The sequence below is a fragment of the Rubrilithobacter danxiaensis genome, from assembly GCF_047272945.1.
Classification (GTDB): Bacteria; Bacteroidota; Bacteroidia; order Sphingobacteriales; family Sphingobacteriaceae; genus Rubrolithibacter; species Rubrolithibacter danxiaensis.
In genome coordinates this window covers 1-57,671 of sequence record NZ_JBKOPS010000004.1, presented here as the reverse complement: position 1 = coordinate 57,671, position 57,671 = coordinate 1, and the positions used below count along the sequence as shown (strand labels likewise).

Here is a 57,671-nt window from a genome sequence, read left to right as displayed (position 1 = left end):
TGCCCTTTAAGTTTTTGCAGTTCTTCTTCTAAATGAGTCATAATAATCGTAGTAAGATGAAAAAAAGTTTTATTTAACTATCCGAATCTGCCGGTGATGTAATTGAGCGTTTGTTCTTTAGCCGGATTGGTAAAAATGGTGCTCGTATTGTTATACTCAACCAGTTCGCCTAAATAAAAGAAAGCCGTTTTATCGCTCACCCTTGCCGCCTGCTGCATGTTGTGAGTAACTATTACAATAGTATATTTACTCTTCAGCTCGTAAATCAGCTCTTCAATCTTCGAGGTAGAAATAGGATCGAGTGCTGAAGCGGGTTCATCCATCAGCACTACCGACGGCTCCACTGCAAGCGTACGTGCAATACATAACCTTTGCTGCTGACCACCGGATAAAGCAAGCGCTGATTTTTTCAGGTCATCTTTAACTTCATTCCATAATGCCGCCTGTTGCAATGAACGTTCTACTGCTTCATCCAGAATTGCTTTTCTCTTTATTCCGTTAATACGCAGCCCGAAAGCAACGTTTTCATAAATACTTTTCGGAAAAGGATTAGGCTTTTGAAAAACCATTCCCACTCTTTTTCTATGCTCGTCTACATGAAGTTTTCTGTTGTAGATGTCTTTCCCGTCAATTAAAACTTCGCCTTCAATCTTCACATTATCTATTAAATCGTTCATGCGGTTAAAACACCTTAAGAAAGTAGATTTACCGCATCCGGAGGGGCCGATAAAAGCTGTAACCGTATGGGGAGCAATGTCTATGCTGATATTTTTAAGGGCATGTTTGGTTCCGTAATATAGGTTTACATTTTTTGCCTCAAGCTTATTCATGTTAGTTAAAATCTTGTTTTTTTATTGTACGTGTTTCTGATAATGACAGCAATTCCATTCATTAAAAAAGTAAAGGAGAGGAGTATAATAATTGCCGCCGCCGCATTGGTAACAAAGCCGGCCTGCGGGCGTGAAACCCAGTTGAAGATTTGAATGGTTAGGACAGTAAACTCATCCATAGGATTAGCCGGGGCAAAAGGGACATATACCAAAGCGCCGATAACGATTAATGGTGCTGTTTCGCCAATAGCCCTGGATATTGCCAGAATTAATCCGGTCATGATCCCGCCAAAAGCTGAAGGAAGCACTACTTTACTTATTGTTTGCCATTTTGTAGCACCCAGTCCGTACGATGCTTCCCGCAGGGATGAGGGTACAGCTTTAATTGCTTCACGGGTTGATACAATAATTATCGGTAAAATCAGCAGTGAAAGAGTTAAGCTTCCGGCTAGTACGCTGTTGCCTAGCTTTAATAAACGGCCGAACAATTCCAATCCTAATATTCCGTAAATAATGGAAGGAACTCCCGCAAGGTTTGAAATATTTATCTCGATGATATTTGCCAGCCTGTTTCTCTTTCCATACTCTTCGAGGTAAATTCCGGCCCCGATCCCAACAGGAAAAGCGAAGAGGACGGTAAGGATCAGGATCCAGATCATGCCTAACAACGCAGTGTAAATTCCTGCTCTTTCCGGACGCCGTGAAGGCAGACTGGTAAGAAAATCAAAATCAATCCGGGCTAATCCTTTTGAGAAAACATCGTATAACAGAACCCCCAGAAAGACTAAGCCGAGGCAGGTGCAAAAAAAAGCGAAGTACTTGAATATCGTATCTTCAATCCTGTTAAGTTTGGTGCTATTCATACTTCTGCTGGTATTTTCGTTTTATCCAGAAACTGATATTATTAAGAACAAATGTGAAAATGAACAAAGCCAAACCTGCGGCGAAAATGGTGCTGTATTCCAAGGAGTTATGAGGGATATCTCCCATGCTAACCTGTACAATATATGCGGTAATTGTTTCTACGGAACTGAGGGGGTTGGCTGTTAATTTCGGTTCCTGGCCGGCGGCAACTGCTACTATCATAGTTTCTCCAACTGCTCTTGAAATTGCAAGGATAACCGATACAATAATGCCAGAAGAGGCTGCCGGCACCATTACTTTAAAGGCTGTTTGAAAGCGTGTTGCACCCATCCCGTACGAAGCTTCCCGCAGCGATTTAGGTACTGCCCTTAAAGCATCTTCACTTAAAGATGAGATGTAAGGGATTATCATTACGCCCATAACCATACCAGCCGAGAGGGCATTAAAGCCGGAAAGGCCCGGTATAAAACGCTGAAGAAAAGGGGTGACAAAGGTTAAAGCAAAAAATCCATACACAACTGTAGGAATTGCTGCTAATACTTCAAGTACAGGTTTAATAACGGATGTAAACCTTTTGTAAGCATATTCATTCAAAAAAATGGCGATTACTAAGCCCAACGGCAAAGCTACCAGTACAGCAATTACAGTAGTTAATAACGTCCCGGATACCAGTGGCAGAATTCCGAATTTCTTTTTTGCAAAAAGTGGTGTCCATTCTGTACCTGTAAAGAACTCTTTGAAAGATACTTCGTTAAAAAAACGGACACTTTCTGTTGCCAGTACCAGTACAATACCTGCTGTTGTAAGTACAGTAATTAAACCTGATACTATAAGAAATCCTTCAATTATTTTTTCTTTCAGCTTAAACATTTTGTCTGCGCAAAAATTTTCTTGTTGAAGAGCGTCGTCCTCGAAAGATTACTTATTCTCTATCTTGAACAGATCGGTCAAATGCACGCCTACTGTTTTTTTACCGGGTTCAAATACAGTTCCGGTAATCTTTTTTTCAAAACGTGTTTTAGCCAGCTTGTACACTTCCGGCTGCAAGGGTACAATTCCTATTTCTTTCGCCAGCGTATTTGCCTGATCAAGATAAAAATTAATAAAAGCTTTTACATGAGGCTTATCAGCAGATTTGGTGCTAATGTAAATTAGCAGAGGACGAGCCAGAGGCTGGTAAGTGCCATTTGTAACGGTTTCTACGCTTGGAGCAATTGCACCTTTCCCATCAGCATCATTTTCATTATCAATAGGAACGATTTTAAGCTTATCTGAATTTTCTTCATAGTACGATAAACCGAAAAATCCGAGGGCGTTTTTATCGGATGAGACTCCCTTCACCAGCACGTTATCGTCTTCACTGGCATTGTAGTCGCCCCGTGAGGACTTAGCCTTGCCTACAATCGCTTCGGTAAAGTAATCGTAGGTTCCGGAAGCTGTTCCGGCTCCGTATAAATTAATAGGTTGTTTAGGAAATGTAGAACGTACCTGATCCCAGGTCTTGATTTTACCCTGAGCTGCGGGCTCCCAGAGCTTTTTTAACTCGGCAACTGTTAAATGATCCACAAACGTATTTGCTTTGTTTACAACTACCGCCAGCCCATCATAAGCAACCGGAAGCTCTATAAAGTCAATATTCCCCTGCTTGAAGAGTTCCAGTTCTTCTGATTTTACCGGGCGGGATGCATCGTTAATGTCTGTTTCCCCGCGTGAGAATTTTTTAAATCCGCCACCTGATCCTGACTCACCGACGGTAACTCTTACATCGGGCGCCTCATTCCGGAACTCCTCAGCCATCGCTTCTGATAAAGGATACACAGTACTTGATCCGTCTATTTTAATTTCGCCGGATAATCCCGATTCTGATACCTGTTTTTTTTCTCCCCCGCAGGCTGCAACTATCAGCATAACCGAAAAGAACAACATATTTTTCTTCATACCTGTCATTTTTATTTTAGCAAATATGTTAAGGAGAGATTACGTAATGATTAATGGAACATTAAGTTAATGTTAAGAAGCGGTGCTTTAAATGCAGCTGAAAGAAATTTAAATTTTTGTTGTACTATACTCTTCCTTATTATATCTTTGCAGACCCAAAAACAAAAAGGTTAGTCTTTTTAAAATTGGTAAAAGGCCCGTTCGTCTAGGGGTTAGGACGCAAGATTTTCATTCTTGAAACAGGGGTTCGATTCCCCTACGGGCTACTCTCTTAAAATAAAGGCTTAAGGGAAAAGGTTAAAGGTAGAAGGCCTTACTTTTTTAATTTTTGATTATCAGGCCCGTTCGTCTAGGGGTTAGGACGCAAGATTTTCATTCTTGAAACAGGGGTTCGATTCCCCTACGGGCTACAAAAAAGGGATCGAGTTTTACTCGATCCCTTTTTTATTATAGATAAATTTCTTTTCCGTGAAGGATTAAATCAAAAGGAGTTTAATACTGCAACTGTGGTAGAAAGCTAAAAAATTTTTAGGCAATAAAAAAAGCCGAAGATCACTCTCCGGCTTTTGCAGGTAGCGGGGACCAGACTCGAACTGATGACCTTCGGGTTATGAGCCCGACGAGCTACCAACTGCTCCACCCCGCACTTTTGACAATTTTAAGCTTTCCAGATATTCTGTCTTGCTTTTAATTGGACTGCAAAGATATATTTCGTTTCTTTGCAGTCCAAATATTTTTTAAAATAATTTTCATGTCGCATAAGGCCGGATTTGTGAGTTTAATTGGAAAACCCAACGCAGGAAAATCTACGTTAATGAACGCGCTGGTAGGTGAAAAAATGTCTATCATCACTCCAAAGGCGCAAACAACTCGTCACAGAATCCTGGGAATTGTAAATGAACCTGATTATCAGATCATTTTTTCTGATACGCCTGGAGTCATAAAACCAAATTACGGTTTGCAGGAGTCGATGATGACGTTTGTAAATGAATCATTGGTAGACTCGGACGTGATTTTACTGGTAACCGATATTAATGAACGTTACGATGAAAGCGATGTGATCGAGAAGTTAAAAAAAACAACTTCGCCAGTTGCGGTAATTATTAACAAGATAGATAAATCTACAGAAGAGCACGTAAAAGCTAAGGTTGCTTACTGGCAGGAAACATTAAATCCAAAAGCGATTTTTGCTGTATCAGCCAAGCTTTCTCATAACATAGAAGCAGTAATGCAGTTTGTACTGGATAATCTGCCTGAGCATCCCCCTTATTACGAAAAAGATGAATTAACTGATAAATCAGAGCGGTTCTTCGTTTCTGAAATAATAAGAGAAAAAATATTTAAGTTATACGAGAAAGAAATTCCGTACAGTACAGAAGTAATTATAACTGCATTTAAAGAAGAAGAAAGAATTACAAGAATAAGTGCAGAAATTATAGTTGAACGTGATTCACAAAAAAATATTTTGATTGGTAAGGGAGGGGAGATGCTTAAAAAAGTAGGTACATATGCCCGGCAGGATATTGAGGAGTTTCTTCAAAAAAAGGTGTTTCTTGAAATGTTTGTTAAAGTTTTGCCCGACTGGCGTAACCGCCAAAATTATCTGAAAAGGTTTGGATATGAAGCATAGCTTTAGCCGAGAGCTGAAAGCTATGAGCCAATAGCTCCAACCAGATTTACACAATTTAAAGAATAAAATGAGTAACATTATAGCAATAGTAGGCCGCCCCAATGTTGGAAAATCTACTTTATACAACAGGTTAACAGAAAGCCGTAAAGCAATTGTTGATGACATGAGCGGTGTTACCCGCGACCGTCATTACGGGATGGCAGAATGGGTAGGCAAACCATTTACAGTAGTAGATACAGGCGGATATGTAGCCAACTCGGAAGATGTATTTGAAACTGCAATACGGGAGCAGGTTATAATTGCAATAGAAGAAGCTACTGTAATTCTTTTTATGGTTGATGTAACTACGGGCATTACAGACCTGGATGACGAAATTGCAAAACTACTCAGACGAAGCAAAAAACCTGTTTTTGTTGTTGCCAATAAGGTTGACAATAATGCGCTTCTCAACGAAACTTCTATCTTTTACAGCTTTGGCCTTGGAGATATTTATCCCATTTCATCCATGACAGGCTCTGGAACAGGAGAATTGCTTGATGAAGTGATTAAAAATTTTAACGAGGAGCCGGAAGAGGAATCTACCCTGCCGAAATATGCAATTGTAGGCCGTCCGAATGTTGGAAAATCTTCCTTGATTAATGCTTTAATAGGTAAAGACCGAAATATAGTTACACCGATTGCCGGTACTACCCGTGATTCTATTCATATTCATTACAATCAGTACGGGCACGAATTTATGCTGATTGATACTGCAGGGCTTCGCAAAAAAACAAAAGTAAAGGAGAATATTGAGTTCTATTCGGTAATGCGTACTATAAAAGCGCTGGAAGAAGCTGATGTTGTTATTTTAATGATTGATGCTGTAGAAGGGATAGAATCGCAGGATATTAACATTTTCCACTTGGCAGAAAAAAATAAAAAAGGCGTGGTAATCCTGGTAAATAAATGGGATCTGGTAGAAAAAAATCAAAAAACAGCCAAAGCCTTTGAAGAGCAGATAAGACAAAAGATTTCGCCGTTTACCGATGTTCCTATTGTATTTACTTCGGTTGTAGAAAAACAACGGATTTTTAAAGCGATAGAAGCTGCGGCGCATGTATATGAAAACAAATTCAAGAAGATCCCTACATCGAAATTGAATGATGTAATGCTTCCTATCATTGAGAATTATCCTCCTCCTTCTTTAAAGGGGAAATATGTGAAAATTAAATATGCTACGCAGATAAATGCGGCATCGCCCATGTTTGCCTTTTTCTGTAATCTGCCTCAATACATTAAAGAGCCCTACAAGCGGTTTGTAGAGAACAAGCTGAGGGAGAACTTCGATTTTAGTGGGGTGCCTGTTCAGATATATTTTCGGCAGAAATAGGTATGCGGAAACTTTTTTTACCATTGCTATCTTTTCTGATGTACTTTACAGCTTGCCGGTCTGATATCAATGATTCTGATAAGTTAGATTCAATTGCAGCCGAAAGGGCAGGAGATTCCATGCTTAGGGCAGCTTCATCCGACACCTTGCATCTCGAAAAAAAGGACTTTAAAAATTAGTTAAGTACAGCCAGAGAACGGGCAATTACTCTATCGGAATCATTAATTACCTGGTAATACATATCGTTACCGAAATAATAGCGGCCTAATAACGCTTTCAGCTCTTTATTAATTGCCGGCCTGCTCAACTCTACCACTTTTTTTCCGGCTTTAATGCCTTTTGAATAAGCAAGAGAAATAATTTTATTATAAGTTGTATCACTTACTGTGAACGATTTCAGGTACTGGGCAGGATTTGAAAAATTAAATTCCTTCACAAGGTATTTAAATAAAAATTCTTCCAGTAAGCCCCGGGCGCTTACTTCATAATAAAAATCAGTGTAGGCAGATGTGTCTATCGGCACATAAATATCGGGCATTATACCGCCACCGCCATAAATTAACCTTCCAGAAGCTGTTTTATACGTTTTATTCCTATCAAAAATACTATCGGGTAAATGCTTTCCATCCGATTTTAACTCGCCATTTTCATAGCGCCTGTTAACCTCGCTGTAATAAGCCTCGGCTCCTTTACTGTAAGGTTTTTGTATGGAGCGGCCCGATGGAGTGTAATAACGGGCGACAGTAAGATTCATGGTAGAACCGTCAGAAAAATTAAATTGTTCCTGAACCAGCCCCTTCCCAAAGGATCGGCGTCCGATAATAGTTCCCCTGTCGAGGTCTTGTATAGCGCCTGCAAGAATTTCGCTTGCTGATGCTGAATTTTCATCTATCAGTACAACTAATTTTCCTTTTTCAAACTTCCCTTTGCCTGTTGCGGTGTAATTTGTGCGGGGTTCGTGTTTTCCCTGTGTGAATACGATCAATTGGTTATCTTTAAGAAACTGATCAGCAATTGCAGTTGCAGCATTCAGGTAACCGCCTCCGTTTTCGCGAAGATCGAGTACCAGATTTTTCATTCCCCTGCTTTGAAGACTGGAAAGTGCAGCAATAAAATCCTTATCCGTATTCGCTCCAAATTTGCTTATCTTAATGTAGCCGGTTGAATTGGTCAGCATGTATGCAATATCAATGCTGCTTACCGTAATCCTGTCCCGGATTACATGAATCAGCCTGGCAGGATTGGACATCCGTTTAACCAATAAATCAATACCTGTACCACGCCTCCCTCTTATCAGGTCCACAATCTCCGACTTTTTTATTCCGCTTCCGGCAATGGCCCGCTTATCGATTTTCAAGATCTGGTCGCCTGATTTTATCCCCGCTTTATGTGCCGGGCCGGTTTCATTCACGTAAGTAACTAAAAGTGTATCGTTAACCAGGTTATATTCAATACCAATTCCGTTAAACTCGCCTTCCAGATCTTCATTCAGATAATTTGATTCTGTTGGGGGCAAATAATGCGAATGCGGATCAAGATGACTTAATATCTCTTCTATAGCGCTTGCCTGTAGCGTGTCTGTTTTTACTTCATCTACATAATTATCTTGTATTATTTCCAGCACTTTTTCAATTTTTACCGAACCTGTTCCGGTACCGCCATAAAAAAAAGATCCATTTTTATTACTCGTATTATCCCTCGAAAACTTCGGACCGATAATCATTCCCAGGGTTAAAGCTAAAGCATAACAGGCGGCAATAAGCAGATTGTTTTTTGTAGATGAGCGCATAGTATTACGAGCTATAAAAATACTGAGCTCAAATTAAAAAAACAGATATTTTTTTATTATTAGACATTCTGGTAACAGAATTTTTGCTTCTGATTTTAATTCCGATTTTTACAGCCATAAATTGTGTTATGGAGAGAATCACAGAACAGGATTCGTTATACAACGATCTTGAAAAAATGTCAGTAGATGAACTTCTTCGGGGTATTAATAACGAAGATAAAACGGTGCCTTATTCAGTGGAAAAGGCTATTCCCCAGATTGAAAACCTGGTAAAGGCAATAGTAGAAAAAATGAAAGCAGGCGGTAGGTTGTTTTATATCGGTGCCGGCACAAGCGGCAGACTTGGCATTGTAGATGCTTCCGAATGCCCTCCGACATACGGCGTTCCGTTTGACTGGGTAATAGGAATTATTGCCGGAGGCGATTCGGCGATACGTAAAGCGGTTGAATTTGCCGAAGACGACCGGGAACAGGCATGGAAAGACCTGCTTGAATTTGATATCTGCGAAAAGGATGTGCTGGTAGGTATCGCAGCATCGGGAACTACACCTTATGTAATTGGCGGTTTACAAAAGGCAAATGAAATGGGAATAATTACAGGATGTATTGTGTGCAACCAGGGCAGTCCGGTTGCCGCTTCAGCAAAATATCCTGTTGAGGTAGTTGTAGGCCCCGAATTTGTAACCGGATCTACCCGCATGAAATCAGGCACTGCCCAGAAATTAGTACTGAATATGATCAGTACAACCGTAATGATCAGCTTGGGGAGAGTAAAAGGAAATAAAATGGTCGACATGCAATTAACCAATAATAAATTGGTAGGACGTGCTGTTAATATGGTAATGCAGGCTACCGGTGCCGATGAAGAATTGGCCCAAAAACTGCTGGATGAATTTGGAAGCGTACGACATGCGGTAGCGGGATTCCAAAGAAATAGAAATTAAAATCAGTTGCGCTTAGCCGCAATAAAAGTGAAGATGGATTATGCACGAAATAGAGCCCTTTTACAGGTGGCGTGATGAATACATTGCTGCAGAAGATGAACGCTCACCTTTTTACGAAACAGAATATAGCGAATTTGAATATGATAAACTGATTTACAATTATTATATACATCCGCAATGGGATGAGTTTGGCTCTCAAACTTTGTACCTGAAGGTTCTATTTGCCGACTATGACAGGGGCTATGCTATTATAGAATTTATAGGCGAATGGAACGACGCTATTTATAACGATATTATGCTGTTAAAGCGCGAAATAATCGAGCTGATGATAAGAGAAGGAATAGATAAGTTTATTCTGATCGGCGAAAATATTCTTAATTTTCATTCATCAGACGACCTGTATTATGAGGAATGGTTCCAGGATGTTGAGGACGGGTGGATAGCCGGTATAAATTTCAGGGACCATGTGGTAGATGAGTTTAAACATAATCATATTGATTATTACATAAACTTTGGCGGCCAGCTTGATAATCTGACATGGCGGAATCTGAAACCGATACAGGTGTTTAAAAAAGTGGAAGAGCAACTGATGAAAAGGCTGAATTAAGTTTTAATTCTTTTTTTGCTTAAAAAATAAAAACATCAAATGGAACAAAACTCTGATTACTCTTATTAAAGCATAGTTCAACTCGAATCAGCGGCATCTGAAAAAATTTATGGCTAATATTTTTTGTGATTGTTTGCAGTGATTATAACTCTCTTGTAAATTCTTTCTTAACAGCTTACGACGTGCAAAAAGTAAAAAGAATATCTGAAGGGCTCGGATGTGGCGAAGTATTCTCTATATGCGAAAGGATGTTCTATCTGACAACTTTGATAAAACAAGAACCTATAAGATGTTACCCTATCACCCCCGACCTATCACCTACAACCTATCACCCACAACCTCCCTACACTCTAACTCCTCGTATCATTTCCCATGTAAATACTCAGGTAACTGTCGTACCTTGAAAGTGCTATTTCTTCTTCCTCCACTGCTTCCAGTATGGCGCAGCCCGGTTCGTTGATGTGGCGGCAGTTATGAAATTTACAATTTTGCATGCGTTCCCTCATCTCCGGGAAAAAATGTCCCAACTCCTGCTTTTCTATGTCGATTATACCCAATTCCCGAATGCCGGGAGTGTCTATCAGGAAGCCTCCCTGCGGTAAGGCGTGCATTTCGGCAAAAGTGGTGGTGTGTTGCCCTTTGTCGCTCCACTCAGACACCTCTCCTGTTTTCAAATTTATGTCGGGGATTAGCTTATTTATCAGGGTAGATTTCCCTGCACCCGAATGGCCGGAAAACAAGGTCACTTTATCTTGTAGCAAATCCTGTAGCTGGCCGAGGTTAATATCCCCCAGGGCAGAAACAGTATAACAGGGATAACCGATGTTCTGATAGATATTTTTATATTCTTCGAGTACTTCAAAGCCTTCTTCGCTAAACAGGTCTGCTTTATTAAAAACAAGGGATGCGGGAATATCGTAGGCTTCGGCAGTCACCAGGAAGCGGTCAATAAAGCCCAGCGATGTGCGGGGAGATGCCAGGGTCACTATCAGAAATGCCTGGTCGAGATTGGCAGCAATGATCTGTGCCTGCTTTGACAGGTTAACAGATTTGCGGATAATGTAATTGTTCCGCTCATACAGCCGGGTAATAACGGCTGTATCCTGGTCGGGCTCTTCTTCTATTTCCACATAATCGCCAACAGCAACAGGATTGGTAGTTTTAATATCCTTCGTCCGGAATTTTCCTTTTATCCTGCAATCCAGTTTCTTGTTATCATCGGTAAGAACCTGGTACCAGCTGCCGGTAGATTTAATTACTAACCCTTTCATTTGCCGCTAATTTAATAAAGTGATTAACAAAGATTTCGGCAAAACGATATTAGTTAAAGCGAAATTTAAAAAATTAACAGAATTGTTTGTGATTGTGGATTTTAACTGCTTATTTTACGCCGATTTATAACAATGACAAAGTTTTATTATACCATTATTACGATGATGACAACCCGCACCGGTACATTAACTGCCGGAGGAAGATCGTAATTTGGTGTAAATAAAGATATATCACCCATAAAGCGCCTTCCTCCACAAAGGGAAGGCGCTTTTGTTTAAAAATTAGGCTTCATGAAAGTATTAAAATTCGGAGGAACTTCTGTAGGATCGGCAGATAGCATCCGTACCTTGCTCGAAATTTTAAAGCGTGAAACAACAGTTGGTGAAAATCCGGTTGTTGTGTTGTCGGCAATGAGCGGAGTAACCAACCTGTTATCAGCCATGGCTGAAGATGCCTCGAAAGGGCAGCGTTTTTCGCATCACCTGGCCGAGTTGGAAAACCGCCATTTTGAAGTGATCAAGTCACTGCTTGATATTCAGCGGCAGAACCCTGTATTTACCCGCTTAAAAATATTTTTTAATGAACTGGAAGATTTACTGCAAGGAATTTTAAGCCTGGGCGAACTAACGCCACGTACCCGGGACCTGGTTTTAAGTTACGGCGAACGTTGTTCTGCCTTCATGATCAGCAAAATTGCCGACCAGTATTTTCCGGGCGATGCCGTTTTTGCGGATGCCTCTGAACTGATAAAAACAGACAGCAACTTCGGGCAGGCCCGCGTTAACAACGAACTGACAGAACTCCTTATCCGTGATTTTTATCAGCAACATAAAGGAAAGCTAATTTTTGTAACCGGTTTTATTGCCAGTAACGAAGAAGGCCGGATAAGCACTTTAGGCCGTGGCGGAAGCGATTATACCGCGGCTATTTTCGGGTCGGCCCTAAACGCGAAGGAAATTGAGATCTGGACAGATGTAAACGGGATGATGACCGCCGATCCGCGGATTGTAAAGAAAGCGTTTCCGTTAAAAGAGCTTTCCTATACCGAAGCTATGGAGCTTTCGTATTTCGGAGCAAAGGTGATCTATCCCCCAACCATGATTCCCGCCTTTTTGAAGAAAATCCCGATTGTTATCCGGAATACGTTCGAGCCTGATTTTGAGGGAACGGTGATCCGCCACGATTGCCGCGAATCTGATTTAGCTATTAAAGGGATATCTTCTATTAACGAAATAAGCGTGATCAATCTGTTAGGAAGCGGAATGGTGGGTAAAGCCGGGTTCAGCGGACGCTTATTCTCCCTGCTGGCACGTGAGCAGATCAACGTCATCCTGATCACCCAATCGTCTTCCGAACACAGCATTACTTTCGCCATTCATCCTGCGGACGCAGACAAAGCATTGAAATTAATTGAGCAGGAATTTGAACTTGAACTGGAAGCTCGTAAGCTGGAACGCCCCGAAGTAGAAGACAACTTATCGGTGCTGGCAATAGTAGGCGAAAATATGAAAGAAACGCCGGGCATTTCAGGCAAACTGTTCCATGCCCTGGGAAGAAACGGCATCAACGTTCGTGCAATTGCGCAGGGTTCGTCTGAGTATAATATTTCGGTTATCATATCCCGCAACGACCTGGCAAAAGCATTGAATGCCGTTCATGACGCATTTTATACCAATCATAAAATAAATCTGAATATTTTCTGCCTGGGAACAGGTAACATCGGGTCAACCTTATTCCGCCAGATACAAGGCCATCGTGAATTCCTTCAGCTGCAAAACGGCGTTGTAATTAACGTAGTTGGTATAAGTAACAGCCGTAAAATGGTATTTAAAGAAGGCGGAATAGCGCTGGATAGCTGGCGTGAAACGTTGGAGCAGGAAGGTGAACCGGCCGATTTATCGACATTTGTGGCCAGAATGAAGGAAATGAATCTTCCCAATGCCATTTTTGTAGATAATACTGCAAGCATTAAACCGATATCCGCTTACGAAGAGGTTTTCAAATCGAATATTTCGGTGGTAACCTGTAACAAGATCGGTAATTCGTCTTCGTACAGGCAATACAAAAACTTCAAAGAGCTGTCGCAGCTTTACGGAGTGGACTTTTATTATGAAACAAACGTGGGTGCAGGGTTACCGATCGTCCGGACGTTAAAAGACCTGATGGTAAGCGGAGACCGTGTAGTCAGAATAGAAGCTATCCTTTCGGGAACAATATCTTATATCTTCAATAATTTTAAAGGAGACCTTACTTTTCACGATGTGGTTAAGGAGGCGCAGGAAAAAGGCTATACAGAACCGGATCCACGTGATGATTTAAGCGGCACGGATTTTATGCGAAAAATGCTGATTCTTGCCCGCGATGCCGGCTACCAGTTAGAGCCGTCGGATGTAGAAATTCAAAGCATGCTGCCACAAGCCTGTTTAGATGCGGCAACAGTGGAAGATTTTTATAAGGAACTGCAAAATAACAACGCCTTTTTTGAAAACTTAAAGAAGGAAGCTGCCGATAAGGGTAAAGTACTTCGCTACATTGGAATGCTGGGCGAAGGCAAGGTTTCTATTTCACTGCAAATGGTAGACGAAACGCATCCGTTCTATATGCTCTCTGGCAGCGATAATATTATTTCCTTTACAACAGAGCGATATAAAGAACGTCCGCTGGTAGTGAAAGGGCCGGGTGCCGGTGCAGAAGTTACCGCTGCCGGTGTTTTTGCCGATATTGTTAACGTTGGTGCCAATTATCCGAACTATTTTTAAAGAACAAACTTTCCGGGCATATACATTTCCCGGGCTTAACTATGAAAGATTCAATAAGAGTTTTTGCTCCTGCTACTGTTGCTAATGTAGTTTGTGGATTCGATGTACTGGGCTTTGCAGTAGATGCACCCGGCGATGAAGTGATTATGCGCAGAAAAGAAACACCGGGAGTGACAATTTCTAAAATTACCGGCGACGATGGCCGTCTACCTTTGGATGCTGCAAAAAATACGGTTAGTGCAAGTGTTAGCCATTACCTGGAACATATTGAAAGAACTGATATCGGAGTAGAAATTGAGCTTCATAAAAAAATGCCCATCGGCAGCGGCCTTGGCTCAAGCTCTGCCAGCACCGTAGCGGGTTTATTTGCCATTAATTCTTTGCTTGATAATCAGCTTACACAGGAACAGATGGTACCTTTTGCCATGAAAGGCGAAGAACTTGCCTGCGGTTACGGCCATGCCGATAATGTTGCCCCGGCGTTGTTAGGCGGATTTGTACTGATAAGAAGTTACGAGCCCCTCGATATTATACGCCTTCCCCATCCTGCAAGCCTGTTCACGGCCATTATTTTCCCTGAAGTGGATGTACCGACAAGGGATGCCCGGCAGATGATCCGAAGCAAAGTATTATTAAAGGATGCAGTTACTCAGTGGGGAAATGTAGCGGGCCTGGTAAGCGGCTTATTTCTAGGCGACTTCGACCTGATTGGCAGAAGTATGCAGGATGTGCTGGTAGAACCGACACGTTCCATTCTTATTCCTGATTTTTATAAGATGCGGGAACTGGCGCTTTCAGAGGGCGCCCTCGGATTTGGAATTTCAGGATCAGGGCCTTCTGTATTTGCGTTTGCTAAAAGCGAAGAAACGGCCACCAAAATAACCCGGACCATTCAAACTCATTTAGCTGGCTTAAACATTGCAAGTAAAACATACGTTTCCGCCGTTAATGCCAACGGTCCACGAATATTAGATTAATATGAAATTATATAGTACCAACAACAGACTCAGTGAAGTGTCTTTTAAGGATGCCGTTTTTAACAGTCTTCCGCAGGACAAGGGATTATACATGCCTGTTGTTATCCCAAAGCTTGATAAGGCTGTTATTGATAATCTTCATACGTTAAGTCTGCCTGAGATTGCATTTATCGTATCAAGTGCTATCTTACAGGGAGCTATTCCCGACGGAGACCTGAAAGAAATTATACTGGATGCCATTAACTTCCCGGCTCCTGTAGTTGAATTAACCGGAGATACCTACGTTTTAGAGCTTTTCCACGGCCCTTCTTTGGCATTTAAAGATTTTGGCGCACGCTTCATGAGCCGGGTAATGAGTTATTTCCTTGAAGAAGGAGAGAAAACTTTAAATGTGCTGGTAGCTACTTCAGGCGATACCGGCGGCGCAGTAGCATTGGGATTTTTAGGGGTTCCGGATACACAGGTTACCATCCTGTATCCGAAAGGAAAAGTAAGCCCTATACAGGAACTTCAGCTTACAACCAACGGACAAAATATTCGAGCTATCGAAATTAATGGAACCTTTGATGATTGCCAGGCTTTAGTTAAACAGGCATTTGTTGATAAAGAGCTGAATGAAAAGTTCCGCCTTACTTCTGCCAATTCAATTAATATTGCCAGGTTAATTCCGCAGACTTTTTATTATTTCAATGCATATGCCCAGTTAAAGCGGCAGGGTAAAGAGAATATTATTTTTTCTGTTCCCAGCGGCAACTTTGGCAATATTGGTGCTGGGTTATTAGCCTGGGAGATGGGATTGCCTGTTAAACAATTTTTGGCGGCAACCAATGTAAATGATACTGTTCCCGCTTTCCTGAAAACAGGAGTTTATCAACCGAAGCCTTCTGTTGCTACGCTTTCTAACGCGATGGATGTTGGCAATCCGAGCAACTGGACGAGAATAATGGATTTGTTCAGGGAAGACACTAAAGAACTGAAGAAACTGGTAAAAGGATATAGCTTTAACGATGAACAAACCCGAAAAGCAGTGTATGATATCTTTGAAAAGTATGAATATGTTGTTTGCCCTCATACCGCAATAGCATGGCTGGCTATTGAAGAATGGCGCTCTGAAAATAAAGGCGATTCAAGTGCGGCCGTATTCCTATCAACTGCACACCCTTGTAAGTTCCCGGATGTATATGAAGGGGCAATCAGGGATAAGGTTGAAATACCTGAGCAGGTAAAAACGCTGGAAGGTAAGGAAAAACAGGCAGTAGAAATGGATGCCGACTTTACAGGATTTAAAAATTACCTGTTGCAGGCTACTTAAATTTCTATACCGCTGGCAGGTTTTCGAAACCTACCAGCGGTTAAATTCTAAAACACCGCCTCTGCAATGCGTTTGGTAGGTTCGGGATTGCCCATGGTATAAAAATGCAATACCGGCGCTCCGAACTTAACCAGTTCTTTGCACTGTTCAATCATCCATTCTATTCCAACATCTTTTACTTCCTTTTCACTTTTACATGCCAGTACGGCATCACTCAATGCTTCGGGAATATCAATGTGAAATATTTTAGGAAGATTGATAAGCTGTTTTTTGGAAGTAATAGGCTTTAACCCGGGAATAATAGGAACACTGATACCATTTTCGCGGCAAAGCTTTACAAACTCGCAATATTTCGTATTGTCGTAAAACATCTGGGTAACAATAAAGTCGGCACCCATTTCCACCTTTTTCTTCAGGTATTTAAAATCCAGGCCAAGGTTAGGCGCTTCAAAATGTTTTTCGGGATAGCCTGCAATGCCGATGCAAAAATCAGTTTTAGATACAACGGAATCAAAATCTTCATTCAGGTATTTCCCGTTATTCATATTCACCACCTGCTCCAGCAATTCGCTGGCATAAGAATGGCCTCCAGCGGTAGGGATAAAGGCAGAATCCGCTTTGCGGGCATCGCCGCGTAAAACCAGCACGTTATCTATTCCGAGAAACTGCAGGTCTATCAGCGCATTTTCTGTTTCTTCTTTGGTAAAGCCTCCGCAAATGAGGTGCGGCACCGCATCCACTTTATACCTGTTCATAATGGCGGCACAAATGGCTACCGTTCCGGGGCGTTTCCGGTACGCAACCTGTTCAAGAAGTCCGTTTGGATGCTGTTTATAAATAAAATCTTCGCGATGATAAGTAACATCAATAAATGGTGGCTTAAACTCCATTAACGGATCAATCGCATTGTAAATTTCTGTAATCCCACGCCCTTTTATCGGCGGAAGCAATTCAAAAGAAAATAAGGTTTTGCCTTTGGCATTTGCGATATGGTTGGTGATTTTCATTTTTAGTTGTGGATTGTGGGTTGTAGGTTGTGGGTTAATGAACGGTTACTGTTAGTTGGATTCATAATATCTTATAAATCCGTTTAAAAGTTTTCGTACTATTTCTAATTTCCCCAAAGTTGAAGTCAGTTCGGTTGTTGTTATAAAATTTAAGTCGTTACTTAAATAAAGTTGCGTTTCCAGTTCATAAATTGAACCTCTTGTGATAAAGAAGAACTGAATACTATCTTTTTTATGATTTCTGCCACATCCTTCCGCAATATTAGAAGGAATAGATATAGCACATCTGCGCATTTGACTTATTAGTCCAAACTGCTCTTCCTTAGGAAACGATTTAGTTATTGCATAAATCACAGCAACAAGAATTCGTGCTTCTTTCCATACTTCCAAATCTGTATACTTTTTATAATCGTTGGTCATTCCGTTAACTGGTAACCTTTTATTATTTATAAACGTGTTTTACTCCCATAACTTCCCCCTCCTTACAACCTACAACATGTAACTTGCAACCTACAACTTACAACCCACAACTTATACCCTCCTAATACGCCAGATTCGGCCCAAGCCATCTTTCTGTTTCTTCTAATGTCATGTTTTTTCGCTTTGAATAGTCTTCAACCTGATCTTTGGTGATCTTTCCAAGTCCGAAATACCGGGATTCAGGGTGGGCGAAGTAAAATCCGCTTACAGCCGCGGCAGGATGCATTGCAAAACTTTCTGTTAAATGAATGCCTGCATTTTCTTCTGCATTTAACAAATTAAACAAAGTCCTTTTCTCGGTATGGTCCGGGCAGGCCGGATAACCGGGGGCAGGCCGGATGCCATGATATTTTTCTTTGATCAGGTCTTCGTTGTTGAAGTTCTCATCTTTTGCATAGCCCCAATACTCTTTTCGTACTAATTCGTGCATCTTTTCCGCAAAAGCTTCTGCAAGCCGGTCTGCCAGCGCTTTGGTCATGATGCTGTTATAGTCATCCATTGTTTTTCCAAATTCGGCTACCAGTTCGTCGCAGCCGATTCCGGCTGTTACTGCAAAACCTCCCCAATAGTCGGGCACGCCGGTTTCTTTCGGAGCAATAAAGTCAGAAAGTGCATAGTAGGATTCTCCGGCTATTTTTTCTGTTTGCTGACGTAATGTATGGATGGTAGTTAAAACTTCTTTTCTGCTTTCATCTGTATATAGCTCGATATCATCTCCTACAGAATTTGCAGGCCAGAAACCAATCACAGCTTTTGCGGTGAGCAATTTCTCATCAACGATTTTTTTAAGAAGTATCTGGGCATCGTCAAACAATTTACGGGCTTCTGTGCCAACGTATTCATCATCAAAAATCCGGGGATAGCTGCCCCTTAACTCCCAGGTATGGAAAAAAGGTGTCCAGTCGATATAATCGAGTAATTCTTCCAGCGGGAAATTATCAAACGTTTTAGTTCCTAAAAAAGACGGACGAGGTGCAATAGAACCGTTCAGATTAATTTTATACTTATGTTCCCTCGATTCCGTGATACTTTTATATCGTTTATCGGATTTCTTATTTAAATGTGCCTCACGGGCTTTATCGTATTCCTGCCTGATGTTTTTGATATAAGAATCCCGTTGCTCGCCGTTCATCAAACTGCTGCAAACAGTAACACTTCTGGAAGCATCCAGCACATGAATTGCAGGACCCGAATAATTGGGAGCTACTTTTACAGCAGCATGTATACGTGAGGTTGTAGCGCCGCCAATAAGCAGTGGAATATCAAATCCTTCACGTTCCATTTCTTTCGCAAAATGAACCATTTCATCCAGGGATGGTGTTATCAAGCCGCTCAATCCGATGATATCCACCTGCTCTTCCCGGGCTTTTTTGATAATTTCCTGTGCCGGCACCATTACTCCCATATCGATCACCTCAAAGTTATTACAGGCCAGAACAACGCCTACAATATTTTTCCCGATGTCGTGAACATCTCCTTTCACTGTAGCCAGCAGAATTTTTCCGGCAGAACTTGAAGTTTGGCCATCCGGGTTATCCAGTTTTTCCTGTTCAATAAAAGGAAGAAGATAAGCTACCGCTTTTTTCATTACGCGGGCCGATTTAACAACCTGCGGAAGGAACATTTTTCCTGCACCGAACAAATCGCCTACGATATTCATCCCGTCCATCAATGGGCCTTCAATAACCTGCAGTGGCTTATCATATTTCTGCCTGGCTTCTTCTACGTCGGCATCCAGATAATCAATAATTCCTTTTACGAGGGAATGGGATAAGCGTTCTTCTACAGTTCCTTTGCGCCATTCTTCGTCTTTAACGGTTTCTTTACCTTTTGATTTTACGGTTTCGGCATACTCTACCAGGCGTTCTGTAGCATCATCACGCCGGTTTAACAGCACGTCTTCTACCTTTTCAAGCAGTTCTTTAGGAATTTCTTCATAAACTTCGAGCATACCCGCGTTTACAATTCCCATATCCAAACCCGCTTTTATGGCGTGATAGAGGAATGCAGAGTGCATTGCTTCGCGGACAACATTATTTCCTCTGAATGAAAAGGAAATGTTTGACACACCGCCGCTTACTTTAGCCAGGGGAAGGTTTTCCTTAATCCACTTTGTAGCTTTTATAAAATCTACCGCGTAATTATTGTGCTCTTCAAGGCCTGTAGCAACGGTGAGAATATTAGGGTCAAAAATAATATCCTGGGGAGGAAAGCCTATTTCATTTACCAGGATATCATACGAACGTTTGCAGATTTCTGTCCGGCGTTCGTAATTATCGGCCTGTCCCTGTTCGTCAAATGCCATTACTACCACCGCCGCTCCGTAACTTAGTATTTTTCGGGCCTGCTCTTTAAACTTCTCTTCGCCTTCTTTTAGTGAAATGGAGTTTACAATCCCTTTTCCCTGCAGGCATTTTAAGCCGGTTTCAATAACCGTCCATTTGGAAGAATCAACCATGATGGGAAGCTTCGCAATATCCGGCTCTGAAGCAATAAGATTAAGAAACTTCTTCATCGCTGCTTCCGAATCGAGCATTCCCTCATCCATATTTACATCGATGACCTGTGCTCCGCCTTCAACCTGCTGGCGGGCAACAGCAAGGGCTGCCTCATAATCTCCACCCAAAATAAGTTTAGAAAATTTGGGTGATCCGGTAATGTTGGTACGTTCGCCAATATTTACGAAAATACTTTCGGGAGTGATGGTAACAGGCTCCAGTCCGCTCAGGCGGAGAAAAGGTTCAACAACAGGCACTTTTCTTGGAGGATATTTTGCCGCTTTTTCGGCGATACATTTGATATGTTCGGGAGTAGTTCCGCAACAGCCTCCTACAATATTTACAAACCCGTTGGCAATAAAATCTTCTACCAGGTGGGCGGTTTCATGCGGTACTTCATCGTAAGCACCAAATTCGTTTGGTAAGCCGGCATTTGGATACGCGGAAATATAACATGGGGCCTTTAACGAAAGTTCTTCAATATGAGGGCGCATTTCCTTTGCACCCAAAGCGCAATTAAGACCGATGCTCAGGATATTACCATGCGTTAAGGAGTTCAGGAAGGCTTCTACCGTTTGGCCGGAAAGGGTGCGCCCGCTGTTGTCGGTAATTGTTCCCGAGATCATGATCTCGATCTTTCTTCCGATCTCTTTCTCGTATCGCTTAACTGCAAATATTCCGGCTTTGGTAATTAGTGTATCTGTAATGGTTTCGAAAAGAAGCACATCGGCGCCGCCATCCACCAGTCCGCGTACCTGTTCATAGTAAGCTTCTGCGAGCTCATCAAAAGTAACTGCACGAAACCCCGGGTCGTTTACATCAGGCGACATGGAAGCCATTTTGGTGGTAGGCCCCATCGCACCTGCAACGAAACGCGGTTTATCCGGATTTTTTGCAGTAAACTCTGCCGCAATTTCTTTTGCGATACGAGCCCCTTCAAAACTCATTTCATAAGAAAGATCCTCCATCTGGTAGTCAGCCATAGAGATCCGCTGTGTACTGAACGTGTTAGTTTCTATAATATCCGCACCCGCAGCAAGATACTCTGCATGTATCGCTTTGATGATATCAGGCCTGGTGATATTAAGAAGATCATTATTCCCTTTTACGTCACAGGGGTGATCTTTAAAACGTTGCCCACGAAAGTCCTGTTCGGTTAACTGGTAACGCTGTATCATTGTACCCATTGCACCATCAATTACCAGGATGCGCTTTTCCAGTTCTTCTCTTATATCCATTTTTGAGTAGTACGTATAAGTTGTATGTTATAAGTTGTATGTTATAAGTTGTATGTTATAAGTTGTGGGTTGTAAGTTTTGGGGCAGCAGCTATAAGCTTTTTTTACTTATAACCTACCACGTAACTTACAACTCAATTTCAGCTTATTTTTGAAAAGTCGGGTATTTGTTTGACTTTCACTTATCTTCTTCGCCAACCGGCGAATAGAATTTAGCACCTTGTAAGCACAGGTTGCTAAGACTTCGCAGGGTCTATTCCCTCCGTCTTTCTCAATAAGCAGTACAAAAATGTGAATTTTTAATTTAAAAAGCAACAAAGGCGCTGAAAGCGCCTTTAAAACACAATCCTCTTTCAGGCCTGTGTTAAATATTATTTTCTGCCTCCAAATAAGCGCAGAAGAAAGAGAAACATATTAAGAAAATCAAGATAAAGGGTTAGGGCGCCCATAATTATCATTTTTTTTGATGAAGCCTCTCCGTATTCAAGCCCTTCAGATATTCTTTTTAATTTTTGCACGTCGTAAGCTGTTAAACCTACAAATATTGCTACACCAACAAAGCTGATGATATAATCCAACTGACTGCTGTTAAGAAAGAAATTCACAACAGAGGCAATAAGAATTCCTATCAGCAGCATGAACAGAATAGAGCCAAATTTTGTTAAGTCCTGATTTGTGGTATACCCGGCAATTGCCATTACGCCAAAAAGAAGGGAAGCGGTAATAAAGCATCCGAAAATTGAGGAAGCGGTAAAAACCAACAGGATAAAGCTTAAGCTGATCCCCGTTAGTGCGGCATAAGCTACAAACAGGCTTGTTAATACGGGATAAGATAATCTGTTCAACCCAAAAGACATTAAAAGTACAAAAGCCAGCGGTGAGAACATGGCGATCTTGCCCAGTAAGGTTGTTCGGCCTGTGTCGGTATTTATAAGAAGTTGGAGCAGCTCGATATCTGTAGAAAACCAAAAGGCACATAGCGCAGAAATGCCAAGTGCTGCAAACATCCATAAAAATATGTTGGCCATAAATTTTTTGGATGCAGATGATTCGAGTTGAACTACGTTTTGATAAGAGTAATCAGAGTTTTGTTCCATTTGATGTTTTATTTTAAACCACAAGATAAGAATTAAAACTTAATTCAGCCTTTTCATCAGTTGCTCTTCCACTTTTTTAAACACCTGTATCGGTTTCAGATTCCGCCATATTGTCCGCGTTTAAAACGGGATGGCTGAGATGAATGTTTTTTAATGCTCGATAAATGTTCCCCTTAAGATATAATTCTATTAGCCTTTTACACTGCAAATATTTGTCCTCCGCAGCTAAAATGGGGGCTAATGGGTAACCTTTTTACAAGGAACCCGTACATGGACTGATGGAAACATCATCTTTACATACTCTTCTATATGTGAGTACGGCCACAGAAAAACTATCAGATCAGGAGCTTACAGATATTCTTGCTATTAGCCGTAAGAATAACACTAACATGGGAATAACCGGTATAATGATATATGGCAACGGCAACATTATGCAATTGCTCGAGGGAGAAAAACAGGCACTTGATAACCTTTACCAGAAGCTAAAACAGGATCATCGTCATTTCGGATTAACAAAACTGCTCGATAAAAAAATCGATAGCAGAAGTTTTGAAAGCTGGTCGATGGGATTTAAAGCTGCATCTAAAAAGGAATATGCGTCGCTTGAAGGAGTTTTTAATCCATCAGATTCGGACACGCTAACTAATCTGACAAGCACCTCGGATACTGTTATTTCCATAATAAAGCATTTTGCTGCCACTAATAATTAGATAATTAATACTATTCAATAGCACTGTGTCTGCTTATTATCCGCATTTGGAACGCGGATACTTGAAAAATGTACATTTTTAATGTTCTATAAATCGTATAAAGGCTTGTTACCGATCTGTCTTATTTTAACCATCATAGGTATGAAATTCAGTTACAGTCAGGTAGTATCCATCCGGATCGCGAAGTGAAAATTCCATTTTAGTGGAGTTTGGATTTAAGTGAATGTCCTCTTCGATAGCAGCACCTGTTTTTTCCGCATTCGCACGTATTTCATTCATGTTTTCTGTCCTGAAATACAGGATAAGACCATTACCGGCAGTAATACCCGGGTTTGCCATAGTAGGGTGCTGGTGTTCTCCCCACTTATGCAGGCAGAGTAAAACTTCATTGGTTTCAGATACCAGAATATCAAACTCCTTACCGCCATGCATACTCCTGCATCCAAATACCGATTGATACCATTTAGAACTGGCTTCCACGTCTTTTACAGCTATTATCGGGTCAATTTTTGTCATTTTCTTAATACGGGTGCTAACATGGAACAAACTTTTTATGGGATTGATTTAAGTGTGTACAAATCGCTGTTGACTATGTGTTGTAAATTAAAGAGTTGGGGTTGGCCATTGTGAATTCTATTTGATAGTAGAAATATGGGGAATATGTGCAACAATACTCTCGCTAGTTCCAGCAGAATATTACCCAAAGCTTCTTTTCTTTTAGTTAAAAATGACGTCCTAATGACTATTTAAAATAATTTTTCTTCAGAAGTATAAGTTGGAATCAGATTTGGGAGAGCATAAGTAATTAACCAATAGTTAAAAACCGCTATTCAATTACTAATGAAATCGAACCAATTGTTATTTCTACTGCTCACGGTATTTTTATTTTCATGTAAAAAGGAAAAAGAGACGGTGCCTCCTAAAAGTTCCCTTAAAGAGGTAAAATCGATAAAGTTTCCATACCTTAAAACTCAAGTATATCTTACTTACACTACTGATACGATTGTCGCTACTTTTCTTAAAGGAGAAGTTTTGGATACGATTACACCCCTAATAGGAATTTCTCCAAAAGCCATTATTAGTCCCGCAAGTGGTATAAGGCAAAACTTCAACGTTCCAGTAACATATACAATTACAGCAGAAGATGGTTCTTCACGGAAATTTACCTTAAAGCCGAGCTTTGATGAAAGTACACTTGTTGTAGACACACTTGCAAAAAAGAGCTATTTTCTTGGTGATACATTAGAGATAACTGGTTTCAACCTGGGTACAGATACTACAACAACCAAAGTTGACATAATAGCGGCGTCTTCCATTTCCGCAAAAGCAGAGTTGATAGAAGTTACTCCAAAAAGAATCAAGCTAAAAATTCCTTACAGTCTCCTTGACAATATGGCTGATTCATTAGATGTACATCTAAAAATAATTAAAGGATCAAATGGGGAAACTAAAATATTGAAGGATATCCTACACGTTAAATATCCCCCGACTCCTCATTTTATAGAATTTTATGTTTTTAATAAAGGTAAAGATCCAATAAGAATCTATGGTAAAAATTTTGCTGCTAATAAAAGTAAAATCAAGATCAGGATAAAGGATAGGAATTCCGATTGGATAAACCTTAGGACTGACACCATTTTTTCATATATAGGTAATAAAGTAGCGGGCTATTCGTATCATCAGGAGTGGTTAGTCTTAAAATTTCCAGACTTTATGGAAGTTAAAAATCAAACCTTTACAGAAGTGGAGTTTTCTGTAAACGGGAAAGCAATACGACATCTTGTCAATTACCAGAGGGAAATCACGATACCAAAAATTAGCAGCATTTATGAAGATAAGATGCTGGACATGTATAAAAATAAGTTCTTTTGGGGTCAGACTTTAGTCCTGAGAGGAGAATATCTAAAGGATGAGGAGCCAACATTCCTGATATTTTCACCCAAAAAGGGGGGTGCTGATATCATCTTTCCTGTAAAGTTGTCGGAGTTTGATCATTCTATTATTAAACAGGGTATTACAAGCAAGTTACAACCGGGAAATTATACTGTCAAGGTTTATAAAAATAATCATTATTCAGTTGAAGATAAGCAAATAGCAATCTATAATAATCCTTATATAAGCAGGATTTCCGGTATAAGCCAGGATGAGTATTATGGAAGCCTTTTTAAAAAAGGAACCAGGATACTTATTGAATATAACAATTTTGGTGTAAAAGCAGGAAGTATTGTTAATGTAAATTTTGTACCTGTTTCGGGGGGAATAAGCTATGTGAGAACTGCGACAGTACGTGGTGACTTGCTGAGTGCTGAAGTTGACATTCCTAACGAATTAGCAACAGGGAAATACACAATATCTCTAGAAAATAATTTTAAATATACAGAGGAAGCAGAAATTGATATTTATGATTAATAGCTTACTTATTTAAGAATAGTCATTATTACTAACCCTTTTACGAGTACTTCTGAATGAAAATCAAGGATAGAAGTAAGACAAATTGTAATAATAGATAACAACGATATTAAGAAGAAGAATACTTAAACGCTCTCAATGAAGTTACTTCTACGTTCTCTTTTACCAGGTTTGCTGCTTTGGTTAAGCTGCACTGCTACTTCATTTGCGCAAACAGAAGATGCATTAGTAAAGCACATCAAACAATTACAGCAAACAGTTCAGAATCGCCGGTTAACAACAATGCAACTGAATTCTGACCGGCCGAATTTACTTCCTGTAGGTGTTTTAGGCAAAAAGGATGCCCAGCCACCTGTTATTATTGATGATGTTACACTCTTTCCTGATCATGCGGAATTAATGGCTTATGCGGCTTTCAAACTTCCAGGGTCAGATGAAGAACTTTATTTTGTCACGCCTCAACCGATAAGTCTTAATTATAGCGGGGGACTTGAATCAGTAGCCCGCATGGCCCTTGTAAAAGAACGCAAAATCAGAATTGGAAATGATGATACGTATCTGACTGTTGAAAAGGAAAAGTCCTTTCTTGAATTTGATTGCGATGGTTTTCGGCAGGCAGGTTTGGGTGTAGAAGTAGAAATGACTTCAAAACTTGTTAAAGAAAATGCGGATGGGACGCAGAATTTAAATGAAAAGGTTAAAGGAAGCTTTTCCGTTGTTTTTGCAGATTTGAGCGATATTATTGCATCAGTAAGCCTTGATCCTTTTCAGATAAGAGGTTTGGAGGGGGTCAGTTTCACAGTAAGGGATGCCGTTATTGATCTTAGCGATTTTCAGAATCCATTAGGTATACTTTTCCCCGAGGAATATAAAGAATCCTACTACGCAGACGCTGCATTAAACTTATGGAGAGGGTTCTACCTTAGAAGTGTTTCTGTTAAGCTGCCCCCCGAAATTGTTGATTACAGCCAGAAAGGGGAGCGAAAAGAATTTGGAGCCCATAATATTGTTATTGATAATCATGGGTTTAGTGGTGATATGTATGCCAAAAACCTCATTTCTTTAAGAAATGGTGATATGGGCGGCTGGGCTTACTCAGTTGACTCTGTAGCTCTTGTGGTCCGTGCAAACCAATTAGTGTCTGGATCAATGCTGGGAGGTATTAATATTCCTGTTTCGGGAGATACAAAACGGATGGAATATTCAGCCACCTTTATTCCTGGTAAGGAATATATATTTAATGTAGAAGCAGCTGATGATCTGTCGTTCGATATTTTTAAAGCAGCAAATGTGAAGCTGAACAAGGGTTCTTTTGTTACTGTTGCCCTGAAAGATAAACGATTTGAAGCCCAGGCCAATTTAAGTGGCGAGATGAGTATTAAAACCAGCTTAAGCGGCAGCAATAATAATCAGCAAGGGAATCAGTTCACTGCTAACAAGATACGTTTTGAACAGCTGATAATTTCTACTAAAGCTCCTTTTATTTTAAACGGCTATTTTGATGCAAGTGCTTCTATTAATATCGGAACCTTCAGCGCCAGCTTAACTAATATTCAATTGCTCAAAAAGGGTAACAGGCGAGGTCTAGGTTTTGATATGCATGTTAACCTGATGGGAGATAAAGATTCCCGCAATAGTTTTAAAGCTGATGCAAGTTTAATGATACTTGGACAGGTAACAGCCGATGAAACATTCAGACAGCACTACACCTACTCGAGTACAGAATTTAGTAGAATATACATTAATGCAGATCAGGGGAGCTATTCCTTAGAAGGCGATCTGTTGTTCTTCAAAGAAGAAAAAACTTTTGGGAGTGGTTTTAGAGGTCAGTTAACTGTGTCGATGAAGCCGGGAATTACGGTTTCGGCCACAGCACTATTTGGGAAGGTGGAAAATGTTAATTATTGGTATGCAGATGCTTTGACTGTTTTCGATAAAGGTATTCCAATAAGTCCAATGCTTGAAGTTGATGGTTTCGCTGGCGGCTTGTATTATCGTGTAAAACAAAAAGAAAGTGGAGGAGGCACTATTGCAGTGGTCAACTCACAAACGGGTTTGGCTTATTTACCTGATGCACAAGCCGGACTGGGCGTGAAAGCTGCAGTGCGTTTTGGACTTATTGGAAAGCAAGATTTATTTAATGGCAATGTGGGCTTTGAAGTTGCCTTTAACAAAGGAGGAGGCTTAAGCAGGGTTAGTTTTATGGGAAATGCCAACTTTTTAGAAGAACTGTCAACACAGTCTGAGGAAAATCTAATGATTGGCTCAAAAGCATTTACGAGTATAAAGGGCGGTTATGAGCAGAATAATTCTGCTTTTGATAAGATGAATAAAAGAGGTGCTCTGTCCGCCAGTATTTTGATGGATTATGATGTTGATAACAGTACATTCTTCGCCAATTTTAAAGGCTATGTTAATGTCGGAAATGCAATTCACGGAGTAGGTCCGGGTGGTTTGGCAGGAGAAGGGGTATTGTATTTTGCTCCGGATACATGGTATGTACACATTGGAACCCCTGCAATTCCGGTAGGTATAGAAATGATAGGTTTTGCCCGATCGACGGCATATTTTATGGTTGGTAAAAACCTACCCGGAAGCCCGCCTCCGCCAATGCATGTCTCTCAGATTCTTGGGGGCCGTAATCTTGATTATATGCGTGACCTGAATTCTTTGAATTCCGGAAAAGGGCTTGCATTTGGTGCTGGACTTAATTTTAATACAGGCGATGTAAGTTTCCTTATTTTTTACGGCAGTTTCAATGCGGGAGCAGGTTTTGATGTGATGTTGAAAGACTATGGAAGCAGTGCTCATTGTGAGGGAGGTAGTGGTCCGGTAGGAATTAACGGTTGGTATGCCAATGGTCAGGTATATGCTTACATACAAGGTAAAATTGGTATCCAGGTAAAGCTTTTTGGGAAAAAACGCAAATATGATATTCTTAATCTCGGAGCTGCAGCAGTATTACAGGCTAAACTTCCAAATCCTACCTGGATGCGAGGAGCAGTAGGGGGGTATTACCGGATATTAGGAGGACTTATTAAAGGGAAGTGTCAATTTGAATTTACAGTTGGAAAGGAATGCAGGATTATAGGGACTGATTCTTTTGCCGAATCGGGAGTAGGGGTAATAGCTGATGTAACACCTGCTCAAAATGCCCGCAATGTGAATGTCTTTACTGTTCCGCAAGCAGTCTTTAATATTCCGATAGGGGAAGTATTTTCTTTCCGGGATCAGGATGGTAAAAATCTCAGTTTTCGTGCACAGTTACAGCAGTTTAAATTACAGAATGAGGGTGCTGACATTCCCGGAAGTCTAGACTGGAATAATGATCATACAGTTGCGGCTTACAATACAAGTGATGTTCTGCCTCCTAATAAAGCACTCACACTTTTGGTAAAAGTTACTTTTGAAGAGAATCATAACGGAAGCTGGAGGCCATATGTGGTTAATGGCAAAAATTACGAACAATCTGTTACCCGTAACTTTACTTCAGGCACTGCTCCCGATTATATTCCGGCATCAAATATTGCATATAGCTATCCGATAATTGATCAACTCAATTATTATAAAAAGGAAACGAAGACAGGTTATATTAAACTCAAAAAGGGACAAGCTTATCTGTTTGATTCTAATAATGATTTTACCCAGGTTGGCCGTATTAATTCCTCCGATGGAAAAATACAGGAGTTTGCCATCGGCTATAACAGTAACCAGGTAAATTTTATAATGCCTGAAATAGGAAATAATCAGGGATATCAGTTAGCAGTAGTTTCTGTTCCAAAAGTAAAAGAAACCACTATAGACCGTAATATTCGCATAAAAGAGAAATCATTGGTATCGGAAGGTACTTCTAACGTTACATTAAGCACTCGTAAAGCTGAAGGGTCTATAGTAAATGCAGAAGAAAAACTGACGTATTCGATGAATTTCAGATCAAGCAAGTACAGTACATTTTCTGAAAAAATAGATAAGCAAAAGCACTTTGAATATATAGATGTTGTGCGTATCGGAGTTTTTGAACTGGGTTACAGCTTTACTAATGACGAGTTATTGGATGAAAATGAAATGGATGAAAATGGAAACAGTAAGCTATTAAAGTTTGAAGCAGACCTAACGGATAACAACTGGTATTTAAAAGATGTCTACCCATATGTCTATCAGAATTATCCCATAAAGAACATGGAAATTAGCTGGAGAAATCCTGCAGAGCTTGGTGTTCCTCCTGTTAAAGGAATGTATATCTGGCAGTCAGTTAAGGGATTGAAATTTGATCCCTCCGGAAATAACAATTACAAAGACCGCACAGTGTTAGTTTACAACCTCTCTCATTACATGGACTACGATTATTCAGATGTTCAGAAAAAACTGGTACGAATGATTGTGGGAGGAATGAACCCTCAGGTTACAGCGGAAATGAAAAAGATTGTTACAACTGGGTTTACACCACTTAAAAAAGGTAATTACAAATTCCGCATAAGCTATGTATTGCCAGGAACCAATATGGTAACCTCAACTAAGGGAATCACTATAAAAAATACTTTTGGAGGTGACTGATTATGAGATTACTATGCAGACTTAACAGTGTTGTTCTGATGAGCTTATTGCTGATAAATATTGCAGTAGCGCAAAGCCCTTGTAAACATTCAAAGATCCATGTGGTAGCAAGGCCTTTAAAAGATTCTATCTTATTACGATGGGGACCTGATAATTCGCTTGCCTGGCAATCTTTAAATCATTCAGGATATAAAATAAGCAGATATACGGTTGTTCGCGACGGAGAGGTTTTATTAGAACCAGAACTTTCTGTTTTAACCCCACACGCCTTAACACCGATGCCTTTAAACAGTTGGGAAAACTGGATAGATAGTAATCAATACGCTGCTATTGCAGCGCAAGCTATATATGGTGAAGATTTTAAAATCAATCAGGAAAATAGATCAGATATCGCGCAAATGGTTAATAAGATTAAAGAGAACGAATCTCGTTTTTCTTTTGCGCTTTTCAGTGCCGACCAGTCTTTTAGCGTTGCTAAAGCTATGGCTTTAGCCTGGGTGGACAAAACTGCCAGAGCTAATGAAAAATACCTCTATAAAATTTATCCGGCTTTACCGCAAGCGGAAATGGAGATAGATACAGGATTTGTTTACACTGGAATATCTGACTATCAACCCTTACCTAAGCCTATTCAGGTGGAAGCGAAAGCAGAGTCACGAGGAATCATGTTGAGCTGGAATCAGGAAGCCTTTTCAGAAATTTATACTACGTATCAGATAGAACGGTCTGTAGATGGTGGAAGTTCTTTTGAAACAATAAGTAATGCTTCGCTTGTAAATACCTCCATTGATGAAAAAGAAATCTCAAGACGTGCCTTTGCTCTTGATACTGTATCAATAATTAATAAGCGGATAGTTTACCGGATAAAAGGATTGTCGCCATTTGGTGAGACAGGGCCTCCCTCAGATACTGTAAGTATAACTGTACATGCTCCGTTTACTGCTGTTGCAAGTATAAACAAGGCGGTTGCAAATAATGAGAAACAGGTTATTATCTCCTGGTCAATTGAAGAAAATAAAGAATTGACTGGGTTTGATATAGAAAGATCAGGTAATCCAGAAACAGGTTTTAAAAAGTTAAATCTAAAAGTTTTATCACCTTCTGTTAAAATATATACAGATAATACGCCGGCTAATGCCAATTATTATCGCATTAAAGCTTATGGGAAAGCCGGGAACACTACTATTTCTATGCCTGTTCTGGTTTTGTTGGAAGATAGTATTCCCCCTGCCGCACCGCAATTAATAAAAGGAGAAGTTACTAAAGAAGGTCTTGTTAATCTAAACTGGCAGAAAAATGCAGAAACAGATCTTTTTGGCTACCGCGTTTACCGTTCAAATACAGAACAAGGAGATTATGTACAAATTACCCGTAAAGCCACAACAGTCGCATTTTATACAGATACAATTGAATTGAAGACGTTGGCAAAAACGCTTTTTTATAAAATAGTTGCTGTCGATAATCATTTTAATCCTTCGGAATTTTCTGCTGTACTTCGGTTAGAACGTCCGGATATATTGCCTCCATCGTCACCATCTTTCACTAAAGTTATTGGAAAAACAACAGGAATTTACCTGGAATGGAACTCAAGTAGTAGTGAAGATGTAGTTAAGCAGGAATTGCTGAGAAAAAGTTCTGCAATACCGAAATGGGAAGTAATTAAAAGTTTCGGGGATACAGATACAAGCAATAACTTTTTAGATATAACAGCAGATACAAAAACATCCTATCAGTACTGTATTCGTGCAATAGATAAGGCTAATTTATTCTCTGATTCGCAGCCTTTTTCAGCAAAACGGATTGATTTAGGGTTAAAACCAGCAATTGGCTCACTAAAAACCCTTATTGATCGCGACAAGATGGAAATACTTCTTAGTTGGAAATATACTGAACCCGGTGTAAGAAATTATCTGCTATATAAAGCTGAAGAAGGTAAACCCTTACGCCTGATTAAAACAATAGACGGAAAAGAAAAGGAATTTACAGATACAGATCTGTATGTAAATACAATTTATCATTATCAGTTGAAGGCTCTTTTTACGGATGGTTCCGAAAGCTCATTTACTTCACTGATAAGAGTGAATTATTAACGCTTACTAAAAAATTATACGCTCTCTTATGAAATTTTTTACTAAAGCATGCTGCATTTTTGCTGTTCTTATTTTTAATTCTGCTATTTCAAAAGCACAAAGTAAGGTTTATAAAGTATCTCTTAGTGCCTATCACAGTGCTAATATCTCTTGTTCTGCTACAATAAATTTTACCGATGGAAGCAGTGAGAATGTGGATATGAATTTAAAGCGGCAGTTTGATAAATATTATTTGAAATCCCCTGCATCCTTGAGTTACTCTGCTTACTATATTACTGGAAGTTGTAATTGCAGTGCTGTTCAAAATCAAACTACCTCAACCGGAAGTCCAACTATTAATTTAAGTAAGGAATATAATGAATACCATGAATATCTTAGCTGGTCAGTAACTCCTAATGGCAGCTCGTACCCTACAACTGATGGTTTTCAATTTGATGGTAGTGTTCAGGCTTTTGATAGAACGGGTTTAGAAGTTTCGGGCGTAGACGAAAATAATACAATATGCGGAACGAGTACCTTTAATATTTCAGCTGCTTATTATCAGGATTTACCAACTTCTTATTCCTGGTCTGTAGATACTGACCCTGGTTTTTCTACAGCTAAAATATTAAATGGCTCTGTGTCAAGTTCCATTACTCTTTCAGCATCTTATCTTTTATCTTATTATCCCGACTTGTTAAAAAATAACAGTGGTAATGTATTGTATTTTAAATGTACTCAGGACGGGAGTATTCAAGAAAAAGTAAGTCTTACTTTTTTACCTGCCTCCCCGGTAAGCTTTACCTCATCTGCTACAGCACCTCTCTGTAATGGAGGAACAGGCTCCATCGTACTATCTAATTTTAAATATGCGGATGGAACTAATTATGCTGCAGATCAAAATTTAATTGTAGATGTATATGGGAATCCGGATGAAAGCAAGCCGATTCAAACTTCTATTCCTTTCAATAAAAAAACTTCATTAACAATTTCAGATTTAGAACCGGGAACTTACTATGTTAGGGCTTTTAATGGTGTTACCGCATGTCCAATACCTCTTAAACAAATAGTAATACCGCCGACTTCTGCTGTTAATATTACGGCCAATCCTCAAAATCCTGATTGTTCAACCGGTACAGGAACTATTACAGTCACAGCTACAGGTGGAACTCCTCCTTATACCTATTCTAAGAATGGTGCAGCATTTCAATCTTCTAATGTCTTTTCTAATCTTACCGGCGCTACAACTGGTGAAAGTTACACTCTTGTAGCAAAAGATGCTCATGGCTGTACGGCTACTCTCATTAAAACCATAACAACTCCAACCGCTGTTGCACTATCAATAGTTAATCAAAGTAGTCCAAAAGGCTATGGTTATACTGATGGAACCATTACTGTAGGCGCCTCCGGAGGAAGAGGAACAGGTTATACCTACACCTTAAATGGCGTGAGTAAAGGTTCAACCTCTATATTTACAGGACTTGCAGCCGGGACTTATACCATTGTTGCAAAAGATTCTAAAGGCTGTGCTTCAAATTCTATATCAGCAACGCTTAGCAACCCGCCTGAACTTACACTAAGTGCTTCTCAAACAAATATTACCTGTTATGAATCTGGTAACGGAACAATAACACTAACCGCCGGAGGCGGAGTCTCTCCTTATAATTATTCGCTTGATAATGGTTTATTTACCGGTTCGAATAAGTTCTCAAATCTTACACCAAAAGCTTATAATTTAACTGTAAAGGATGCTAACGGAGTAACAAAAAGTACTTCTGTTACAATTACTCAGCCTGCTAAGGTTACTGCTGTTGTAACTAAGGTTAATGTAACCTGTAACGGCGCTGCCAATGGCTCGCTTACTATTACTGCTTCAGGAGGTTCCGGAACGGGTTATACCTATTCTATTAATAATGGCAGCACTTATTCCGGTGCTAATAAATTTAATGTTGCTGCCGGAACTTACATCGTTACGGTTAAAGATAGTAAAGACTGTTTGTCCGATTCGTGTCCTGTTACTGTTTCAGAGCCTCCTGTTTTATCTGTAACTACTAATACTCAGAATGTTTCCTGTAAAGGTGGAAATAATGGAAAAATAAGCATCAATGCCAGTGGAGGCACAACTTCTTATACATATAGTATTAATAATGGAACAAGTTGGACTACTACAAATGTTTTTACAGGACTTACTGCCGGCACTTATTTTATTTTAGTAAAGGATAACGCAGGTTGCAGTGCAGGGAAATCAGTAACAGTAACCGAACCTCCTTTACTTAAATTATCTATTGATCAGATTACCAATGCTCCGTGTTACAATACTAAAGGAAGCATTTCAGTTTCAACAACGGGCGGAACGGGATTAATAACTCTTCAGGCAAATCCTTATCTTCTTTATAGTAATGGTACTTTTCATGCTCCGGCTGGTACTTATACCATTACAGCAACTGATGAAAACGGCTGTACAGCTCAACAATCTGTATCAATTACTCAGCCTTCTCAAGTTGTGGTTACGCCTGTTATTACTCCGGTTAGTTGTAATAATGGGCAGGATGGAAAAGTACTTTTAAAAGCGACCGGAGGTTCTGGTTCAGGGTACCAGTTTGCACAGGATAATGGGTTGTATTCAAGTTCTTCTGAGTTTGTAAACCTTAAGAAAGGCGATTATTTATTCCGTGTGAAAGATAATACAGGGTGTGAGGTAATAATAAATACACAGGTGACAGAACCTCAGCCACTTGCTATTCAAATTCAAAATGTGAAAAATGTAAGTTGTAATGGTGGAAATGATGGAGCTTTTGATGTAACGGTGAGTGGCGGCAACGGGAGTTATACATTTAACATTGATGGGATAGATAAAGGAACAGCTTATTCATTCTCGGACTTAACAGCTTCAAACCATACTTTAACAATTACTGATGGTAAAGGCTGTTTAAAAACTATTCAACAAATAATTACTCAGCCACAAGCTTTAACTGCTGTGGTTAATCTTTCTGATATTATTTGCAAAGGCGAACTTACCGGGGCAATTTCAGTTTCTGGTCGTAGCGGAAGTGCGCCCTATCAATATGCACTTACAAAAAACAACGAAACTCCTTTCTATTCAGAAAACGGAGCATTTAATAACCTCCCGGCAGGAAATTATAAGATATGGGTAAAAGATAACAATAACTGTATCTAGCAGGAAGATAGAGTACTTACCGAACCTGCTGAGGCAATAACTGCAGCTTTTACTTCTATAAACGAAAGCTGTGCAGGTAAAAAGGATGGTTCCTTAACAGTAAGTGCAAGCGGAGGGAATAGCTTACAATATGCATTAATACAAGGAAACGAAACAGCGGCTTATCAGTATTCGCCCATATTTAATAATTTATCAGCCGGAAATTACGACCTGCTTGTTAAGGATATTAACAATTGCCTTAAAACTTTTCCGGTTGCTATTGCTATTAATCCCGAATTAAAAATACAATTAGCTTCTAAAACAGATATTAGTTGTTATGGCGGCACTAATGGAGAAATTAAAGTTGCAGCTATAGGTGGGGATAATAATTATGAATTTTCAATAGATAATGCTAATTATAGCGCTTCAGCTGACTTTAGCAACTTAATTGTGGGAGATTATACTATCACTGTCAAAGATGGCCGGGCCTGTACTGCTAAACTAAGTGTTCCACTTTCGCAACCTGAACGCTTAACCTTAAACTTGGAGTCAAGTCAGGATATTTCCTGCTATAATGGATCAGATGGAAAGATTATTGTAAAAGCCGAAGGAGGTGTAGGTCCTTATACATATTCATTAAATGATGCAACTGAGCAGAATGATGGTATTTTCTCAGCATTAGTTAAAGGTGCTTATTCTGTTTCAGTTACGGATGCTCATGGTTGTGCCGTTTCACAACCGGTGAGTGTTGTTTTAGCTCAACCTGCCGAACCTCTTAATGCAACTGCAGATACAATTTCCTTAACCTGCTTTGAATCAGCAGACGGGCAAATAAGTGTTAATGCAAGTGGTGGGACGTTACCATATCAGTATTCTATTGATGAAAGTAGCTTAAGTACCACTAATTCTTTCACAGGGCTGTTAGCCGGAGATCACACCGTTTTGGTGAAGGATTCAAAAAACTGCTCGTATGTTTTAGTGGTAAATGTTCCTGCCCCTGCAAAACTCGAAGCAACTATTGTTAAAGAAGATATAAACTGCTATGGCGAAGCCAGCGGAATTATCACAGTAAATACTACCGGAGGTAATTGCGATTACAGTTACTCTCTTGATGGAGTAAACTATCAGGAAAGTAATCAGTTTAACAACCTCAAGGCCGGATATTATACTGTTAGTGTAAAAGATTCTAAAAATTGTACTGTTCAATTAGAAACAGAACTGTTTAACTTATATCAGCCTTTAAGTTTTGAACTGGATGCTGTTGAACCTAAGTTTTGTGATGATAAAGGAAGCATCACCATAAAAAATATTCAGGGAGGCAAAACGCCTTATCATTACAGTATTGATGGCGTAAATTATTCGTCGCAATCAATTTATACTGATCTTATTCCCGGAAACTACACCATCTTTGTAAAAGATGCAAATGGATGTATAGCAATTGAAACAATTGCTCCATATGGCCCTGTAAGTATAAAAGGTGATTACCAGGTTAATAATAATCACTGTTTTGGAGATGCTGCCGGAACCATACAAATAATCAATGTTACCGGAGGCAACGGAACTTACGAATATTCTCTAAACGGGGGAAATTTTCAGGATTCAAATGAATTTAAAAATTTGAAAGCGGGCGATTATCAGGTTGTAATTCGTGATAGGCCGTATTCCTGTCAAAGTTTTTTATCTGTTAATATCAGCGAACCTCCTAAAATAGTTCTTACTGCTGTAAACAACAGAGGTGTGAGTTGTAAAGGAGCAACGGATGGCAGTATAGGTGTATCTGCCACTGGCGGAACGAGTAATTATTTATACGCTATAGATGATCTTCCTTTTGGCAACTCTTCGATATTTAATGGAATTGTTGCGGGTAAACATACGCTTCATGTTCAAGATTCTATCTATACTGAATGTGCTACTGCAATAGACGTCATTATTTCTTCACCCGAAATGCTAATGGCGACAATCGCTAAAAAGGATGTAAGTTGTAAAGGATTAGCCAATGGCAGTATCCAGGTAAATGTTACCGGAGGGACACGTCCTTATACTTATTCCCTTTCCGGAAGAGACATACAAACTTCAGCCGTTTTTGAAAATTTATCTCCAAACATTTATGCAATTACCGTGACAGATAAAAATGCTTGTACAGTAGTTGTCGAATCTTCAGTTACTGAACCTGAGATATTAAAACTTACGGTATCTATCAAGCATAATACCTGTTATGGAGCGGCCGAAGGTAAAGCGTTATTACATGCCAGCGGGGGAACGGCTCCTTATATATATTCAAAAGATAAGGGAATAACTTTCGTTACAGATTCCGTTTTTAAAGATTTAAAAGCCGGAACTTATACCTTTACTGTAAAAGATGCCCAAGGCTGTGCTTATTTTGTTGAACAAATAGTCACCCAAACTGACCGCTTGATTCTAAGCGCTGATGTGCAAAAAGTGCTTTGTAATGGTGCAGCAACAGGTATCGTAACAGCTAAAACACAGGGCGGAACAGGAGCTTATTCTTACTCTTTAAATAATAGTGCTTACCAGGATAATTCATCTTTCCAGAATTTAAAAGCAGGAAAATATATTCTTGGAGTTAAAGATCAGAATGGCTGTACTGCAAGCATTCCGGTTGTTGTTGAGGAAAATACGCCGGTTTTACTTTCGACAAATTTTATTAAACAAATTAGCTGTTACAAGGGTAACGATGGTGAAGTTTTTTTAGCAGCAAGTGGGGGAACTGCTCCTTATCAATTCAGCATTAATGGAATAAACTTTAGTTCAACTAGCAGCTTTAAGAATTTGGATGCAAAAGGGTACGATTTCTTCGTAAAGGATGTTAATTCCTGCCTTGCTACCTTGCATACTGACATTACTTATCCGGAGGTACTAACCTTGAAAGTTAAACAGATCAGAAATGTTGCCTGCAAAGATTATTCGAATGGCTTTATTGAATTAGAAGCATCAGGCGGCACAATTCCTTATGTTTATTCTATTAATAGTGCTTCATATCAAACATCAAATGTGTTTAACAATTTACCGCCAGGTCAGTATAAAATAACAGTAAGGGATGCTAAAGGCTGCACTCAAATAGTTAACATTACAATTACTGATCCCAAATTTTTAAAATTAACCTTGCTTGAAAAAAAAGATGTAAGTTGTTACTATGCCAAAGATGCTTACATAGAAGTTATTGCAAATGGAGGGAATAAAAAATACCGGTATTCTCTTAATGGAAAGGATTTTAAGAATTCAGGAAGGTTTGAAAACCTTAATGGCGGAAACTATACCATTGTAGTGCTCGATTCTTTAAACTGTTCGAGTCAAATATCAGTAGAGATAAAAGAGCCTGTTGCTTTATCATTAAGTAAAACGGTAATTCAACCCAAATGCTATGGTACCTGTGACGGCGAAATCATACTAACTGCAACAGGTGGAATACCTCCTTATACGTATAACTGGCTGAGCCATCCGGTTTTTGGCAATAACTCCAGAGTAAACCACCTTTGCAGTGGTATTTATACTGTTACAGTTTCTGATGCAAAAGGGTGTACTGTTGAACAGCGTATAAATATTGTTGATCCTCAGGAAATAAAGATTGAAGGCCTAAGGGATACGATTTTATGCAAAGGGCAAAAAGTTGAATTTAATGCAGGAAACGCCGGATTAAAGTATTCATGGAAATCTACTAATGGCTTTGCATCAACCGCTAGTTCTGTTGTTGTTGATGAACCAGGTTATTATACTTTAACAGTAACTAATACCGCAGGATGCGCAGTTTCAAAGTCTTTTAATGTTGCAGTCTCTTCTACTTTGCTTAAGGCCGATTTTCTGGTTTCTTCTATAGTTGCAGAAGGTGATACTGTACTTCTTATAGATGTTTCAAAACCGGCCCCTTCTAAAACTTTATGGGATTTACCTGCAGGAGCAAGAGAAGTGGGAAGTAATGTTGCAGGGACGATCCGCCAGATAGTATTTGATAAGTCAGGAAGCTATGATATCAGCATGACAGCCGGTTTAGGAGAGTGTGCAGATGCTGTCAAAAAAACAATTACTGTACTTAAGCCCGAACAAAAAACAGAACTGAATGCTGCCCTGGGTTATAAAGAAGCGCTGTTAAAGGTTTTTACTTCTTATCCCAATCCCACTTCGGGCATATTCACCGCGAAAGTAGAATTATCACGAATAGCAAATATAAAACTGCGCTTGCTGAGTTTTTTAAATAATCAATTAATTGAAGTGAAAGAAGATTATGGGAAATCCTTCTATGAAGTCCCATTCAATCATTCGGAGCTTAATCCTGGAATGTATGTTTTGGTATTAGAGCTGGAAGGGGCTGTTAAGGTAGTTAAGATTATAAAAATCTGAGATACCCGGAAGAACGTTAGTGCTATAAAAAAACCAGCAGCTTTACAAAAGCTGCTGGTTTATAATATTACGCTTATACATCACAAATACGAATGCTTTCTTTCAACGAAACCAGGGGTTCGGCGTGTTTTGGAATAAATTCCTGCGCTACAAATCCTTTGTAGCCGGTGTCAACAATCGCCTGCATAATTGCGGGATAATATAATTCCTGTGTCTGATCAATCTCGTTCCTTCCGGGTACTCCACCGGTATGGTAATGAGAAAAATATTGATGGTTATCACGGATGGTACGAATTACGTCGCCTTCCATAATCTGCATATGGTATATATCGTAGAGTAACTTAAATCGATCTGAACCTACACGTTTCACCAGCTCAACTCCCCATTTTGAATTATCGCACTGGTAGTCATGATGATCTACTTTGCTGTTAAGCAATTCCATCGACATCGTAACTTTATACTTTTCAGCTGCCTTCATTACCCGCTGAAGTCCTTTTACACAGTTATCCAGGCCCTCTTCATCGCTTATACCTTTACGGTTACCCGAAAAACAAATGATTTTATCGTACCCGAACTTCGCAGCCTGAGGAATAACATCTTCATAGCTTGCTACCAGTTCATCATGTAATTTGGGGTCATTAAAACCTTCGGTAATGCCTTTACCGGCACCCCAGGGCATGGCGCATGTAAGCCCGTGTTTCTGAATTATCGGCCACTCTTTAGGCCCCTGTAATTCAATAGAAGCTATGCCCATTTCCTTTGCAGCTTTACAAAGGTCTTCAAGCGGAATCTTGTCGTAACACCATTTACAAACCGAGTGGTTTATGTTTCCTTTTAACTTCCACTGCTCCTTTTCCTCCGCACTTGCAAAAGCCTTTAATTCTGATGGCATCATAAAACCTGTTGTTAGAAGTGCTGCACTACCGGCAATTGTTTTCAGAGCCGTGCGCCTTGAACTTTTTTCTTTCATTAGGGATATCTTTATAATCGGTTTTCAATTCAATAACGTTGAAAATACATTTATTGAATTACTTCGTAAATATAATTATTTCCGGCAGCTATAAGTAGTAATTTAAAAAAATGCGTTCCCCGAGATATAATAGAACTATCACAAGTAACCTCGAGCCTTCTTCTCAGGTATTATTCCTGATAAAATTAGCTACAATTGTAGATACCGGGTTTGCAAGATTAAGAAATTCCTCCAGATATTCCTTTTTTCCGGGAGTTTTAAAATTATCCAAATCTTTAAAATTTTCAGGAGCAATTATTTTGAACGCCAGAATATAATCTTCAAAAAAACGATGAGGAACAGGTCCTTCATATAGCTTAATGACGCTGTGGTGAAAAGGATGCATTTTTGCCAGCTGATATTCAGCAAGCACCGACTCTTGGGTTCCTTCAATTGTTACCAGCAAATTTTGATGGGAAAGTATGGTTAAACCCGAATTGTTATGTGCTCTCCTGTAATGCCTGGTAGTTTCAATAACTTCTGCCAGATAGTCGGAGGTTAATTCTTTCGTAGCACTGCTTACATACACAATACACCATTGCCCTTTTTCCATATCAAATACACGTATTTAAACTGTAAAAGTAACAATATTCTAAAACGCTTTCCGAAAAGAGGCGTTTGTTTTACGAAATCCGGTAAGGGTAACAAAATATTGTTGTATTTGGACTTACATTAAAAAAAACACTTTATTCGTTCGTATCTTTATAGTCCACAAAAACGCACTGATGAATTCATATCCTGCTTCTTTATCCTATACACAATTTTTATCTGTACTTTCTTCAATTCCCGGTGCTTTCGCCATTCACGTAGCTGAAGAAGCGGTTATTGATTTTGCAAATGACTCGATGCTCAGAATCTGGGGAAAAGACAAAAGTGTTTTTGGCAAATCATTAGAAGAAGCATTGCCCGAGTTGAAAGGACAGCCTTTTATCGGGATGTTTGCAAGAGTTTGGAGAGAGGGTATCACTTTATCAGGAAAAGACACCCCTGCACAACTTGAAATAAATGGAGATCTGCAAACTTTTTACTTTGATTTTGAATACCGTGCAGTCAAAGACGAAAATGGAAAAACATATTGCATCTTACATACTGCTACCGATGTTACAGAACGGGTATTGAGTGCCAGCAGGGAACAATCCTTAACCGAAGAGCTTACAGTAACAAACGAAGAGCTGTCGGCAGCGAATGAAGCATTAAATGCCACGAATGAAGAACTGTTTGAATCGCAAATTAACCTGCAGCAGCTTTATAAAGAATTGGCCCAGAGCGATGCCCGATTCAGAAGCATGGTGAGGCAGGCACCTGTAGGAATGTGTATTATCAACGCAAACGGATTAATGATTCAGGATGTGAATGATGCCTATCTTGAACTTGTTGGTAAGCCACGGGAACAATTTGAAAACCGTTCTATTTGGGATGCAGTTGCTGAAGCAGCAGACGTTTACGCTCCTGTTTTAGACCGCGTTATTCAGACAGGAATGCCCTTTGTAGCAAAAGAGCATGAAGTGATGCTAATCAAAAATGGGGTTCCGGAAACTGTTTTCCTTGATTTTGTATATGAACCAATGAAACAGGATGAAAAAGTAACAGCCATTATGGTACTGGTGATTGACGTATCTGATAAGGTGATTAATCGGCGGCATATTGAAGATATGGAGGAAAGGGCAAGGCTGGCAGTGGAAGCGGCCGACATTGGCACTTTTGATGCTGACCTTGTTAAACAGGAAATACAGACCTCCGACCGGTTTAACAGTATTCTGGGTTTCGGCCGCCAGCTTGAGTGGAAGGAACTGGTTTCAATTATACACCGCGAAGATCGCCCTAAAAGGGAAACAGCCTTAAAAGAAGCCCTTAAAAATGGAAGACTTTTTTACGAGGTAAGATTTCATTTTCCGGATCATTCAATACATTGGATGCGGGTACAGGGGAAAGTTTACTATAATCAGGATAAACAGCCGGTACGGATGCTTGGCACCCTGCTTGATATCACTCAATTTAAACACCTGGAGCAGCAAAAGGATGATTTTATCAGCATAGCGAGCCATGAATTAAAAACGCCAATTACCAGCTTAAAAGCATCGCTGCAATTACTGGAAAGGGTAAGCGGGGGGACCTCAGAAATGATGACGAAACTGATAGACCAGTCGAACCGCAGCATGAAAAAGATCAGCGGCCTGGTAGACGATCTGCTTAACGTGAGCCGAAACAACCAGAAACAGCCCATCCTTAATAAAACAAGGTTTACTATGGACGATATAATCAAAAGCTGTCGTATTCACATTAAAGCTGCCGGAAATTATGAATTAACTGTTGAGGGAGATGAGCATTTGGAACTTCATGCAGATGAGCGTGCGGTTGAACAGGTAATTGTAAATCTTATTAACAATGCGATAAAATATGCGCCCGAATCTCTTGAAATTATTCTGAGAATTAAAAATGAAAGTAATTTCGCTGTAATTTCCATCCAGGATAAAGGTCCGGGAGTTCCTGCAGATAAAATCCCGCTCTTGTTCGACCGTTATTACCAGGCTCAGCCATCGGGATTTAATAACTCCGGCTTAGGTCTGGGTTTATATATTTCATCCGATATTGTTAAACGGCATGGAGGGAAAATAGGCGTTGACAGTGAAGTAGGTAAAGGAAGTACCTTTTGGTTCACCCTGCCTTTAACTGATTAATTTTCAACTTTACAGGCACAATTCTAAATCGTGTCGGCGGTCGTAGAATTCTTTTCATCAGAATTTCATCCGTTGTATCCGTACAGCATTTAAAATAGCCAGCAAGGCCACCCCAACGTCGGCGAAAACAGCTTCCCACATAGTTGCAAGTCCTCCGGCACCTAAAACCATTACAATAATTTTAACTCCGAAAGCAAAAAGAATATTTTGCCAAACAACGCGGTAGGTTGCTTTTCCAATGTTTATAGCCTGTATTATTTTAGAAGGCTGGTCTGTTTGAATAATAACATCGGCAGTTTCAATCGCCGCATCGCTACCCAAGCCGCCCATTGCTACACCTATATCACTCAAAGCAAGCACCGGAGCATCGTTGATACCGTCGCCAACAAAGGCTACAACTCGTTTCACATCCTTTTTCACAGCTTCTACTTTTTCCACTTTATTCTCCGGGAGAAGATCGCCATAAGCACGATCTATACCTATCGTTCCTGCTACGCGGTCGACTACTGCCTGTTTATCGCCGGAAAGCATAATTGTTTGTATGTTTTTTTGATGTAATGACCTTATTGCCGTTTTGCTATCTTCTTTAATTTCATCCGAAATGGTTACGTACCCGGCCATTTTTTTATCAATTGCAACCAGCACAATCGTATCATTAATCTGCCGTATGTTTTCGTTTACTGTTATTCCCATTTCATCCATCAGCTTCAGGTTGCCGGCGAGTATTTCTTTATCCGCTATCCTTCCCTTTATTCCGTGTCCGCTAATCTCTTCGGCTATTTCTACTTTCAGCTGTTTTTCCCTGCCCGCACCATACTCAACAATTGCCTGAGCAACCGGATGGGTGGATCCTGATTCCAAAGCCGCTGCTAAAGGCAACCATTCCTCTTCAGGATATGCAAGGCTTATCACTTGCTGCACCTTAAAAACCCCCTTTGTAAGCGTGCCTGTTTTATCGAGAATAACTGTATTTACTTTAAGTATCAGATCCAGAAAGTTAGAGCCTTTAAACAAGATTCCGTTTCTGGATGCTGCACCGATTCCTCCAAAATATCCCAGGGGAATGGAAATTACAAGAGCGCAGGGGCAGGAAATTACCAGGAAGATCAGTGCCCGGTAAAGCCATTCCCTGAAGCTGTAATCGTCCGTAAAAAAATATGGCAGAACTACAATGCACAGAGCCAGCATTACTACTATTGGTGTATAAACCCGTGAAAACTTGCGGATAAACTGTTCGGTTTTTGCTTTGCGGGTGGTGGCTTCCTGAACCAGTGTAAGAATCCTGGCCAGCGAGCTGTCGTTAAACAGTTTTGTAACCTTTAGCTCTACTACCTTTCCCTGATTAATCATTCCGGCCAATGCCGTTTCGCCTTTGATTAAAGTCTGCGGTTTGCTTTCGCCGGTGAGGGCCGCGGTGTTAAATGTGCTTCCTTCACTCAGTATTTCACCGTCTAAGGGCACTTTCTCCCCTGCTTTAACCTGGATAGTTTCTCCTGTTTCAACCTTTTCCGGATTTACTTCTATAAAAGAGCCGTTCCTGAGAACCGCCGCCTTATCCGGACGAATATCTAACAAGGCCTTTATACTTCGTTTAGCCCTGTTTACAGCGGCATCCTGAAACAACTCCCCAATCGTATAAAATAACATCACCGCAACTCCTTCCGGATATTCGCCAATACAAAATGCGCCCACTGTTGCAATTGACATTAAAATAAATTCCGTAAAGACATCTCCTTTAACAGCATATTTTATTCCTCTCCAGGCTACCGGCCATCCTACAGGAAGATAGGCAAGTAAATACCATACGAGGCGAATCCAGCCATTAAAAAAGGAAGGCTTGATATAAGAATCGGCCAGTACTCCTGCTATAAGCATCAGGAAGCTTATTGCAACCGGAGCATATACTTTCCAGCCTGACCCTTCTTCCGCGTGATCGTGAGTATGTTCATGATGATCGTGGTTATGTTCACCCGTTTCATCGTGTTCATGTTTTGCCAAATGCCATATGGAATTTACTTTAAACCCTTTCTCTTCAATAAATCCAAAGATCTGGTCTTTTCCCGTTAGGGTTTGATCGTATTCAATCCGGGTATTGCCTGTTGCAGAAACGGATACTTCAGCGATACCGGGAAATCTTTTCAGTTTATTTTCGAGGACGTTTGCCTGATTTATCTCTAAAATACCGCCTACATCAATAAGTAAATGCTGAAATTGTGCAGATATTTCAGCGCCCTGTTTTTCAGCAATAAACCGTACCTGTTTTATGGAAATACGATCGGGATCATAATGAAAACAAAGCTGTGCCTTTGTCTGTGGGTTGGCCGGTATAACATGCACTTCCTCAATCCCTTTTTGTTCACCTACTTTTTCGATGATCCGTTTAACACACTGGTCCCGTTCATCAGGAACATCGGGCAGCAATATATCAAGGTCTATTTTAATTTTTTCCATATCGCTTATGATTATCCGTCAAAGTTAACGAGAGGTGTGTTGCAACACTATTGCATTCTTCTAAGCGCACTTTTCACAGATACCCTTGACCACCAGGTTCATCTCCTTCAGTTTAAACTTATCTGGTAATTTAATTTCAGGGATTTTAGAGTCGGGCAAACAGAATGTTTCTTTACAGGAAGCGCAATAAAAATGGACATGGACGTCATGATGTTCTGAAGTGCTGCAATCAGCATTGCATAAAGCGTATTTAGTTGCACCGGTTCCATCTTGAATACGGTGGACAAGTCCCTTTTCTTCAAAAGTTTTAATAGTGCGGTATAGGGTAATGCGATCAGAGTGCTCCATCTGTTTCTCAATATCAGCTAAACTCACCGCCGCTTCCTGTTTTAACAGGAAGTCAAAAACAAGCAGTCGCATAGCTGTTGGATTAATTCCTTTTTCAGTTAACAGGGGTTCCAGATCTTTAATCATACCTTTCTATTAAAGAGGAATAACAATTTTACCGGTTATTTGATTTCTTGCTGCCAAAGAGCAACTTGAATTTCATCAGTTTCTTCCTGAAAATCCTTCTTCTTCTGCTGCCTGCTTCAGCCAGTGACCCCTCACCGGAAAAATAGGCATTCAGGATTTTAGGTACGGCTATTTTATGAGACGAATATATTCCCGAATGGCCGCTGAATAAATAGGCCGTGAAGCAAGATACTGCAAAAAATAAGGCGTGTTCACCTCCAAAAAGTTCAATCCCCATGATGGTACACGCCAGAGGAGTATTGGTGGCTCCGGCAAAAACAGCTATGAAACCTAAAGCGGCAAACAGGCTTACCGGAGCATTTAATAATCCAGATAGCGTATTTCCAAGTGTTGCACCGATATAAAACAAAGGAGTTACCTCGCCCCCTTTAAAGCCGGTGCTAAGTGTTATTGTGGTATAAATTGTTTTCCAGAACCAGCTCCAGGTATGAGCGCCTCCGGCTTGAAAAGCAGAAGGTATGGTTACTGCGCCCGGATATTCTGCGTCAATTCCCAGGCTCAGATAATCTGGTTTACCAAGCAAAAAAGTTAGCCCGATAATAAGTAAACCTCCACAAACGGGAATTAGCCATTTCTTCTTAAACAGGTTTAAAAACAGGTTTTTGAGCAGGTGTGCCAGTTCTGCAAATAAATAACTTGCGAGTCCGAAAGCGATGGAAGCGAAAATAATTTTTACCAGCAGGAAAATATCCAGGGAAAAATACGGCGAAAATAAATGAGAAGTAAGCGGAAGAACATCAATATGATAGGCTGTATGGTGTATGCCCCAGGCCGAGACGGTCAGATCGCCAATTATGCTGGCAATGAGACAAGGAAATAATGCCTGATACTTTATCTGGCCAATAGTAAGCACTTCCATAGCGAAAATTGCTCCGGTTAAAGGAGTTCCAAAAACAGCACCAAAGCCGGCAGCTACACCTGCGGTTAAAATCAGCCGGGTATCTGACTGGTTTAATTTATACCAGCTTCCAAACATCCCGGCAATACTTCCGCCAATTTGTACGGCAGTTCCTTCGCGGCCGGCCGAACCACCAAAAAGATGGGTAATAACCGTTGTAAATAACACAATTGGTCCCATTCTTTTCGGAATACCGGCACCCGGCTCATGGATTTCTTCTACAATCAGGTTATTTCCTTTTTCTGAGGATTTGCCTATCGCCTTATAAATAAAATGAATACCTATCCCGGCAAGCGGCAATAAATATAACAACCAGGTATGTTGAAAGCGATAATAAATTGCCTGGTGCAGCAGCCAGAGAAACAAGGCAATCATGCTTCCTATGACAACGGCCGCCGGCACTACCAGGTATGTCCACCGGGTCAGGTATTTCAAAATAGAAATATGTTCTGAAGATATTTTACTTCTGTCAGTCATTTTAATCAAAAGAAATAGATTAGTTTTTTCACCTACAAAATAAATTACATCAAAGCATCTGCGTTGATTTTTGCAGGCGTCATCAGTCACGAAGATATCATGACGGTTTTTAAAAGGAAGACACCATTTCCCGGCATTGCGAATATAAACTTTTATACACTCGAAAAAAAGAATAAAATATCTTTGTTAAAAAGCATCTCATCATGTGGGGGATATTTGCACTTCTATCAGCCCTGTTTGCGGCATTAACTGCTATTTTTGCCAAAGTTGGAATTAAATGTATCGATTCTGACCTTGCCACAGCAATTCGTACCGTTGTTATCCTGATCATAGCATGGGGAATTGTTTTTACAAAAGGAGCTGCAACCGGAATATATACTCTTTCAAAACAGAACCTCTTTTTCCTGTTACTATCCGGTTGCGCCACAGGCCTATCCTGGATCTTCTATTTTAAGGCTCTGCAAATTGGAGAAGTATCAAAGGTGGCTCCTGTTGATAAATCAAGCGTAGCTCTGGCAATTATTTTATCTGTCATTTTTCTTGGAGAACCTGTAACGCTTAAAACCGCTATTGGTGCAGGTTTAATCATAGTTGGAACTATTGTCCTGATTTTGTAGTTAACCCTACTCCTTTGCTCCTAAGCATCCCTTAAAAAGCATTTAAAACATTATCGCTCAAAAATCATTGATATAATTCCTGTTACTATTTTAAATCAATGATAATCAGAGCCATCGTTATAAGCGTTTTAACCTGTATTTGTACGTCGTCTTTAGCCCAGACCAAAATTGCAGCCGACGCTATTCTGGGTAAATGGGAGTCATCTAAAAAAAATGTTATTGTTGAAGTTTATAAAGAAAGTAACGAATACAAAGCCCGCATTTTATGGTTTGACGATACCGACGACCTGTCAAGGCCAAAAGAAACACGACGGGATATTTATAACCCGGATCCGGCACTGAGGAACAGAAAGATCTTAGGATTAACTGTACTGCATGATTTAACTTATAATAAAAAAAGCGGGAAATGGGAAAACGGAATAATTTACGATACGCGAACCGGTAAAGAGTGGAATGCCTCAGCTTCACTTGTAAGGAAAGGATTACTTAAGGTTAGAGGTTACTGGCACTTTGAATTTATTGGCCGGAGCATGACTTTCAACAGGGTAAAATGATAGGACTACGTTGTTGATTGTTAAATGGTGATGTGTTAAATTGGCAAGAATGTAAATGGTTAACGTTAACTGGTTTTCTTTGTTTTAAAATAGAAAGAACCCAAAATCGTCAGCAGTATAAAACCTACCAGGAAGCCGGCAGTTACATCGGTAAACCAGTGTGCACCCAGATATACTCTCGACAGCGGTACAGTTACAATTAAAAACAGCGATAGTCCGGCAACTAAAATTCGCACCCATTTCTTCAGCTTATTTTTGCTGTACATCAACAAGGTAACAAAACCGAAAAAAACAACATAAAAAACAACGTGTCCGCTGGGGAAACTCTGATGATTCGCTTTTTCTATAATCTGCACTACGTCTTCGGTGGGCCGGGGACGGTTTACCAGCACTTTTATGGTTTGATTTACAGCTCCCGATAAAAGCGTTAATACAATAAAAAGGCTTTCCCGTTTATATTTAAGAAGAAAAAATACCAGCGCAGTTAACAAAACCGTTATTAACGATACCGGCATATATCCGAACCAGCTAATGCCTTTCATTAATATATCAAGAGCAGGGTTTCGCTGCTCCTGTACCTCTTCGGTAAATTCCAAATCAAAAAAAGCGGTTGGATAAATTATAATAAAGGTAGTAAGCAGTGCAAACAGGAGCAATGCAAGGGCCATTAGCCATCGAATGACCTTCCTGGTTTTCAGCCTGTCGTTAAAGTTAAACATGTTCTTTTAAGTTGATCAAATATTTTCGAGACAAGATATTTGAACTATAAGAGCCAAAGTTGTGAAAGAGTTTGGAAATTAAAGCTGGTATTTCTCCTACTAACTGCCTTTAAAACTTTTTCAGCAGCTGAAATGTAGTATATAAACATCTAAACAAAAACTTATGAAACCAGTACACTTTAATTTTTTATTCTTCGGTTTAATCATGCTTTTATCAAGCTGTGAGGTAATAGGCGATATTTTTAAAGCAGGAGTTTGGGTTGGGGTTATAATTGTGGTGGTAGTAATTGCATTAATTATCTGGCTTATCAGGAAAATATTATAATTTTATTTTAAACTTAATTGTCAGCCGGATAACTACTCCGGTTTGACTTTGATATATCCGTATGAAAATAAGAGTTATAGTATTCCTTGCGTTTGTTATTTCCTTCACGTCCTGCTCCAGTGTTAAAAACGGCAAGAGTTCTTCAGGCTGGATAAGCCTTTTTGACGGCAAATCCCTGAGCGGCTGGAAAGCGGCAGAAAATCCTGAAACTTTTAAGGTTGAAAATGGCACCATTGTAGTGCATGGGCCCAGGGCACATTTGTTCTACGAAGGGCCGGTAAACAACCACAACTTTAAAAATTTTGAATTCAAAGCCCAGGTAATGACAACGCCGGGTTCTAATTCCGGAATTTTCATTCATACACAGTACCAGGAAAACGGCTGGCCTGAAAAAGGATACGAAATCCAGGTAAATAATTCGCATACCGATTGGAGAAGAACAGGAAGCTTGTACGCGGTGCAAGACGTGAGAGAAGTGTATGTAAAAGATAATGAATGGTACACGGAATATATCAAGGTACAAGACAAGCACATTGTTATAAAAATAAATGATAAAACAGTGGTTGACTACACTGAACCGGACTCTATATCTCAAAATTCAGTCATACAAAAAAAATTATCTCATGGTACTTTTGCATTGCAAGGCCACGATCCTAACAGTAAAGTTTATTTTAAAGATATTTTTGTTAAACCGCTACCATAGAACGTATTGTTTAGTTTTTGCAACATTTAAATCCTGTATCCGAAACAGGATTATTCTGCCGGGGGACTCTGAACCAAGTAGGCCGATTATTTAACCAATAAACAGTTTTCGAAGGTACTATCTCAGCTTTAATAAGGCCTCTTAGGCCCATTATTACTTGCGTTCTATTTCCCCTTTTTATTTCAAACCCCTTTTCCCTCTTTCTATTTTAGAATGTGCTTTAGTCTCCGCTTATGCCATAAGCTGTTTTTGCGGCAATGCAGCACCTGTTAATTCTTCATGTTTGTTTTTTGTAAAAATCCTGCGATCTGTAATAACGGAAACAAGCATTTTCTACTTTTGTCGACTTTATCAACTATTGAATGGGCAACGAGTTAAAAGACTCAATGGGCTTTATTATCGGGCATACCCGGAGGGTGATTGTAAAAAAATTAAATGAAGCTTTAACCGGGAATAATATTCCCTTAACATACGAGCAGTTTATTTTTTTATTAATTCTTAATAATCAAACCGGCGAAATTACCCAGCAGGACATGGCAAATCTGACAGGAAAAGACAAATCTGCTATTTTAAGGACCATTGATATACTGGAAAGTAAAGGGCTGGTAGAGCGTAAGGGCATTACAGGCGACAGGAGAAAAAACACAATAATTATTACAAGAAAGTGTAATGCTTTTTTCGAAAAGCTATCTCAAATAGAAAAAAATACAATGACAAACCTTCGGGAAGGGGTAAGCGATGAAGATTATAAGGTGATGGTTAAAGTTATGTTACAAATACAAAATAACGCAAGCAAATAAAATACATTTATGAATAAGCTATCACAATCGGGGCTGGCACTACTTTTTATATCAGGTACTATTTTAAGTTCCTGCAGCAATAATAAAAAAGCCGGCGGCCCTAATGCCGGCGGAGACCCTAATGCAGTTAAAGATTATCAGGTTGTAACCATTGCTCCTCAACAGGCAGTTTTAAATACTGATTTTCCGGCCACAATCGAGGGGCAGCAAACGGTAGAAATCAGGCCAAGAGTAGATGGGAATATTGAGAAGATATATGTGGAAGAAGGAGCAGTAGTTAAAAAAGGTCAGTTGTTATTTCAGATTAACGGTGATCTTTTTGAACAACAGGTGCAATCAGCGGCGGCGAATGTAAAAATTGCTCAGGCTAATGTAAATGCCGCACAAATGCAGGTGAATAAAGTAAAGCCACTGGTAGAAAAAGATATCATCAGCCGGTTTGAACTTGAAAACGCAGAATATACCTTGCAATCGCAGCAAGCGGCCCTGGCTTCGGCAAAAGCAGCGCTAAGTAATGCCAAAACTAATTTATCCTATACCTATGTAAACAGTCCGGCTAACGGCGTAATAGGCAGAATACCGTATAAAGTTGGAGCGCTTGTAAGCAGCAATATTACCGAGCCGCTTACAACAGTAGCAAATGCAAGTACAGTTTACGCCTATTTTTCGATGAACGAAAAGCAATTGCTTGAGTTTAGCCGTACAACTCCGGGAGCCACCCTGCAGGCAAAGTTTGCTAAACTTCCTCCTGTTCAGCTTATTCTTTCTGATGGAACTGTATATCCTGAAACAGGAAAAATAGAAACTGCCAGCGGGTTGATCAATACTGAAACCGGATCTTCCAGCATCAAAGCCACATTTCCCAATTCTCTCGGAATCCTTCGTAGCGGAAGCACAGGAACCGTACGCATTCCGGTTAAAATAGATACAGCCTTACTTGTTCCGCAAAGTGCAACTTACGAAATACAGGGAAAACGCTTTGCATACAAGGTTGATGACACTGGTATCGTAAAATCAGTGCCGATCGAAGTAAACTCGTCTACCGCAGGGCAATCTTTTGTTGTACAAAAAGGAATAAAGCCGGGAGATAAAATTGTGGTTGAGGGTGTGGCCACTCTTCGCGATAGCGTTAAGATTAAACCTGTTTCGGCAAATCCTGACAGTGTTTATAAAAATATAGATTAAAAAATCTGCGCAGGCAGCAATTTGTCCTTTTAAATAAGACTTATGTTTAAGAAATTTATAGAGAGGCCCGTTCTTTCTACCGTTATATCCATCATTATCGTTATTCTCGGAATTTTAGGATTAACAACTCTTCCTATTTCACAATATCCGGATATTGCGCCTCCTACCATCCAGGTTACTGCTTCGTACCAGGGAGCAAACGCCGACGTGGTTTTAAACAGTGTAATTGTTCCTCTTGAAGAACAGATAAATGGTGTGGAGGACATGACCTACATGACTTCTTCTGCCGGAAATGACGGTACAGCAAATATTACCGTTAACTTTAAATTAGGAACAAACCCGGATTTAGCAGCTGTAAACGTACAGAACCGGGTAGCAAGAGCAACGAGCCTTTTGCCCCAGGAAGTTACAAGGGCGGGTGTAACCGTTACCAAACGCCAGAGCAGTAACCTGGTAATTTTTGGTTTGTATAGCGATGATCCTGCCTACGATCAAACCTTTCTTCAGAATTATGCCAGTATCAATTTAATTCCCCAGATAAAACGTATTCCCGGAGTGGGGGATGCAAGTGTATTTGGTACCATGGAATATGCCATGCGTATATGGCTTAAACCGGATGTGATGGCATCCTATAAACTGGTTCCTAGTGATATCAGTGCTGCACTGGCTGAACAGAACATCGAAGCTGCTCCGGGGCAGTTTGGAGAACAGGGCGAACAATCTTTTCAGTATGTAATTAAGTATAAAGGCCGTTTAAAAAATGCCGATGAATTTGGGAATATGGTTATCCGTTCAGACGGTAATGGACAAATTCTACGGTTAAAAGATATCGCCCGGATTGAACTCGGTGCAATGAGCTATTCGAGTACTACCAAAACGGATGGGAAACAATCAACTGCTGTTGCTATTGCTCAAACTGCAGGATCAAATGCAAAAGACGTTATTGAAGGAAGTTTAAAGGTTTTAGAAGAATCATCGAAATCATTTCCAAAAGGAATCCATTATGTAAACCTCGTAAATGTAAACGACTTCCTGGATGCATCCATCGAAAAGGTGCTCCATACCCTGATAGAAGCATTTATTTTGGTGTTTATTGTTGTGTTTATATTTCTGCAGGATTTCCGCTCAACGCTTATACCTGCTATTGCTGTTCCGGTGGCTATCATAGGAACCTTCTTTTTCCTCGATCTGTTCGGCTTTACCATTAACCTGCTTACACTGTTTGCACTTGTATTAGCAATTGGTATTGTGGTGGATGATGCAATTGTGGTGGTAGAAGCGGTCCATGCCAAATTGGATCATGGTTATCAGTCCTCGCGAAAAGCAACAATTGATGCCATGAACGAAATTTCCGGGGCTATTATTTCTATCACGCTGGTTATGGCTGCAGTATTCATACCGGTTAGTTTTATTACGGGGTCGGCGGGTGTATTTTATAAGCAATTTGGTTTAACGCTTGCTATCTCCATTATACTTTCGGCGGTAAATGCGCTTACACTTAGCCCCGCTTTGTGTGCGATATTCCTGAAACCTCACGAAGAAGAGCGGCATAAAGGATTTCTGCAGCGGTTTTATGCCGGATTTAATGCAGCCTTTGAAGCTACAACCGATAAATATCGTAAGTCGGTTTCATTCCTTGCAACGAAGAAATGGATCGCACTGGCAGGTATCGCTTTATTTGCAGGAATTTTTTACCTGCTGATGAAAACTACTCCTTCGGCATTTGTGCCTGCCGAAGACATGGGGGTTGTTATGTCTGATATTAGCTTACCTCCGGGTGCTTCACAGGAACGAACAGCAGAAGTAACCCGCGAAATTGCAAAAATTGCAGATTCAATTCCCGAAGTTGCAAATATCCTGCGAATAACAGGACGCGGGATAATAAGTGGTGCAGGAAGTAATTACGGAATGGTAATTATGAGATTAAAGCCATGGGCAGAACGTAGCGGGAAAGGGCAGAATGTGGAAGCAATCATTGGAAAGATGTTTGCAAAAACGGCTAATCTTCGCGATGCAAGAGTTATATTCTTTGCACCTCCAACAATCCAGGGCTTTAGTGCCTCCGGCGGATTTGAATTTCAATTGCAGGACAGAAGTGGCGGTGATATCAATAAATTTTTCAAGATTAATACCGATTTTCTTAATGCTTTAAGCCAGCGCCCGGAGATCTTATATGCCAGAACCTCATTCAATCCTAACTTCCCGCAATATCAGATAGATGTAAACGTAGCAAAAGTAAAAGAGGCGGGACTTAGTGTTAACGATGTGTTAAACACCATGCAAGGCTATTACGGAGGGGTTTATGCATCAAACTTTAATCAGTTTGGTAAGCAATACCGCGTAATGTACCAGGCAGAGCCTGAGTTTCGTGCTAACCCCGAAGGACTCACTAATATTTACGTAAGAAATGCAAAAGGTACAATGGCGCCTATCAGTGAGTTTATGACACTGAATAAGGTTTACGGACCGCAGGCTATTTCCAGGTTTAACCTGTTTACTTCTATCGCTATTACCGGTTCTCCGAAACCCGGTTACAGCTCAGGTGATGCTATACGGGCGGTTCAGGAAGTAGCGGCGCAAACTTTACCTGCCGGTTACGGATATGAATTTTCCGGTATTACACGGGAGGAACTTTCTGCCGGGGGACAAACAGTATTTATTTTCCTTCTGGTGATCATCTTCGTGTATTTCCTGCTAAGTGCCCAGTACGAAAGTTATATTCTCCCGTTCTCAGTGTTGTTATCATTACCTGTCGGACTTGCCGGAGCATTCATATTTGCTTCCCTTTTCGGTATTACAAACAACATATACCTGCAGATAACGCTTATCATGCTGGTGGGGCTGCTTGCTAAAAATGCAATTCTTATTGTCGAGTTTGCATTAGGCCGAAGGAAGCATGGAATGCCGATTGTAGAAGCGGCTATTGAAGGGGCACGGGCACGTTTACGCCCCATCCTGATGACTTCCTTCGCATTCATTTTCGGACTGGTTCCACTGATGCTTTCTACCGGTGCCGGAGCCGCCGGTAACCGTTCTATTGGAACAGGAGCCGTTGGAGGTATGCTGATAGGGACCTTGTTCGGTGTATTTGTAATTCCGGTACTGTTCATAATTTTCCAGACTATTCAGGAAAAGATAAGCGGTCCCGCACATCCGATTGAACACGGACACGGAGAATTATAAAATACTGAATTATAGGTTTAGAATAGCTTAAAAAGAATTACAATGAATAACAGATATATAAAGCATTTACTTATTGCCGGGGTTATCGTGCTAAGTTTTGCTTCCTGTAAAGTAACACAGAAATATAAATCAGCAGGTTTATCAACCGATGGTTTGTATCGGGATATTAACTCTTCAGATACAAGCACGATGGCTGACATTCCACTGAAAGAGTTTTTTACTGATCCTGAACTTCTGAAATTGCTGGATGAAGGAATAAGCCAGAACCTGGACCTCAAGATTGCTATTACACGTATTCAACAATCGGAAGCGTATTTACGACAAAGCAAGGCGGCACTCTTTCCTAGCCTGAATGCCAATGCAAGTGCTACTGTTTCTAAACTTTCTGACGGACAGGGTGGAAGATTGATTAATAATACACGCGTTTACCAACTAGGATTAACTTCAAGCTGGGAAGCTGATATCTGGGGAAAACTCAGCAGTTCAAAAAGGGCAAACCTGGCTGCTTTATTAGAAAGCCGTGCTTATGCTCGTGCTGTACAAACCCGACTGGTAGCAAACATCGCAAATACCTATTATCAGCTTTTAGCTCTTGATCAGCAGCTGGCAATTACACAGCAATCTGTTCAAAACTGGATTTCAACTGTTGAAACGATGAAAGCGTTAAAGGAAGGTGCTATTGTGACTGGTGCAGCCGTTGTACAAACAGAGGCGAGCCGATATGCTGCGGAAGTAACTATTCCGGATATTAAACAAAACATCCGGGAAACAGAAAACGCGTTGAGCATCTTACTGGGAAGAAATCCCGGCCCTGTTGTCCGTAGTTCGTTAGAACAGCAAAAACAGATTACTGCTGTGAGTCCCGGAATTCCTGCTCAGTTACTCAGCAACCGCCCCGATGTGCAGCAAGCAGAATTGAACTTCCGATATTATTTTGAATCAACAAACGTAGCACGAAGCTATTTTTATCCTGCCCTTACTATTACTGCTTCCGGAGGATTGTCCAATACTACTTTACAGGATTTTTTCAGTGCGGGTTCTGTATTTGGAAATCTTGTTGGTGGGCTTACACAGCCTATATTTAATCAACGGGCAAACCGTACGAGGTATGAGGTTGCAAAAGCTGCACAACAGGAAGCGTTGCTTAGCTTTAAGAGTACTTTATTGACAGCGGGCCAGGAAGTTTCAGATGCATTATCATCGTATCAAACTGCAATCGACAAACAATCTTCCCGGTCAAGCCAGATAAGTGCATTGGAAAAATCTGTAGCATATTCCCAGGACTTACTGAAATCAGGTTTTGCGAATTATACAGAGGTTTTAAATGCGCAGCAAAGCTTATTGTCTGCACAACTGAATCGGGTAAATGATCAGTTACAGGAGTTTCAATCTACTGTAGAACTTTACAGAGCCTTAGGAGGCGGATGGAGATAAGTTATAGTAATAGGAATTCTAAAAAGTAATAAGGAATAATCAAAAGGCAGCAATTAATACAGTGCCCCCAAAAAGTTAGACACTTTCTGGGGGCATTTTTATGATAAAGAAAAAGAAGCACAGTTTTGAATTTAAGCTGTACTGTGTAAAGGCAATGTCGGAACAATACCGTTCTGCAAAATCGTTGTCTAAGGAATACGGAATTACCCATTCCCTGTTTGAAGATTGGTTTAGGGTAT

General features: G+C 40.2%; 41 protein-coding genes, 3 tRNA genes, 1 pseudogene and 2 riboswitches (1 of these 47 running past the window's edge). Of the genes and pseudogenes, 26 read left to right on the top strand and 19 right to left on the bottom strand.

Annotated features, from left to right (window positions below; genetic code table 11):
* The 5 genes in view from phoU to ACLCDL_RS06070 are tightly spaced (at most 48 nt apart) and all read right to left on the bottom strand, a layout consistent with a single transcriptional unit that may run on beyond the window.
* On the bottom strand, nucleotides 1–41 hold the 5' portion of the coding sequence (gene phoU / locus ACLCDL_RS06090; RefSeq protein ID WP_423147387.1) for a phosphate signaling complex protein PhoU. The gene continues 622 nt to the left of window position 1, outside the view; only the first 41 of its 663 coding nucleotides appear in the window; the start codon lies at nucleotides 39–41; the stop codon falls past the left edge of the window.
* A gap of 36 nt (nucleotides 42–77) precedes the next feature.
* The gene (gene pstB, locus ACLCDL_RS06085; protein WP_423147386.1) at nucleotides 78–830 is read right to left on the bottom strand and encodes a phosphate ABC transporter ATP-binding protein PstB; all 753 of its coding nucleotides are present in this window, start codon (nucleotides 828–830) and stop codon (nucleotides 78–80) included.
* 5 nt (nucleotides 831–835) lie between these two features.
* A complete protein-coding gene (pstA, locus tag ACLCDL_RS06080; protein WP_423147385.1) occupies nucleotides 836–1,693 on the bottom strand; it encodes a phosphate ABC transporter permease PstA in 858 nt (285 codons plus the stop codon).
* A complete protein-coding gene (gene pstC / locus ACLCDL_RS06075) occupies nucleotides 1,686–2,564 on the bottom strand; it encodes a phosphate ABC transporter permease subunit PstC (protein WP_423147384.1) in 879 nt (292 codons plus the stop codon). Before pstC ends, pstA begins: the two co-directional genes overlap by 8 nt.
* 48 nt (nucleotides 2,565–2,612) lie before the next feature.
* Nucleotides 2,613–3,632, bottom strand: a complete 1,020-nt coding sequence (locus ACLCDL_RS06070; protein WP_423147383.1) for a PstS family phosphate ABC transporter substrate-binding protein — start codon at nucleotides 3,630–3,632, stop codon at nucleotides 2,613–2,615.
* A 194-nt stretch (nucleotides 3,633–3,826) separates the two neighbouring features.
* On the opposite strand from ACLCDL_RS06070, the gene ACLCDL_RS06065 reads away from it, so the two are divergent.
* Both ACLCDL_RS06065 and ACLCDL_RS06060 read left to right on the top strand, forming a co-directional pair.
* Nucleotides 3,827–3,898 (top strand) — tRNA-Glu (locus ACLCDL_RS06065).
* A 72-nt stretch (nucleotides 3,899–3,970) separates the two neighbouring features.
* Nucleotides 3,971–4,042: transfer RNA gene (locus ACLCDL_RS06060), tRNA-Glu, on the top strand.
* Between the two features lie 163 nt (nucleotides 4,043–4,205).
* On the opposite strand, the gene ACLCDL_RS06055 is transcribed toward ACLCDL_RS06060, so the two are convergent.
* Nucleotides 4,206–4,278 (bottom strand) — tRNA-Met (locus ACLCDL_RS06055).
* A gap of 105 nt (nucleotides 4,279–4,383) precedes the next feature.
* On the opposite strand from ACLCDL_RS06055, the gene era reads away from it, so the two are divergent.
* The 3 genes from era to ACLCDL_RS06040 all read left to right on the top strand — a co-directional run bounded on the left by era (nucleotide 4,384) and on the right by ACLCDL_RS06040 (nucleotide 6,810).
* Nucleotides 4,384–5,262, top strand: a complete 879-nt coding sequence (gene era / locus ACLCDL_RS06050; RefSeq protein WP_423147382.1) for a GTPase Era — start codon at nucleotides 4,384–4,386, stop codon at nucleotides 5,260–5,262.
* A 67-nt stretch (nucleotides 5,263–5,329) separates the two neighbouring features.
* The gene (gene der, locus ACLCDL_RS06045) at nucleotides 5,330–6,631 is read left to right on the top strand and encodes a ribosome biogenesis GTPase Der (RefSeq protein ID WP_423147381.1); all 1,302 of its coding nucleotides are present in this window, start codon (nucleotides 5,330–5,332) and stop codon (nucleotides 6,629–6,631) included.
* Between the two features lie 2 nt (nucleotides 6,632–6,633).
* A complete protein-coding gene (locus ACLCDL_RS06040) occupies nucleotides 6,634–6,810 on the top strand; it encodes a hypothetical protein (protein ID WP_423147380.1) in 177 nt (58 codons plus the stop codon).
* Here ACLCDL_RS06040 and ACLCDL_RS06035 read toward each other — a convergent pair.
* Nucleotides 6,807–8,420 (bottom strand): S41 family peptidase, encoded by a 1,614-nt coding sequence (locus tag ACLCDL_RS06035; protein WP_423147379.1) that lies wholly within the window; start codon nucleotides 8,418–8,420, stop codon nucleotides 6,807–6,809. The genes ACLCDL_RS06040 and ACLCDL_RS06035 overlap by 4 nt on opposite strands.
* A 128-nt stretch (nucleotides 8,421–8,548) precedes the next feature.
* On the opposite strand from ACLCDL_RS06035, the gene murQ reads away from it, so the two are divergent.
* Nucleotides 8,549–9,364, top strand: a complete 816-nt coding sequence (gene murQ, locus ACLCDL_RS06030) for an N-acetylmuramic acid 6-phosphate etherase (RefSeq protein ID WP_423147378.1) — start codon at nucleotides 8,549–8,551, stop codon at nucleotides 9,362–9,364.
* A gap of 40 nt (nucleotides 9,365–9,404) precedes the next feature.
* Complete coding sequence (locus ACLCDL_RS06025) at nucleotides 9,405–9,971, top strand: hypothetical protein (protein ID WP_423147377.1); 567 nt, start codon at nucleotides 9,405–9,407, stop codon at nucleotides 9,969–9,971.
* A gap of 350 nt (nucleotides 9,972–10,321) precedes the next feature.
* On the opposite strand, the gene rsgA is transcribed toward ACLCDL_RS06025, so the two are convergent.
* The gene (gene rsgA, locus ACLCDL_RS06020; RefSeq protein ID WP_423147376.1) at nucleotides 10,322–11,242 is read right to left on the bottom strand and encodes a ribosome small subunit-dependent GTPase A; all 921 of its coding nucleotides are present in this window, start codon (nucleotides 11,240–11,242) and stop codon (nucleotides 10,322–10,324) included.
* 291 nt (nucleotides 11,243–11,533) lie between these two features.
* Between rsgA and thrA the strand changes: the two genes are divergently transcribed.
* Genes thrA through thrC form a run of 3 tightly spaced genes read left to right on the top strand, consistent with a single transcriptional unit; the run spans nucleotide 11,534 to nucleotide 16,291 of the window.
* Nucleotides 11,534–14,002, top strand: a complete 2,469-nt coding sequence (gene thrA, locus ACLCDL_RS06015; RefSeq protein ID WP_423147375.1) for a bifunctional aspartate kinase/homoserine dehydrogenase I — start codon at nucleotides 11,534–11,536, stop codon at nucleotides 14,000–14,002.
* A 41-nt stretch (nucleotides 14,003–14,043) separates the two neighbouring features.
* Entirely contained in the window at nucleotides 14,044–14,979 is a 936-nt protein-coding gene (locus tag ACLCDL_RS06010) for a homoserine kinase (RefSeq protein WP_423147374.1), read from the top strand.
* Between the two features lies 1 nt (nucleotide 14,980).
* Nucleotides 14,981–16,291: a threonine synthase gene (gene thrC / locus ACLCDL_RS06005; protein WP_423147373.1), complete on the top strand. Its 1,311-nt coding sequence runs from the start codon at nucleotides 14,981–14,983 to the stop codon at nucleotides 16,289–16,291.
* Nucleotides 16,292–16,338: 47 nt separating this feature from the next.
* On the opposite strand, the gene metF is transcribed toward thrC, so the two are convergent.
* The 4 genes from metF to ACLCDL_RS05985 form a co-directional block, all read right to left on the bottom strand.
* Entirely contained in the window at nucleotides 16,339–17,298 is a 960-nt protein-coding gene (gene metF, locus ACLCDL_RS06000; protein WP_423147372.1) for a methylenetetrahydrofolate reductase [NAD(P)H], read from the bottom strand.
* 51 nt (nucleotides 17,299–17,349) lie between these two features.
* Nucleotides 17,350–17,718, bottom strand: coding sequence for a four helix bundle protein (locus ACLCDL_RS05995; RefSeq protein WP_423147371.1), 369 nt, complete (start codon nucleotides 17,716–17,718; stop codon nucleotides 17,350–17,352).
* 121 nt (nucleotides 17,719–17,839) lie between these two features.
* Nucleotides 17,840–21,514: a methionine synthase gene (gene metH, locus ACLCDL_RS05990; protein WP_423147370.1), complete on the bottom strand. Its 3,675-nt coding sequence runs from the start codon at nucleotides 21,512–21,514 to the stop codon at nucleotides 17,840–17,842.
* Between the two features lie 178 nt (nucleotides 21,515–21,692).
* Nucleotides 21,693–21,794: riboswitch (SAM riboswitch) on the bottom strand.
* Nucleotides 21,795–21,884: 90 nt separating this feature from the next.
* Nucleotides 21,885–22,610: a Bax inhibitor-1/YccA family protein gene (locus ACLCDL_RS05985; protein WP_423147369.1), complete on the bottom strand. Its 726-nt coding sequence runs from the start codon at nucleotides 22,608–22,610 to the stop codon at nucleotides 21,885–21,887.
* Between the two features lie 278 nt (nucleotides 22,611–22,888).
* Between ACLCDL_RS05985 and ACLCDL_RS05980 the strand changes: the two genes are divergently transcribed.
* Nucleotides 22,889–23,320 (top strand): BLUF domain-containing protein, encoded by a 432-nt coding sequence (locus ACLCDL_RS05980; RefSeq protein ID WP_423147368.1) that lies wholly within the window; start codon nucleotides 22,889–22,891, stop codon nucleotides 23,318–23,320.
* Between the two features lie 126 nt (nucleotides 23,321–23,446).
* Here ACLCDL_RS05980 and ACLCDL_RS05975 read toward each other — a convergent pair whose 3' ends face one another.
* Complete coding sequence (locus ACLCDL_RS05975; protein WP_423147367.1) at nucleotides 23,447–23,836, bottom strand: VOC family protein; 390 nt, start codon at nucleotides 23,834–23,836, stop codon at nucleotides 23,447–23,449.
* A gap of 324 nt (nucleotides 23,837–24,160) precedes the next feature.
* Here ACLCDL_RS05975 and ACLCDL_RS05970 point away from each other — a divergent pair, with 324 nt between their 5' ends.
* The 6 genes and pseudogenes from ACLCDL_RS05970 to ACLCDL_RS05945 all read left to right on the top strand — a co-directional run bounded on the left by ACLCDL_RS05970 (nucleotide 24,161) and on the right by ACLCDL_RS05945 (nucleotide 39,865).
* Nucleotides 24,161–25,729 (top strand): DUF5018 domain-containing protein, encoded by a 1,569-nt coding sequence (locus ACLCDL_RS05970; protein WP_423147366.1) that lies wholly within the window; start codon nucleotides 24,161–24,163, stop codon nucleotides 25,727–25,729.
* Nucleotides 25,730–25,867: 138 nt separating this feature from the next.
* The gene (locus ACLCDL_RS05965) at nucleotides 25,868–30,283 is read left to right on the top strand and encodes a hypothetical protein (protein WP_423147365.1); all 4,416 of its coding nucleotides are present in this window, start codon (nucleotides 25,868–25,870) and stop codon (nucleotides 30,281–30,283) included.
* A 38-nt stretch (nucleotides 30,284–30,321) separates the two neighbouring features.
* On the top strand, nucleotides 30,322–32,373 hold the full coding sequence (locus ACLCDL_RS05960) for a fibronectin type III domain-containing protein (RefSeq protein WP_423147364.1): 2,052 nt from the start codon (nucleotides 30,322–30,324) through the stop codon (nucleotides 32,371–32,373).
* Nucleotides 32,374–32,401: 28 nt separating this feature from the next.
* Nucleotides 32,402–35,530, top strand: a complete 3,129-nt coding sequence (locus tag ACLCDL_RS05955; RefSeq protein WP_423147363.1) for a SprB repeat-containing protein — start codon at nucleotides 32,402–32,404, stop codon at nucleotides 35,528–35,530.
* A 36-nt stretch (nucleotides 35,531–35,566) separates the two neighbouring features.
* Nucleotides 35,567–35,911 (top strand): annotated as a pseudogene (locus ACLCDL_RS05950) (hypothetical protein); the annotation flags it as partial.
* Nucleotides 35,912–35,959: 48 nt separating this feature from the next.
* Entirely contained in the window at nucleotides 35,960–39,865 is a 3,906-nt protein-coding gene (locus tag ACLCDL_RS05945) for a hypothetical protein (protein ID WP_423147362.1), read from the top strand.
* A 73-nt stretch (nucleotides 39,866–39,938) separates the two neighbouring features.
* On the opposite strand, the gene ACLCDL_RS05940 is transcribed toward ACLCDL_RS05945, so the two are convergent.
* Nucleotides 39,939–40,835: a hydroxypyruvate isomerase family protein gene (locus ACLCDL_RS05940; RefSeq protein WP_423147361.1), complete on the bottom strand. Its 897-nt coding sequence runs from the start codon at nucleotides 40,833–40,835 to the stop codon at nucleotides 39,939–39,941.
* A gap of 163 nt (nucleotides 40,836–40,998) precedes the next feature.
* Nucleotides 40,999–41,427, bottom strand: coding sequence for a BLUF domain-containing protein (locus tag ACLCDL_RS05935; RefSeq protein WP_423147360.1), 429 nt, complete (start codon nucleotides 41,425–41,427; stop codon nucleotides 40,999–41,001).
* A 172-nt stretch (nucleotides 41,428–41,599) separates the two neighbouring features.
* On the opposite strand from ACLCDL_RS05935, the gene ACLCDL_RS05930 reads away from it, so the two are divergent.
* Nucleotides 41,600–43,552, top strand: coding sequence for a PAS domain-containing sensor histidine kinase (locus ACLCDL_RS05930; RefSeq protein ID WP_423147359.1), 1,953 nt, complete (start codon nucleotides 41,600–41,602; stop codon nucleotides 43,550–43,552).
* 57 nt (nucleotides 43,553–43,609) lie between these two features.
* Here ACLCDL_RS05930 and ACLCDL_RS05925 read toward each other — a convergent pair whose 3' ends face one another.
* The 3 genes from ACLCDL_RS05925 to ACLCDL_RS05915 are packed head-to-tail and all read right to left on the bottom strand — an operon-like array spanning nucleotide 43,610 to nucleotide 47,912.
* The gene (locus ACLCDL_RS05925) at nucleotides 43,610–46,003 is read right to left on the bottom strand and encodes a heavy metal translocating P-type ATPase (RefSeq protein WP_423147358.1); all 2,394 of its coding nucleotides are present in this window, start codon (nucleotides 46,001–46,003) and stop codon (nucleotides 43,610–43,612) included.
* A 60-nt stretch (nucleotides 46,004–46,063) separates the two neighbouring features.
* Nucleotides 46,064–46,477 (bottom strand): Fur family transcriptional regulator, encoded by a 414-nt coding sequence (locus tag ACLCDL_RS05920; RefSeq protein ID WP_423147357.1) that lies wholly within the window; start codon nucleotides 46,475–46,477, stop codon nucleotides 46,064–46,066.
* A 28-nt stretch (nucleotides 46,478–46,505) separates the two neighbouring features.
* A complete protein-coding gene (locus ACLCDL_RS05915; protein ID WP_423147356.1) occupies nucleotides 46,506–47,912 on the bottom strand; it encodes a voltage-gated chloride channel family protein in 1,407 nt (468 codons plus the stop codon).
* A 66-nt stretch (nucleotides 47,913–47,978) separates the two neighbouring features.
* Nucleotides 47,979–48,052, bottom strand: a riboswitch (Fluoride riboswitch).
* A 63-nt stretch (nucleotides 48,053–48,115) separates the two neighbouring features.
* Between ACLCDL_RS05915 and ACLCDL_RS05910 the strand changes: the two genes are divergently transcribed.
* Entirely contained in the window at nucleotides 48,116–48,529 is a 414-nt protein-coding gene (locus ACLCDL_RS05910; RefSeq protein WP_423147355.1) for an EamA family transporter, read from the top strand.
* A 98-nt stretch (nucleotides 48,530–48,627) separates the two neighbouring features.
* Nucleotides 48,628–49,083, top strand: coding sequence for a DUF2147 domain-containing protein (locus ACLCDL_RS05905; protein ID WP_423147354.1), 456 nt, complete (start codon nucleotides 48,628–48,630; stop codon nucleotides 49,081–49,083).
* A gap of 65 nt (nucleotides 49,084–49,148) precedes the next feature.
* Here the strand turns inward: ACLCDL_RS05905 and ACLCDL_RS05900 are convergent, their stop codons facing one another.
* Nucleotides 49,149–49,802 (bottom strand): phosphatase PAP2 family protein, encoded by a 654-nt coding sequence (locus ACLCDL_RS05900; protein WP_423147353.1) that lies wholly within the window; start codon nucleotides 49,800–49,802, stop codon nucleotides 49,149–49,151.
* A 163-nt stretch (nucleotides 49,803–49,965) separates the two neighbouring features.
* Here ACLCDL_RS05900 and ACLCDL_RS05895 point away from each other — a divergent pair, with 163 nt between their 5' ends.
* The 6 genes from ACLCDL_RS05895 (at nucleotide 49,966) to ACLCDL_RS05870 (ending at nucleotide 57,432) form a co-directional block, all read left to right on the top strand.
* Nucleotides 49,966–50,127 (top strand): phosphatidate cytidylyltransferase, encoded by a 162-nt coding sequence (locus tag ACLCDL_RS05895; RefSeq protein WP_423147352.1) that lies wholly within the window; start codon nucleotides 49,966–49,968, stop codon nucleotides 50,125–50,127.
* A 61-nt stretch (nucleotides 50,128–50,188) separates the two neighbouring features.
* On the top strand, nucleotides 50,189–50,830 hold the full coding sequence (locus tag ACLCDL_RS05890; protein WP_423147351.1) for a 3-keto-disaccharide hydrolase: 642 nt from the start codon (nucleotides 50,189–50,191) through the stop codon (nucleotides 50,828–50,830).
* Nucleotides 50,831–51,192: 362 nt separating this feature from the next.
* The gene (locus ACLCDL_RS05885) at nucleotides 51,193–51,630 is read left to right on the top strand and encodes a MarR family winged helix-turn-helix transcriptional regulator (protein ID WP_423147350.1); all 438 of its coding nucleotides are present in this window, start codon (nucleotides 51,193–51,195) and stop codon (nucleotides 51,628–51,630) included.
* Nucleotides 51,631–51,639: 9 nt separating this feature from the next.
* Nucleotides 51,640–52,815 carry an efflux RND transporter periplasmic adaptor subunit gene (locus tag ACLCDL_RS05880; RefSeq protein WP_423147349.1) on the top strand — a complete coding sequence of 392 codons (1,176 nt, stop codon included), beginning with the start codon at nucleotides 51,640–51,642 and terminating at the stop codon, nucleotides 52,813–52,815.
* Between the two features lie 42 nt (nucleotides 52,816–52,857).
* Nucleotides 52,858–55,998 carry an efflux RND transporter permease subunit gene (locus tag ACLCDL_RS05875; RefSeq protein WP_423147348.1) on the top strand — a complete coding sequence of 1,047 codons (3,141 nt, stop codon included), beginning with the start codon at nucleotides 52,858–52,860 and terminating at the stop codon, nucleotides 55,996–55,998.
* A gap of 42 nt (nucleotides 55,999–56,040) precedes the next feature.
* The gene (locus tag ACLCDL_RS05870; protein WP_423147347.1) at nucleotides 56,041–57,432 is read left to right on the top strand and encodes an efflux transporter outer membrane subunit; all 1,392 of its coding nucleotides are present in this window, start codon (nucleotides 56,041–56,043) and stop codon (nucleotides 57,430–57,432) included.
* The last annotated feature ends 239 nt before the right edge of the window (nucleotides 57,433–57,671 follow it).

Coding starts and splice junctions, on each gene's coding strand:
- pstB (WP_423147386.1), bottom strand. CDS start 830: ATGAATAAGCTTGAGGCAAAAAATGTAAACCTATATTACGGAACCAAA.
- pstA (WP_423147385.1), bottom strand. CDS start 1,693: ATGAATAGCACCAAACTTAACAGGATTGAAGATACGATATTCAAGTAC.
- pstC (WP_423147384.1), bottom strand. CDS start 2,564: ATGTTTAAGCTGAAAGAAAAAATAATTGAAGGATTTCTTATAGTATCA.
- ACLCDL_RS06070 (WP_423147383.1), bottom strand. CDS start 3,632: ATGAAGAAAAATATGTTGTTCTTTTCGGTTATGCTGATAGTTGCAGCC.
- era (WP_423147382.1), top strand. CDS start 4,384: ATGTCGCATAAGGCCGGATTTGTGAGTTTAATTGGAAAACCCAACGCA.
- der (WP_423147381.1), top strand. CDS start 5,330: ATGAGTAACATTATAGCAATAGTAGGCCGCCCCAATGTTGGAAAATCT.
- ACLCDL_RS06040 (WP_423147380.1), top strand. CDS start 6,634: ATGCGGAAACTTTTTTTACCATTGCTATCTTTTCTGATGTACTTTACA.
- ACLCDL_RS06035 (WP_423147379.1), bottom strand. CDS start 8,420: ATGCGCTCATCTACAAAAAACAATCTGCTTATTGCCGCCTGTTATGCT.
- murQ (WP_423147378.1), top strand. CDS start 8,549: ATGGAGAGAATCACAGAACAGGATTCGTTATACAACGATCTTGAAAAA.
- ACLCDL_RS06025 (WP_423147377.1), top strand. CDS start 9,405: ATGCACGAAATAGAGCCCTTTTACAGGTGGCGTGATGAATACATTGCT.
- rsgA (WP_423147376.1), bottom strand. CDS start 11,242: ATGAAAGGGTTAGTAATTAAATCTACCGGCAGCTGGTACCAGGTTCTT.
- thrA (WP_423147375.1), top strand. CDS start 11,534: ATGAAAGTATTAAAATTCGGAGGAACTTCTGTAGGATCGGCAGATAGC.
- ACLCDL_RS06010 (WP_423147374.1), top strand. CDS start 14,044: ATGAAAGATTCAATAAGAGTTTTTGCTCCTGCTACTGTTGCTAATGTA.
- thrC (WP_423147373.1), top strand. CDS start 14,981: ATGAAATTATATAGTACCAACAACAGACTCAGTGAAGTGTCTTTTAAG.
- metF (WP_423147372.1), bottom strand. CDS start 17,298: ATGAAAATCACCAACCATATCGCAAATGCCAAAGGCAAAACCTTATTT.
- ACLCDL_RS05995 (WP_423147371.1), bottom strand. CDS start 17,718: ATGACCAACGATTATAAAAAGTATACAGATTTGGAAGTATGGAAAGAA.
- metH (WP_423147370.1), bottom strand. CDS start 21,514: ATGGATATAAGAGAAGAACTGGAAAAGCGCATCCTGGTAATTGATGGT.
- ACLCDL_RS05985 (WP_423147369.1), bottom strand. CDS start 22,610: ATGGAACAAAACTCTGATTACTCTTATCAAAACGTAGTTCAACTCGAA.
- ACLCDL_RS05980 (WP_423147368.1), top strand. CDS start 22,889: ATGGAAACATCATCTTTACATACTCTTCTATATGTGAGTACGGCCACA.
- ACLCDL_RS05975 (WP_423147367.1), bottom strand. CDS start 23,836: ATGACAAAAATTGACCCGATAATAGCTGTAAAAGACGTGGAAGCCAGT.
- ACLCDL_RS05970 (WP_423147366.1), top strand. CDS start 24,161: ATGAAATCGAACCAATTGTTATTTCTACTGCTCACGGTATTTTTATTT.
- ACLCDL_RS05965 (WP_423147365.1), top strand. CDS start 25,868: ATGAAGTTACTTCTACGTTCTCTTTTACCAGGTTTGCTGCTTTGGTTA.
- ACLCDL_RS05960 (WP_423147364.1), top strand. CDS start 30,322: ATGAGCTTATTGCTGATAAATATTGCAGTAGCGCAAAGCCCTTGTAAA.
- ACLCDL_RS05955 (WP_423147363.1), top strand. CDS start 32,402: ATGAAATTTTTTACTAAAGCATGCTGCATTTTTGCTGTTCTTATTTTT.
- ACLCDL_RS05940 (WP_423147361.1), bottom strand. CDS start 40,835: ATGAAAGAAAAAAGTTCAAGGCGCACGGCTCTGAAAACAATTGCCGGT.
- ACLCDL_RS05935 (WP_423147360.1), bottom strand. CDS start 41,427: ATGGAAAAAGGGCAATGGTGTATTGTGTATGTAAGCAGTGCTACGAAA.
- ACLCDL_RS05930 (WP_423147359.1), top strand. CDS start 41,600: ATGAATTCATATCCTGCTTCTTTATCCTATACACAATTTTTATCTGTA.
- ACLCDL_RS05925 (WP_423147358.1), bottom strand. CDS start 46,003: ATGGAAAAAATTAAAATAGACCTTGATATATTGCTGCCCGATGTTCCT.
- ACLCDL_RS05920 (WP_423147357.1), bottom strand. CDS start 46,477: ATGATTAAAGATCTGGAACCCCTGTTAACTGAAAAAGGAATTAATCCA.
- ACLCDL_RS05915 (WP_423147356.1), bottom strand. CDS start 47,912: ATGACTGACAGAAGTAAAATATCTTCAGAACATATTTCTATTTTGAAA.
- ACLCDL_RS05910 (WP_423147355.1), top strand. CDS start 48,116: ATGTGGGGGATATTTGCACTTCTATCAGCCCTGTTTGCGGCATTAACT.
- ACLCDL_RS05905 (WP_423147354.1), top strand. CDS start 48,628: ATGATAATCAGAGCCATCGTTATAAGCGTTTTAACCTGTATTTGTACG.
- ACLCDL_RS05900 (WP_423147353.1), bottom strand. CDS start 49,802: ATGTTTAACTTTAACGACAGGCTGAAAACCAGGAAGGTCATTCGATGG.
- ACLCDL_RS05895 (WP_423147352.1), top strand. CDS start 49,966: ATGAAACCAGTACACTTTAATTTTTTATTCTTCGGTTTAATCATGCTT.
- ACLCDL_RS05890 (WP_423147351.1), top strand. CDS start 50,189: ATGAAAATAAGAGTTATAGTATTCCTTGCGTTTGTTATTTCCTTCACG.
- ACLCDL_RS05885 (WP_423147350.1), top strand. CDS start 51,193: ATGGGCAACGAGTTAAAAGACTCAATGGGCTTTATTATCGGGCATACC.
- ACLCDL_RS05880 (WP_423147349.1), top strand. CDS start 51,640: ATGAATAAGCTATCACAATCGGGGCTGGCACTACTTTTTATATCAGGT.
- ACLCDL_RS05875 (WP_423147348.1), top strand. CDS start 52,858: ATGTTTAAGAAATTTATAGAGAGGCCCGTTCTTTCTACCGTTATATCC.
- ACLCDL_RS05870 (WP_423147347.1), top strand. CDS start 56,041: ATGAATAACAGATATATAAAGCATTTACTTATTGCCGGGGTTATCGTG.